We start from the raw sequence: 57671 nt of genomic DNA on the forward strand, positions 1-57671 counted from the left end.
CACAGATGGCAGCTTCAATGCACAAGTGGCATTAGGACCGGATGCAGTTGATGGCACAGTGGTGAATGTTAACGGTACTAACTACACCGTGACAGCAGCTGACCTTGCAAACGGCTATATCACAGCAACTCTGGATGCAACAGCAGCCGATCCTGTGACTGGTCAGATTGTGATTCATGCTGAGGCTGTAGATGCACAAGGTAACGTAGATGTTGCTGACGCAGATGTAACCTTAACCATTGATACAACTCCACAAGACCTGATTACAGCAATTACGGTTCCTGAAGACCTAAATGGCGACGGTATCTTGAATGCTGCAGAACTTGGTACAGACGGTACATTCAATGCACAAGTGGCATTAGGACCGGATGCAATCGATGGCACAGTGGTGAATGTTAACGGTACTAACTACACCGTGACAGCAGCTGACCTGACGAATGGCTACATCACAGCAACTCTGGATGCAACAGCAGCCGATCCTGTGACTGGTCAGATTGTGATTCATGCTGAGGCTGTAGATGCACAAGGTAACGTAGATGTTGCTGATGCAGATGTAACCTTAACCATTGATACAACTCCACAAGACCTGATTACAGCAATTACGGTTCCTGAAGACCTAAATGGCGACGGTATCCTGAATACTGCAGAACTTGGTACAGACGGTACATTCAATGCACAAGTGGCATTAGGACCGGATGCAATCGATGGCACAGTGGTGAATGTTAACGGTACTAACTACACCGTGACAGCAGCTGACCTGACGAATGGCTACATCACAGCAACTCTGGATGCAACAGCAGCCGATCCTGTGACTGGTCAGATTGTGATTCATGCTGAGGCTGTAGATGCACAAGGTAACGTAGATGTTGCTGATGCAGATGTAACCTTAACCATTGATACAACTCCACAAGACCTGATTACAGCAATTACGGTTCCTGAAGACCTAAATGGCGATGGTATCTTGAATGCTGCAGAACTTGGTACAGACGGTACATTCAATGCACAAGTGGCATTAGGACCAGATGCAGTTGATGGCACAGTGGTGAATGTTAACGGTACTAACTACACCGTGACAGCAGCTGACCTGACGAATGGCTACATCACAGCAATTCTTGCTGCAACAGCAGCCGATCCTGTGACTGGTCAGATTGTGATTCATGCTGAGGCTGTAGATGCGCAAGGTAACGTAGATGTTGCTGATGCAGATGTAACAGTAACACTCGATGTCACTCCACCTGATATCACTACAACTGTGTTAGCAATTGACCCTGTTACCGCAGACAATATTCTTGATGCGACAGAAGCTGGTGGAACAGTAACTTTAACTGGTACATTGACCAACGTTCCTGCAGATGCAACAACCACAGGTGTAGTGGTGACTATAAATGGTAATGACTACACAGCAACAGTAGATGCTATAGCGGGTACTTGGACAGTTAATGTTGCGGGCAATGACCTTGCTCTAGATCCAGACTTAACTGTTGATGCTAAAGCGACTTTCACAGATCTCGCTGGAAACAGTAGTACTCTACAAGATACACAAACTTATACTCTTGCAGGTTCTATCACTGCCTTTGACAACACTGACCATGCAGTTCTTAGTCCGAAACCAGCGCTTGTTGGTGATGATGTAAGTCTAGGTAGTACTTCTTATTTAGTACTTACATCTGTAGCAGGCTTAGACCTTCAACTTGGTGGTAATTCTCTAGGATTTACTGTCGCTGCTGGCCATGAAGGTGATGTTACTTTCCAATATAGTGGCTTAATCGACGCAGCTGTACTTTCTGATTACAAGTTAGTAGTTCAGAAGTTCAATACAACAACTAACCAATGGGAATCTATACATGGTGATGCTAATTCATCATTAATTAGCTTGCACTTGTTAGGTATTGGTACAGGAAATGTTCCTGGTGCAGTCCTTGATGGTTTAGATGCGGGTCAATACCGTGCCTTCTTAGCCTACGACGGACTGTTAGGATTGGGCGTGTTAGGCACTCTTTCTGCCACTATGGATGATTATGATTTGTCTGTAGCAGGTGGATATGAAATTGGTAATGCTGAAGGTAACGTGATTACTGATCCAGATCCAACAACAGGTCAAGTCGATCAGGTAACTGCAAATACTTATGTTTCATCAGTGAATGGTCATCCGATTGATGCTGATGGAGAGACATTTGCAGGTACTTACGGAACAATTACTTTCTATCAAGATGGTAGTTATGTGTATGTACCAAATGCAGATGGTTCTGGTGTAGGTCAAACTGATGTATTCACATATACGTTAACTGACTCAGTAACTGGAGCAACAGGTCAAGCTAATCTTAATATCGTGTTTGATTCGATTCGTGCAGCGGATAACCTTGTTGAGGTTGAACTCAATCCACAATATCAATTGGTGGGTACAGAGACTGATTCAGCATTCTATGGCGTTCTATTGAATGTTGGAAATATTGTTGACCTACAACTCCTCACAGTAGATACGGTTGACTTTACTATCGGTGCTGGTCAGGAAGGGGTTGCAACATTTAACTTCAATAGCTTGATTGGTGCATCTGCTTTAGGTGACTACAATGTTGTGTTGCAAAAATACAATGATGTAACAGGACAATGGGAAGCAGTGAATGGTACAGGTGATCGTTCATTACTGAACTTGACCTTGCTTGGTAATACGCCAACTGCGCAAATAGGTGGGCTTACAGAGGGTGAATATAGAGCATTCTTATCATTCAATGGCTTGGTAGGCGGAGCAGTAGCTGTAACATTAAACGGCAGTGTAGATGTCTATAACCCAGCGGTTATTACTGGTTACGATGTCGTAGCAGCTCATGGCAACCTAATCTCTGATCCAAATACGAATGGTGATGTTGATATCGCTACACCTAACAGTATTATCAGTGAAGTCAATGGTGTTGCAGTAAGTGCATCTCCAACTGAGATTATTGGTACTCACGGTACTTTACTCATCTATGCAAATGGTGATTATACCTACACGCCAAATGCTGATAGTGCTGGATTAGGTCAGGTTGATCAATTTACTTATACCTTGTTAGACCCAGCTTCTAATACAACTTCACAAGCTACGTTCTATGTACATCTAGATAGTAAAGTTGTGGATATGAATTGGGATGCAGCTGATCCATCACAACCTGCTACTGTAACGATTACAGCAGTGGATGACGCTGTAAACGCTGCAATTGCTGCTGAGCCTCATCTCATCGAAGATGACAGAGCATTGGGTAGTGCAACTTATCTTGCATTGTTATCGTTGGCTGGCATTAACCTACAAGCTCCTTTACCATTCGTGAATAGTACTGTGGAGTTCAATGTAGGTGCTGGTGAAACTGGAACCGCAACCTTTAAATACAGCAGTTTAATCAATGAAGGGGCGCTCGGTGATTACCAACTTGTAGTACAGAAATTCAATACTGCTACAAATCGTTGGGAATCAATTACCGGTAGCAGTGAAGCTTCTTTACTGAACTTAAGTGTATTGGGTATAGGTGTGAATGCGACACCGGGAGTGGTTGTTGAAGGGCTTGACGAAGGTCAATACCGTGCCTTTATGACATACAACGGCCTCTATGGTAAGAGTATCCTAGGTACATTGTCAGGTACGATGGATGTTTACGATCCAAACCAAATTGACTTTACTGGTTTGGCATCTGAAGGCAATGTCATTACTGGTCTTGGCGTAGGTACAAATGCTGATGCTGTAACTGGATACACAATTGTTGATTCAGTTACTGTAAACGGTGTGACTACGAATGTTGATCCAAATACTGGAACAATTATTCAGGGTCAATACGGTACGCTTCAAATATTCGCGAATGGTGATTACATCTATACGCCGAATAATACGAATGCCAACCTCGGTCTAGTCGATCACTTCACTTATACGTTGGCTGATCCTTTGGGCGGCAATATAAGTGCAAGTCTAGACTTCACTATTGGCAACAGTACGCCAGTGATTGCCGTAGACGACCTTGCTGTAGCTGTTGTTAATCCAGAATATCTGCAAATTGGTAACGATGTTGCGGTAGATAGCTACCTATATGTGGCGTTATTAAGCTTAACTGACAATTTTGACTTCCAGTTGGGTGGACAAGGTGTTGACTTTACTTTGACCGATAGCACCTTAAATGATGTGACCTTCAATTACAGTGCATTAATAGATGCAAGTCTGCTTGCTGATTATGTACTCGTGGTTCAGAAATTTGATACTGCAACCAATCAATGGGTAGCTGTAAATGGCACTGGAGAAGCGGACTTACTCAGTCTGGCAGCCTTTGGTGGAAATTCAGTGACATTGGAAGGCCTAGCTGCTGGTCAATATAGAGCCTATATGACTTATGCTGGTAGTGGTGTTGGAGTTAGCTTATTAGGTACATTGTCAGTTCAGAAAGATGTATTTGATGCGACAAATATCACAGGCTACAGTACTCAAGTTGCAGAAGGTAATGTTATTCATGATGTCGGCTTAAATGGACACGCAGATACTGCTTCTGGTTTTAGCACAGTAACTAGCGTTGAATTTAATGGCACAGCATTTGCGGTTAATGCAACAGGTGTCACAACCATTGTCGGTGACCACGGTACATTGTCAATTTATGCTAATGGTAACTACAGCTATCAACCAAATGGTGAGGCTGCAAGCCTTGGTCAAGTTGATCAATTTACTTACACCTTGTCAGATGGTCTAAATACATCGCAAGCGACCTTGTATCTCCATATTGATAGCGATGCAGTCGACATGACTTGGAATACAAGTGATCCATCACAACCTGCTGTCATCACAGTTACTCCTGTAGACGCGATTGATAACGTTGTTTCTGCTGGTGTAGATATCGTTCCTCAAGGCGAGCTTGGTGTAGCTGTAGGTTCTGCAACTTATCTAGCATTGGTGGGCATTACAGAGGACTTAAATGTTTCCTTGTTAGGAACACCAAGTGTTGCATTTACAATTGATGCTGGACACGAAGCTGATGTGACATTCGCATATGCTCCAGTGCTTTCATTATCATTGTTTAATGACTATAAAGTTGTATTACAGCAAAAAGGTGCTGATGGTGCTTGGCATAATATTGACGGTGGCTCAAGTACTGGCTTACTCAATATTGGTTTACTAGGTAACGGTGGAATTGGTGTTACTGTTCCAGATCTAGGCCAAGGTGAATACCGTGCATTTATGGTGTACACCGGTTTAGGAGTAGGTATCTTAGGTACAATGAGTGTAGTGAAAGATGACTTTGATTACACAGTTGCGCCTACCAATACAGCGGTTGTTGCAGATGGTAATGTATTGACTGATGACGTAACTACGTTAACCACTCAAGTTACCACTGTGACATCTGAAGTAGTGGGTGCTCTACCACAAACTGTCGGAACAGATACAGTTATAAACGGTGCATACGGTACATTGGTGATTTCTACAAATGGTCACTACACCTATACACCAAATACAACTGATCTGAGCGCGATTGGTAAAGTGGATTCATTCACTTATACAATTCGTGATGTATTAACAGGGGCAACAGATACAGCGACATTACATGTTCAGGTTGGTTCACCAGACGTAACGATCGCATGGGATGCTGCTAACCCAGCAAATGATGGCGTAGTACAATTAACTGCTAATCCTGATCATGTGGTTACAACTACAGACTTCTCAAATGCTGCTGATCTACCAGTAGATGTGGCGAGCCCTGTGGTTTCTGTAAATCTCATCGGTTCTAATTCAGTAGTGTCTGATCAGTTTGTAGTAGGAGCTGGAACTGTTGCTAATATTGATCTATCAGCGGTTTATACAGCACAACCTTTAGCAAGTGTACTACCGACAGTAAGTTATGTGATCCAAAGCTGGAATGGTACAGCATGGGTGAATACAATTTACTCAGGTTCTCAAACTGCTCTAGGAAGCGTGGCAACTATTCAAGCGGGTAGTGTTGCATTCCAAGACACTGTTGAGCATTTAGCTGCAGGTACCTACCGCGTACAATATACGCTAACAGGTGTTTCACTTGGTGCGACTTCACTAGATACAAATGTTTCTACAACGACAGTTCATCTAGATACTTATCGTTCAGATTGGATCAGCGGAAATGTGTTGGCAGGAGACAACATTGGTGGAGTAGCGGATACAGGCATCTTGTCTCATGAAGGAGCTAAACTCCAAGTTTGGGATAATGCGCAAAATGCTTATGTTGATGCAGTTGGACAAACAATCAATACCGGTAACGGTGTATTGATTATGCAATCAAATGGTGAATATGAGTACCGTCCAAATGATGTGACTACAACCACACAATTGGCGTCTACTGACAGTATTAACTATAAGATTGTGTCCGTAACTGGTGGAGTTGAATCTCAATCAACCTTAACGATTGATTTAACACATACTGATTACAATCTTCTTTACACAAGTACTTCTGCGAATGACACATTCACAACAGGTACGGGTTCAGATACTGTGATTTATCAATTGTTGAATGGAACTGCTGCTACAGCTAACAATGGTGCAAATACAGGTGGTAACGGTGTAGATACTTGGACTGACTTCCATGTTGGTAATGTTGCTACAGACAAACAAGCTGATCTGATTGATATCAGAGCCTTGTTAGATGGAGATCAAACAGATGCTAATATTGGACAATATCTGAATGTCACTACAAGTGGTGGTAACACTACAATTCAGATTGACCGTGATGGATTATCAGGACTCATCCCAGGTAATAACTTCACTACATTGTTAGTCTTACAAGGTGTTACTACAACAGAGACTGAATTACTTAACAATGGTCAAATTCTCTATTAATAGATAATTGACTCATCAGAAAAAGAGAACCCTAGGGTTCTCTTTTTTTATGTTTAAACAATACGTTAACCTAGCTTTGAAAGAGTTCATGCTATGATGCATTGAGAATTTTATAGAACAACAAATAACGGATAGGGACTTAATTCGAGTGGCGGTATTTTTAGACTTCAAAAGACAGCTCAAGCTTTGGTTAGAACATATCGTTCACCATGTTTCAGACCTTCAAGAAGAAACTATTTTATTTATATCATTTGGCCCTAAAGATCACAGATGTAGCGTATGGCATAGTGAAAAAACAGTGCTTACACAAGCAACTCTACAATTATTTGATTTTATTGATGATCAGTTTTCGCCAGATCAACTTCCAGACTACATAAAAATTGATGTTGCGTACAATTTAGAAAAGCAAAGTTGGAACCAAATAGAGCAGCAGGTTCATCACCAATTTCACAATAATCATTACCGCAGAGGTATTGGATTTGATGATTCCTGTTCGGTAGCTTTTCTGGAGCAAGAAATATATGGAAAAGCCATTATTCGGGGCTTAAGTTATGACAAGCCGAACTTTTTTGATGAAACAAATCTGAACTATGCAATTAAACAAAAATATCGTGCAACAAAGCCGGAAATTAAACTTCAGTCACTACAAGAAGTGTGGACTTTCGATACCTATGCAACTTTTTATGAAAATGGACAATTTATTAATTTAGCAAGTCGCTACGATGCAAATGGTATTAGAGCCATTGCTAGCAATAAAAAACAGCACTTTAGAGACCTCATTGAAAAAAATGCAGCGTTTTTACATAGCCAGATTCAAGAAAATGGCAAATTCATTTATGGATATTTTCCTGCTTATGATCGTGATATACGGAACTATAATACGGTACGTCACTGTACTTCGCTTTACGCGCTTTTAGAGACTTTTGAAGTACAAGATAAACCTGAATATTGGCCTAAAATTGTTGCAGCAATTCAATACGCACTTACTACTTTCTATAAAGAAAAAGACCCAATAACTGCTTTTATGATTGATGGTAAAGAAGGGGAGCTAGAAATTAAATTAGGTGCAAATGCCGCAGCTATTTTAATGTTAACGAAATATCAAGAAATCACAGGAAAAGATGATTATTTAAAATATGCAGAGAAACTTGCTTATGGTATTTTAGAATTAGTAGATCCGGATGGATTAACTACTCATGTATTAAATTATCCAAATTATGATTTAAAAGAAAAGTTCAGAATCATTTATTATGATGGAGAAGCAGCATTAGCTTTATTAAGGTTATATCAAATTAATCAGGATAAAAGATTATTAGACACAGTTAAGTTAATGTTTGAAAATTTTATTCATAAAAGATATGAAAAATATCATGATCACTGGTTAAGTTATTGTACTAATGAGCTTACAAAAATATGTCCTGAAGAAAAATATTTTATTTTTGGTTTAAATAATTATTTAAAACATTTTATTTTTATTCGCAATAGAAAAACAACATATGCCACTTTATTAGAAATGCTAATGGCAGCCTATAAAATGGTAAATCGTTTAAAAGAGCAAGGCCATAATGCACTTTTTGAACAAGCATATATGTCTGAGTTAAAAAAACTCATTACGTTTCGAGCCGAATTTCAAACCACAGGTTTTTTCTATCCGGAAATAGCCATGTATATGGCTCGACCAGATAAAATATTGCATGCTTTTTATGTACGGCATGACCGCTTGAGAGTAAGAATTGATGATCAGGAACACAACCTTTCTGGTTATATTGCCTACGTAAAAGATTTCGAAGGAGGGGAGATATGACTTACCCTCTATTTGAAATTAAGCTGCTAACCGCTCTTGATCATGCTCAATTTGAAGAGGCAATTTGGGCATTTGAAATTGATGGAGACATTTCTACATTATTACTGATTGATTATGCATTAGAACAATTCCACCAAAAAAAAGTTCAAGCTGATGAAATGTATCGGGTTCCTGAACAAAAAATTAAGAAAATTGGTGAAAAAAATTTAGGTCTAGAAAAAAATGAATCATATACATTTACCGAGCTCTTACAATTCTTAATTTTTACTCAGGCAAATGATGTTAAAGATGCCTTAAGCAATATGCTGTTTGGCTCTATTGAGCAAACACAATTAATCTTGTCTAAAAGAGCAGAAGATTACCAGTTAGCTTTAAGAGCACCTAATCAATTAAAAAATCTTTTTTTGTTGGTAAAACACATTTATAGCTATCCAGCCGAGCTGAAAAAAATTTTCTTTATTAGAACACTTTCTTTTAAAAATAAAGTATATCAACCGATTACGCCTTTGCTTGCTCATCCGGTACTCACTTCGGTTTTATATATCTCACATACCTTTAGACAGATTTATATTACTTATTCTGAACATAACAGGAGCATTGGTTTTTTCTCTTTTCTGGATGATATTCACCGTCTGGAGCATTTGGTTCCTTACTACCATTATTTTCAAGAAGGGCATGCCAAGGCAAAAAAATATTCTTCTCAAACAGGCATTATCAATATTCTTGGAGATACCTATTTTGGTGAAATGTATACCGAAAAGCGTAAGTCTAGAGGGCAAACAGATGCCTTACAGCAATATGGGTATCATTATTCATTTGAAAAAATACAGCCCTTTTTAGGTAAAAATGACATCAACATCGCTAACTTTGAAGCAGTATTTTCTTTAGAAAATCAATCGCCGTTAAAAGATAAAAAGCCATTTGTTTTAAAAGCAGATACTAAAAAAACATTAGAAGAATTTAAGAACATTCATCTAAATTATTTGGTCTTAGCAAATAACCATTTGAAAGATTACGGTGAGCAAGGATTAGCCTATACATTACAACAGTTGGATCAGGCGAGTATTTCTTATATTGGCGCTGGACTGAACCAGAAAGATGCTCACAATTACTTTGAAATCACTTTTGAGACTAAGCACTATGCGATTTTTAATGGTTATTGGCATAGAGACACAGCCTATCTGGATTATGACTTTTATGCGTTAGGATCAAGAAGTGGAGTAGCTTGCTTAAATGGCGTTTTACTTGAACAAATAATGCGTTATAAGCAGGCTCATCCAGAACGCAAAATTATTGTTATTTGTCATTGGGGTGTCGACTTTAAGCCTATTACAAAAGACCAAACTAAACTCGCGACTATTCTTACTCAAGCAGGAGCTGATCTGATCGTTGGTCATGGTGCTCATACTATTCAACCAATCCAGATCATCAATCAAAAGCCTGTTGTTTTTAATATAGGCAATGCAGTCTTTAATAGTGACGGTGAATATGAACAGCAAAATGCTTTGCCATTTGGCTGTATAGCTAGACTTGATTTGGCAAAAGATATCATTCGCCTTTACCCCATGTACACCAATAATTTACAAACATTTTGGCAGCCTTATCCTGTAGATGCGGAAGATTTCTCAAAGGCCAATGCTTACATGACATCTTTACTGACCCCTGAGAATTACATGGCATCCCAAGATAAATTAGGGAGATATCTTGAAGTTAAATTTTAAGGATATTGGTTGTAAGTCGATAAAATGGTTTGAAGTTGTGCTGGAGTAAACCCTAAATTTCTTAAGCCACCACTGCCTAATTTACATTCAGCACTTGTCATAATGTTGGTTGGAGTACGTTTTGTAGCCTTCGGGGCACAAACATGTTTTAGACCAAATACATGCCCCATCTCATGCACACTACCAGCCTGAATATTATAATTTAGACGGTTCCAATCTAATAAAATAAAAGGTTTGCCATTATTACGAAAGGCTCTGCTTGTTACATCTTCAAATTTCCATTTTGTTGAGTAGGCATCATAAATAAAAACAATGACTTCTTTACTTGCAGTGCGCTTAGGAAAACATGTATTTACACTGGCAGGAATAGTTTCAGTAGAAATGGGATAAGGCTGGTTAATTTGCTGTTTCAAATCACAATGTAACTTTGAGAACTCTTCATAAGGGATATAACGGTGTAATTTAAATTTGAAAATCTTATTATTTTTATCATCTACATAATATTTATTTAAAATCTTAATTTCCTTACGCATTTGTTGATAATTATCAAATTTTGTAGCCTGAGGAGTATTGGTAGTAAAAACAAAAGTGACGGGAACAATAGGCCGACCATCTGCAGATATGCTTGGACCTCTTTCTGAAAGCAGAGGGGGACGAGTAGTACAAGAAACACACAGTAAAGTTCCACTGATCAACAGCAATATTTTTTTCATGCGATTTTCCCTTGAGCTCATCTTCGAGTAGGTTTAATTTTATTCAAAAATTTTTATATGATATGAATAATGTCAACGTTTATGGATTCCATTTTGACAACTCAGTATGAACTACATCGACAAATTTTAGAAGTCATCGCTTTGATTCCATATGGAAAAGTTGCAACTTATGGCCAAGTTGCTCGTATGGCAGGTTTACCTAAACATGCCAGATTAGTTGGGTATGTGCTTAAACATCTTGAGACAGATCATCAGGTCCCTTGGCACCGTGTTATTAATTCGCAAGGTAAAATTAGCCTAAGTAAGTTTAATGAAAAGGGCGAAAATATTCAGCAGTTAAAGCTTGAAGCAGAGGGAATCTATTTATTAAATGGCAAAGTAAACTTAAAGCAATTTGCTTGGCAGCCTTAAAAGTATTTTAAAAATTGCCTGCCTTGCTACATTAAGCTAGACAGGCTTTTTAGTTTTAACGAACTATTAAAACCGGGATATGACTTTCACCTAAAACCTTTTGCGCAACACTTCCTAATACAAGTTTTCGTACACCTGTGCGGCCATGAGAACCCATCACAATCAGATCAGCATTAAGCTCTTGTGCAGCTTGAATAATTTCTTCGTGAACAACAAAACCTTCAAGTAATTTGGTTTCTACACTAAGACCTTCTTGCAAAAATTGTTGCTTGGCTTGCTCTAAAATATCTAGCAAATATGTTCTAGTACGCTCAATCAATTCATTGGTTTGCCCCGTCTTAACGTAAAGGTCAGCAATAATCGGGTCAAGTGCCATAACTTGTACAACCGTAATTTTACTGTTTAATGCTTTCCCAATTTTGATTGCTTCTTTCATAGCAACCATAGAAGTTTCAGAACCGTCAATTGGTACAAGAATATGTTGATATAACATGAGTTTATTCCTTATTGTAATGATGGTTATTTATTCAATACTTTATACTTCTTTTCTTACGATTGAAATTCGAGCACGTAATCATTTGTGTTTTTAAGCAAGAAATTCTTGCAAATATATTTTATTCGCTCTGTAATTTTTTAAGATGTGCTGTTAATGCATCTATATCATCCGTTTGTAAATATTCCCGCATTTTTAAAACTTGTTTTTCATCTAAATCATAAATTTTTAAAGCAAGTAGTTTTTCTATTTGCTCTTGAGGAAAACGGTATTTAATAATTTTTGCAGGTACGCCACCAACAATTGCATAGGGGGGGACATCTTTAGTGACCACAGCTCCAGTTGCAACAACAGCACCTTCACCGATTTTTACACCTTGCATAATCATTGCACGGCTTCCAATCCAGCAGCCATCTGCAATTATAGTGTCACCAGCGGCTAAAAAACTTCGGGTGTCAAAGGGAAATGTCGATATCCAGTCTGGCCGATGAAGTTGGTTACCACCCATCATAATCATGCATTCAGCGCCAAAACAAACAAAATTACCAATATAGAGCTGATCAATTGGCTTGTCTGGAGTAGAAGGCTTGTCATGTAGATACCGCACTACACAACGTTCAAAACCTTGATCCCAATATGCCGAGTAGTAAGAGTAATTCCCTTTAATATGGATATTTGGATTTTTCACAGTTTTGGAAATAAACTCAAATTCACACCAGTGACGAACAGGGGAGCCAATTAACTTTTCAGCCATAAGGGAAATATAAAAAAAGGGAATATGCCATTATACCGAATTGCGATTCAAGCTGAACCCATAATCTCAGCCCAGCCAGTGAATCAAATATTAAAGGGGATGCTAATTTGAACTAATTATTATGAGGAATACGTGCAATGACTTTAATCTCAAAATCAAAACCCGCTAGCCAAGTTACACCAACAGCGGTCCAGTTTGGATAAGGCTTTTTTGTAAAGATCTGATTTTTAACTTTCATAATACTTTCAAACTGCCGTTCAGGATCAGTATGAAAGGTGGTGACATCAATAATATCATCGAAAGTACAACCAGCTGCTTTCAGTGTCCCTGCTAAGTTCTTAAAAGCTTGGATTACCTGTTTTTCAAAATCAGGTACAGGCGAGCCATCCTCAAGACTACCAACCTGACCTGAAACAAAGAGTAAATCTTTCGATTGAATTGCGGCTGAATAACCATGCTGTTCATATAATGCATGACGGTCTTGAGGAAATATTGCAGTTCTCATCAGGTTTGTTCTCCTTCAGTATTTAAATATCAAATCAATAAATGTTGCTTAGATTTCACATACGCCTCGTATGTAAACATAATTGACATACGAGGCGTATGTCAATTAAAATTTTTTGTGATGATTCCTTGGTGAAATACATGTCTGTTCGTGAACAAAAGATGGCGGAAACCCGCAAGAAACTGATTGAAGTAGCACGTCGTGCATTTGCTGAATATGGCTATGCAGATACTTCAATGGATAAGCTCACGGCAGAAGCAGGGTTGACCCGTGGGGCGCTATACCATCATTTTGGCGATAAGCGTGGTTTATTTGCTGCAGTGGTCGATCAAATTGATTCACAAATGGCAGAATATGCCCAGCAGCATCGAGAGCAGCCTGATGATCTTTGGGAAGGGTTACTACTTGAAGGGCAGACCTATATACAAAATGCTTTGAATCCTGAGTTTCAGCGTATTGTGTTACGTGATGGACCTGCAGTGCTGGGCGATCCAGCGCATTGGCCAAGTCAAAATAGATGTCTGCAGTCTACACGTGAGTGCGTTGAACAGCTATTGGCAGCAGAACGAATTAAAATTGTAGATCCTGAAGCGGCAGCAGTGCTTTTAAATGGCGCTGCCATGAACGCAGCATTATGGGTGGCCTCTAGTGAATATCCTGAACAAGTACTTCCTGAAGCATTAAATGCTTTTCAAATCTTTGCATCAGGTTTTTTAAAAGATGCATAGTGAATTTTTTAATATTAGTCTGAAATATAAAAAACCCCTCAATTGAGGGGTTTTATAACTTAAGTATATCTATATAAAAATTAAATATATTCTACACTTACAACTTCGTATTCCACTTCGCCTTGAGGAGTGGTAATTTTTACTTCATCACCTTCATTTTTACCCAAAAGGCCACGTGCAATTGGCGAATTTACTGAAATTTTATTGATTTTAAAATCAGCTTCATCATCACCAACAATCTTATAAGTCTTGCGTTCTTCAGTATCAAGGTTTTCAATCGTTACCGTAACACCGAATACAACACGACCGTTTTGTTCTAAGTCTTTAACATCGATGACTTGTGCAGCACCCAATTTTCCTTCGATATCTTGGATACGGCCTTCACAGAAACCTTGCTGTTCACGAGCAGCATGATATTCTGCATTTTCTTTTAAGTCCCCATGTTCACGTGCTTCAGCAATCGCTTGAGTAATACGTGGACGTTCAACAGTTTTCAGATGTTGTAATTCTTTCTCTAAGGCGATTTTACCTTCAGGGGTCATTGGATAACGTTGCATTTCGGTCCCTCTTAAGTTGAGAAAACACAGTTAAAAAAATGAAAAAATCCCGCCACCGATAAGGTGGCGGGACTTATCGGAAAAAAATTAACCTACAGTTAAATCTTGCAAGCGGTATACATCCATTGGCAATTTCACAGCAAAGGCTTGGCAAACCGCTTCTGCACCATTGATAGTCGTTGTGTAATACACTTTGCCTTGTAGGGCAGCACGACGAATCATTGCAGAGTCATATTGAGCTTGTTTGCCTTCAGTAGTATTGACAATAAGGTGTATTTCACCATTTTTCAAGCGGTCAACAATATGTGGACGGCCTTCAGTTACTTTATTTACAGATTCACATTCTAAACCTGCTTCTTTAAGTACCTGATATGTTCCACCTGTTGCAACAAGTTTGAAGCCATATTCAACTAATTTCTTAGCAATATCAGCGATGTATTTCTTGTCTGACTCACGAACAGATAAGAACGCATGCTTTACTTCACCTTCAGTTGGCAAGCCTGGTAAGCGGTCATTTGAGCCTAAAACAGCCTTATAGAATGCTTCACCAAAGGTTTGACCAACACCCATTACTTCACCTGTAGATTTCATCTCAGGACCAAGCATTGGGTCTACGCCAGGGAATTTTGCAAATGGGAATACTGCTTCTTTTACTGCGAAACGATTTGGAATAATTTCTTTAGTAAAACCTTGAGACTCAAGTGATTGACCCGCCATACAACGAGCAGCTACTTTAGCTAAAGATTCACCAATACATTTCGATACGAATGGAACAGTACGTGATGCACGTGGGTTTACTTCAAGAACGTAAATATCGTTGCCTTTCACTGCGAACTGAACGTTCATTAAACCAACTACACCAAGTTCTTTTGCCATCGCAATTGTTTGACGACGCATCTCATCCTGAATCTCTTTAGAAAGAGAGTAAGGAGGGATAGAACATGCAGAGTCACCTGAGTGAATACCTGCTTGTTCGATGTGTTGCATAATACCGCCAATCACGACATCTTTACCGTCAGATACGCAGTCAACATCAACTTCAGTTGCATCATCAAGGAAGTGGTCAAGAAGAACAGGTGCTTCATTAGAAGCCTGTACTGCTTCACGAAGATAACGTTTAAGTTCATCTTCGTTATAGACGATTTCCATTGCACGGCCACCTAATACATAAGATGGGCGAACAACTAATGGATAGCCAACTTTCGCAGCTTCAGAGATACCTTCTTCAGCAGATTTTACGATGCTGTTGTTTGGTTGACGAAGCTGTAAACGTTGAATCATTTGTTGGAAACGTTCACGGTCTTCTGCACGGTCAATTGCATCTGGAGATGTACCGATAATTGGAGTACCAGCTTCTTCTAAAGCACGTGCCAATTTAAGTGGAGTCTGACCACCGTATTGTACGATTACGCCTTTAGGCTTCTCTGTACGTACGATTTCAAGTACATCTTCAAGTGTTACAGGTTCGAAGTATAGACGATCAGATGTGTCATAGTCGGTAGAAACAGTTTCAGGGTTACAGTTCACCATGATTGTTTCATAACCGTCTTCACGCATTGCTAAAGCAGCGTGTACACAGCAGTAGTCAAATTCGATACCTTGACCAATACGGTTTGGACCACCACCAATAACCATGATCTTGTCACGATTTGATGGGTTAGCTTCACACTCTTCATCGTAAGTCGAGTACATATATGCTGTACCAGATTCAAACTCGGCAGCACATGTATCAACACGTTTGTAAACAGGGTAAACACCCAAGTTCCAACGCTGCTTACGGAATTGCTTTTGAGAAATACCCATGAGGTTCGCAATACGAAGGTCAGATAAACCTTTACGTTTGAACGAACGGATATTTTCAGCAGTGAGATCACCAAAACCTAAAGTTTTTACTTGAGCTTCTGTGTTGACGATATCTTGAATTTGGATCAAGAACCAACGGTCAATTTTAGTTGCTTCAAATACATCATCTAAAGAGAAACCGTGACGGAATGCATCTGCTACGTACCAAATACGTTCAGGTCCCGGAACTTTAAGCTCTTTTAGAATAGTTTCTTTTACATTTGTTGCACCAGCTTCGATTTTCTCATCGAAACCGCTTACGCCAACTTCAAGACCACGTAATGCTTTTTGTACAGATTCCTGGAAGTTACGACCAATAGCCATGACTTCACCAACAGATTTCATCTGAGTGGTTAATACAGGTTCTGCTTGTGGGAATTTCTCGAAGTTAAAACGAGGAATCTTTGTTACAACGTAGTCAATTGATGGTTCAAAGCTTGCAGGAGTTACGCCACCAGTGATGTCATTTTTCAATTCATCAAGGGTGTAACCAACAGCAAGTTTGGCTGCGATTTTTGCAATTGGGAAACCAGTTGCTTTAGACGCAAGCGCAGAAGAACGAGATACACGTGGGTTCATCTCGATCACAACCATACGGCCGTCTTTCGGGTTAATACCGAACTGAACGTTAGAACCACCTGTCTCAACACCAATTTCACGAAGAACTGCAACTGAAGCATTACGCATCAATTGATATTCTTTGTCAGTTAAGGTTTGAGCCGGTGCTACAGTGATTGAGTCACCTGTGTGAACGCCCATTGGGTCGAAGTTTTCGATCGCACATACGATAATACAGTTGTCGTTTTTGTCACGAACAACTTCCATTTCGTATTCTTTCCAGCCAATTAAAGATTCGTCGATCAATAATTGGTGAGTAGGAGAGAGGTCGAAACCACGTTCACAAATCTCAAGGAATTCTTCGCGGTTATATGCAATACCACCGCCTGAACCGCCCATAGTGAATGACGGACGGATAATTACTGGGAAACCAAAGCGAGATTGAATTTCCAATGCTTCTTCCATTGTTTCAGCAATGGCAGCTTTTGGACATTCCAAGCCGATTTTGCGCATTGCTTCATCAAACAATTTACGGTCTTCAGCTTTTTCAATTGCTTCTTTCGTTGCACCAATAAGTTCTACGCCGTATTTTTCTAATACACCATTTTCATCAAGTGCAAGTGCGCAGTTAAGTGCAGTTTGTCCACCCATAGTAGGGAGTACTGCATCTGGGCGCTCTTTTTCAATGATTTGAGCAACAGTTTGCCAAGTAATTGGCTCAATATAAGTTGCATCAGCCATTGAAGGGTCAGTCATAATGGTTGCTGGGTTAGAGTTAACCAAAATAACACGATAGCCTTCTTCACGAAGTGCTTTACATGCTTGAGCACCAGAATAGTCAAACTCACAAGCTTGACCAATGACAATTGGACCAGCACCAATAATTAAGATGCTTTTAATATCCGTACGTTTAGGCATTATTCGCTCCTTAATTACTGTTTAGATGCTTCAATAAGTTCGATGAAATGATCGAACAAAGGTGCACAATCATGTGGACCTGGGCTTGCTTCAGGGTGACCTTGGAAGCTGAAAGCTGGTTTGTCTGTACGATGAATCCCTTGTAGAGTGCCATCGAATAATGATTTATGCGTTGCTTTTAAGTTAGCCGGTAATGTTTCTGCATCTACAGCAAAACCATGGTTTTGAGATGTAATCATCACTGTACCATCTTCAAGATTTTGTACAGGGTGGTTCGCACCGTGGTGACCATGATTCATTTTTACAGTTTTTGCACCAGAAGCGAGTGCCAAGATTTGGTGTCCTAAACAGATACCAAATACAGGTAATGTTGTGGTTTCAACAATAGTTTTTACAGCTTCGATAGCGTAATCACAAGCAGCTGGGTCGCCAGGGCCGTTTGAAAGGAATACGCCATCCGGATTAAGTGCTAATACTTTTTCAGCCGGAGTTTCAGCAGGGACAACAGTGAGTTTACAACCGCGGTCTGCAAGCATACGCAAGATGTTGGTTTTGACACCATAATCGTATGCAACCACATGGTATTTTAACTCAGGTTGAGTAAAGCCTTTACCTAATACCCACGAACCTTCAGACCATTCAAAGCCTGTCGGGTCACAGCACTCTTTTGCAAGGTCTAAACCATTTAAACCACCAAAAGCGCGAGCTTTAGCAATAGCTTCTTCTTCAGTAATATTTTCGCCGGCAAGGATGCAACCATTTTGTGCACCTTTATCACGTAAAATACGAGTAAGTTTACGTGTGTCAATATCAGCAATTGCGACAACATTGTGCGCTTGCAAATATTCACTTAATGATTGCTCAGAACGGAAGTTGCTGTGTAATAGTGGAAGGTCACGAATAATTAAACCATTCGCCCATACTTTATGGATACGACCAGATTCAACGTCTTCTTCGTTGCAACCAGTGTTACCAATATGAGGGTAAGTTAATGTCACAATTTGTTGTGCATAACTTGGGTCAGTCAAAATTTCTTGATAGCCTGTCATGGCTGTGTTAAAAACGACTTCTCCAGTCGTACTTCCCGTTGCGCCGATTGACGTTCCTTTAAAGATCGTTCCATCTGCGAGGGCTAAAATGGCGGGGGTGCTCAAACCAAAGCTCCTGAATTTCGGCTGTAAAAAAGCGAGTAGACCTAAAAAAGATAGGCGATGTTCTAAAAAAACATGCCCCTCCTCACTGGTCTGCTCGCTTGTAACTTAACAGCGCATTATACGCATGGAACCTTAAAAAGTCTATTTATTTTCTATTAAAAAATTTAATTCATTGCTTGCTTTTAGCAAAAAAATTCATCCACTTGTCTGAAATTGATACTTTTAGCAAATTGTCTGACAATCTGGCTGCTGAAATTGTCTAATTCCTCTTATTGTAGTGTTAGCTAAAAAATAAACAATACGAGGAAATAGCATGAGCGATAACCAAGTTTCAAAAGACATAGCTGAGAATACTTCATCAGTAGCAGAGACTGTAAAAACAGAAGTAGCTGAAGCTAAAGAGGCCGTAGCCAAAACGACGACTCGAGCTAAAAAAGCGGTTAGCACTAAAGCTACACAGGTAAAAGAAGTTGTAGCTGAAAAAACAGAACAGGTCAAAGAAGTGGCTCACGAAGCGACTTCGCAAGTTAAAGAAGCTATTGCAGAAACACAAGAGCAAGTAAAAGCTGTAATTAATGAGACCGAAGAAAAGATTGAAGCTGAAACACAAGAATTGAATCAGAACATTCACAATCAATTTGCTCAGATTAAACAAGATATTTTACAGCGTCTTGATGTGATTAAAGCTCAGTTCAATACTTCACAAGAAGGATTGAATGAATTAAAAAATACTTTAAAAGCTGAAATCAATGCATTAATTGAAGATCTAACCAAAGTGACTAAGGAACTTAAAGGTGACATTAGCCAAATTTCTTTAAAACACAAAGACTCTTTAACTGAAAGCTTAAAACGCACTAAAAATAATGCGGTTGAAGCTTGGAACAAAGCAAGAGACCACTAAAGATTTAGCATTAAAAGTTAATAAAAAAAGCGAGAATTAATTTCTCGCTTTTTTGTTTTTTAAAACTCATGCAGCCAATCACGTTTATTGTGAAAATCAGCATGTTTTCCACTATGCTGCATTGCATAGTACTGCATACCATCTTTTGTTTTTAAAACAGCAGTCAAACCTAGATAAAGGTTTGCCCATTTTAAGCGGTGCTGTTGCATAAACTGGCTTAAGTCAAGACTTACATTTAACCCATAGTGGGTACGTTTGAGATGATTCAATTCGATATCGTAAGCAACGAGGGGAGGCATGCTTTCCGGATAGCGATATTCTTCAAACTGGTAAGTCTGCCATGCTTGAGAAGGGGAAAGATTAATTTCCCGGTAGAAATCTTCATCATGCACGCCAATGAAAATTTCAAAACAAGTTTCTTCCCACAAAAAGTCCTGGCGAGGATGAGCTGCGACTTCTTGGGGCCAGATAATTATTTGGTTTGGATCACGAATCCAAAAACCCACATTTAATGTATATGGGGCTTGCTGTTCAATTGCGCCAACAACAGAAACAGCATGAAAACGATCAAAAGCTGAAAGTTCGTAACTTGCCATAAGTAGTCAATAAGTTAGTTTGCTAAGTGTGCGTGACGAACAAGGTTAGATAAATGTTGATTTTGCTTAGCTGCTTTTTTATAGAGTAAAACAATTTTACCAATTTTCTGGACAGCTTCAGCACCAGTTGCTTCTACAATCGCATCAATTACTGCGGCACGAGCTTCACGGTCTTCACCAGCAATTTTTACCTTGATGAGTTCATGATCGTTTAAAGCACGGAGCGTTTCTTCAATAACAGCGTCTGTTAAGCCTTGTCCACCAATCATGACAACCGGATTAAGCACATGACCAATTTGACGTAAACGTTTACGTTCATGAATAGATAAAGCGGCCATTAAAAATACCTGATTTTAAAAACGACTTAGTATAGCAAAAAACTTAAAATCAAATGTACGAAAAACTGTATAAATAATCGATCAACATTATTGGAAAAAAACTGTAAAAGTTATTGAGATTACGTTACATCCGTACTGTAATGAGAGTAATTTTCACGTACAATGAGCAATCAGAAGTTTTTTTGATATTTAGTGAGTTATGGCAACACGCATCACCAACCAAAAATTGTCTAAAAGTAGTCGTGCGTGGATGAGGGAACATCTAGACGATCCTTTTGTAAAAAAAGCACAAAAGGAAGGATATCGTGCACGAGCAGCGTATAAACTTCTTGAAATTCAAGAAAAATATAAGTTGATCAAGCCAGGCATGACAGTGGTGGACTTGGGAGCAGCTCCTGGGAGTTGGTCACAAATCGCTGGGAAACTCGTTGGTAGTAAAGGATTGGTTATTGCTTCCGATATTTTACCTATGGATGCTTTGCCAGATGTCACTTTCTTACAAGGCGACTTCAGAGAAGAAGCTGTATTTGAAAAATTGTTAAATATTTTAAACGGAAGACAAGTAGACATTGTAATTTCTGATATGGCCCCCAATACATCAGGTAATAGGGCTGTTGATCAACCTCGACAGATTTACTTGTGTGAACTTGCTTTAGACTTTGCTCAGAAAGTCTTGGGTCCAAATGGACAGTTTGTTGTTAAAGTGTTCCAAGGCGCAGGATTTGATGAGTTTCGTAAACAAGTCGTTGATAGTTTTGATGTGTTAAAAACAGCAAAACCAGCAGCTTCTCGGGCACGATCTAAAGAAGTTTTTTTGGTTGGACAAGGGCGTAAGAAAGCATTGCAATAAAGTTTACTTGCCAAGCTCCTAAAAATTGTGCATTTTGTATCTTTTAGGTTATCCGCAAGCAAGACAATTGCTGTTTTTAAGACGATCGGCCAAGTTTGGGCATGATCAAATTAGATTGATATGGGAATAAAGCTTTGAGCGATTACTTCAAGAATGCCGTATTGTGGCTAATAATACTTGGTGTTCTGATTTTAATTTTCAGTAATATCAGTGACCGCAATAAGCCAACTGCAATGAAATATTCAGATTTTGTTGCAGCGGTGAATGCTGGCCAAATTAAGCAAGTCACGATTGACGGTTTAAATATTAGTGGTGAAAAAACTAACGGATCTCAGTTTGAAACTGTTCGTCCGCAGGTTGAAGACACTGAACTTATGCCAAGCTTAAACAAGCAAAATGTTGTTGTAGAGGGCACAGCACCACAACGTCAAGGCATTTTGATGCAACTTCTCATTGCTAGTTTCCCTGTACTGTTAATCATTTTGTTATTCATGTTCTTTATGCGTAACATGGGTGGTGGTGCAGGCGGCAAAAATGGTCCGATGAGTTTTGGTAAGTCGAAGGCAAAAATGCTTTCTGAAGACCAAATCAAAGTGACTTTTGCTGACGTTGCCGGTTGTGATGAAGCGAAACAAGAAGTTGTGGAAATTGTAGATTTCTTAAAAGATCCTGCAAAATTCAAACGCTTGGGCGCTACTATTCCACGTGGCGTGCTTATGGTTGGTCCTCCAGGTACTGGTAAAACGTTATTAGCCAAAGCAATTGCTGGTGAAGCAAAAGTTCCATTCTTTAGCATTTCTGGTTCTGACTTTGTTGAGATGTTTGTGGGTGTGGGTGCGTCCCGTGTCCGTGATATGTTTGAACAAGCAAAACGTCATGCGCCATGTATTATCTTTATTGATGAGATTGACGCAGTAGGTCGTCACCGTGGTTCAGGTACAGGTGGTGGTCATGATGAACGTGAGCAAACCTTAAACCAAATGCTCGTAGAGATGGACGGTTTTGAAGGTAATGAAGGCGTAATCGTTATTGCTGCGACTAACCGTGTTGACGTATTAGATAAAGCATTGTTACGTCCAGGCCGCTTCGACCGTCAAGTTATGGTTGGTTTACCTGACATCCGTGGTCGTGAACAAATTCTGAATGTACATTTGAAAAAATTGCCTTCAGTTACTGGTGTAGATGTTAAAGTTTTATCTCGTGGTACGCCTGGTTTCTCTGGTGCTCAGTTGGCAAACCTTGTAAATGAAGCTGCTTTGTTTGCTGCTCGCCGTAATAAGAACACTGTCGATATGCATGACTTTGAAGATGCAAAAGACAAGATCTATATGGGTCCTGAACGTAAATCAATGGTTCTACGTGAAGAAGAGCGTCGTGCAACTGCTTACCATGAAGCTGGACATGCAATTGTTGCTGAGATTTTACCGGGTACTGACCCTGTGCATAAGGTAACAATTATGCCGCGTGGTTGGGCTTTAGGTGTAACTTGGCAGTTACCTGAACAAGATCAGATTAGCCACTATAAAGACAAAATGCTAAATGAAATTGCAATTTTGTTTGGTGGACGTATTGCTGAAGAAGTCTTCATTCAGCAACAATCGACTGGTGCTTCAAATGACTTCGAACGTGCTACAAAAATGGCTCGTGCGATGGTAACGAAGTACGGTATGTCTGACAAAATGGGTGTGATGGTTTACGAAGATGAAAACCAAAATGGATTCTTCGGTAACGTAGGTAGCCGTACAATTTCTGAAGCGACTCAACAACAAGTTGATCAGGAAGTACGCCGTATTTTAGATGAACAATATAAAGTTGCTCGTGATATCTTGGAAAATAATAAAGATATCGCCCATGCAATGGTTAAAGCGTTGATGGAATGGGAAACTATTGATCGTGACCAAATCCGTGACATCATGGAAGGCCGCGAACCTCAACCACCGAAAGTTTATATTGCTGAAAATCCGGTATCTGCGTTTGAGCCGCCAAAAGATGGTCCATCTACTCCGCCGCCATTACCAGCGATGAATTAAGTTAATTAATAAAGAAGCCACAGTCATGTGGCTTTTTTATTTGTCTTAACTTTGGATAAAGCTGAAAAGAAATCGACAGCATGTAAAGCTTACTTGCTAAAATAGCCGCTGATTTTGAACCGGAGCTTTTTATGCAGTTAATATCTTTACCAAAGCAGATTTTACAGTGTGGACAGCTTCAATTAGATTTATCTCAGCCCCATGTTATGGGTATCTTAAATGTCACTCCTGATTCTTTCAGTGATGGTGGTAAACATAACCAATTAGACCAAGCGGTTGATCATGCACTTAGTATGATTGAGCAAGGCGCGACTATTATTGATATTGGGGGGGAATCTACCCGACCTGGTGCTTCAGAAGTTGTAGTAGAAGAAGAAGTGCGACGTGTGGTACCTGTGGTCGAGGCTTTATCTCACCATAACGTTATTTTGTCGATCGACACAAGTCAGCCAGAAGTTATTCGCGCAGCAAAAGCAGCAGGGGCACATATCTGGAATGATGTCCGTGCCTTAACACGTCCCAATGCTTTAAAAACTGCCGTAGAATTAGATATACCTGTAGTAATTATGCATATGCGCGGTGAACCAACGACAATGAATCAGTTGGATCAGTACACTGATGTAACACTCGATGTGATGCAAGAGTTGCAACAGCGTATTGATGAGGCTTTGGCTGCTGGGGTAAAAAAGCACAATATTATTGTTGATCCTGGATTTGGCTTTGCGAAAAATGCCCAGCAAAATTTAAAACTATTAAAAGAATTTTGGAAACTTAATGAACTTGGTTATCCAATTTTATCCGGGCTTTCTCGTAAACGTTTCATAGGTGAAGCTTTACAAGGTGTTCCTGCAGATCAACGTGCTGTGGGAAGTGTAACTGGGCATTTGCTTAGTATTCAGCAGGGAGCATCCATTGTAAGAGCACATGATGTGAAGGAAATGCATGAAGCAATTTTAGTTTGGAAAGCGATACAGCAAGCTTAAATAATGACGTTATAAAATTGGACTCACTCAGTGCTCATTAAAATAGAGTGGATGAGTGAGTCGGGTAAATATCTCGTGATTTTTACGAAAATATGTTATAAGCGGCAAGTTTTTGCTGTTGTGTAAACTTTTGTATGTTTGAAGACTTACTTCTCCCAATGTTTGATGATGAATATTATCCAGATATTTTGGTCGCTGAACTCAAGCAGCTTATTGAGCAATTTGCTAAAAAAGTTCAAAAACCTGCTTTAGCTGAGCAAGATATCTATCGATATGCTCATCAAACTGTAAATGAAATTAATGAAATGAAGCCACAGTTCGAAGATCTAGACTCATCGCTTGATGATAGTGCTGCTGATTATATTGCTGAGGCAATGATGATGGTGGTACAAGATGCAGGATATTTAGATCTGGAAATGGAAGAGTTGGTGATGAATCGAGAGTGGTGATTACTCTCGATTTTCAAAATTTTTGAGAGCTTCTAATAAATGACATGTCTCGTCTAAATGAACTTCGTCTATTTTCTCAATTTTTAAAATTAAATTTCCATTCTGCTGTTCATTTACTTCTGCCAATACGCTGACCCAATAGTTTTTTTGTTGCTGCTGTAGCTCTTTAAATTGAGTAAATATCTCTTGAGGGGCTTCAATTAGATAGTCATCTTGAGTAATAGATCAGCGTACAAAGTGCCAATCATTATTTTTGAACAAGATTGTACCGTTAAATATATCTTCGGCATTTGCAAAGGGTATAAAAAAGAGTAGAGCGGATATAAATATTAATATTCTGATCATGGTATTATTTTCATCAGGCGTAAAAAAACCAGCTTACGCTGGATTCTTTATGGCACCAAATTCAATAGTTGAAAATGGTGCCCGGGGCCGGACTCGAACCGGCACGCTTTGAGGGCGGGGGATTTTAAATCCCCTGTGTCTACCTATTTCACCACCCGGGCATGTGCGCAATAATAGAGGACAAGTGCGCGATTGGCAAGAGAAAAACAGAGAGTTTGCTTTATTTTCAATCAGTTCTTATCAGTATTTATATAAATTAACCAATTTATGTCATGATTTGTTCATCAAACTGAGATCAGTTGTTCATCTTCTCTACTTAAGTTTAAGACACTCATTGCTTAAAACTTAGGTAATTTTATGTCAGAGAAAATTTCACGCCGAGAATTAATTCAAAAAAGTCTACTCGGTTTTGGGGCTTTATCTATACCTGTTGCTTTTACAGGTTGTAATGATGGCTCAGATGATGAAAGCCCAGAAATACAAGCAGATTTTCTTCATGGTGTCGCAAGCGGGGATCCTCTACAAGATAAAGTTATTTTGTGGACACGAGTAACACCGACAGACTCTGGGGTGCGCTTAAAAGTTGTATGGGAAATTTCAACCGATAATCAGTTTAAACAAAATTTAAAGACGGGAATGGTTGAAACAAGCAAGACTGATGACTTTACAGTGAAAGTTGATGCAGCTGGGTTACAAGCAGATACGGTGTACTACTACCGTTTTAAATTTGGTAATAAAGTTACACCAGTTGGGCAGACGAAAACATTACCAACATCCACCAATAAAGTGAGCTTTGCAGTATGTTCTTGTTCTAACTATCCTGCGGGTTACTTTTATGTTTATCGTGAAATGGCAAAACAAAACGTCGATGTCATTATTCATTTGGGTGACTATATTTATGAATATGGTTCAGATGGCTATGCGACGGAAGATGCAATAAAACTAGGCCGTAATTTACCTGCCGATAATAATAAAGAAATTATTAAATTAGATGATTACCGCAAACGTTATGCGCTTTATCGTCAAGATAAAGATTTGCAAGCAGCTCATCAGCGCCATCCTTTTATTGTGATTTGGGATGACCATGAGTTGGCAAATGATGCTTGGCGTGAGGGGGCGGAAAACCATCAAAGTAATGAAGGGGCCTTTTCGGACCGTAAATTAGCTGCCCTACAGGCCTATTTTGAATGGATGCCAATTCGTCCAGTTTCTAGTACAGATCATTTAAATATTTATCGCCAGTTTAACTTTGGCTCTCTTGTTCAGTTAACCATGCTAGATACGCGTATTATTGCGCGTGATAAGCAGCTTGCATATACAGACTACATGACGGCTACAGGCTTGGATATTGCTAAGTTTCAGGCAGATTTAACTAATCCGGTGCGTACTTTGATGGGGTATACGCAAAGAGATTGGTTGGTCGATAAATTAAAGCAATCTACAGCAACATGGAATGTAGTAGGACAGCAAGTATTAATGAGTAAAATGTGGATTCCAGCTGAGTTGTTGGCGTCTTTAGGGCAAATTACTTCAGGAGGAACTTCGCCTGAGGCGCTTGCTAAGATGAATGCACAAATTACCGAGTTGGTCGCTTTAAAACTTCGTTTACAACAAAATGATCCGACATTAACAGCCCAAGAAAAAGCAAGAATTATGACGGTTGCGCCATATAATCTCGATGCTTGGGATGGTTACTATGCTGAGCGAGAGTTTGTGTACGATAAATTGGCAGAGTTTAATAAAAAGATCATTGTGTTAGCCGGGGATACACATAATGCATGGGCATCTTATTTATATAGCCAGAAAGGGAAATATGTTGGAGTTGAACTGGCGACGAGTTCTGTATCGTCTCCAGGTTTGGAAAAATATTTAAGTATTCCACTGGCTCAGCTTCAACAGTTTGAATTTGCATTTACTACATTAATTGATGAATTGGTTTATTGTAATTTAAATCAACGAGGATATTTGTTGGTTACTCTAGATCAGGTGCAAGTTCATTCTGAGTGGAGATTTGTAGATTCAATTAAAAATACCGAATATCAGATAGATTCAAGCCGACAAAACGATATTGTATTGAATCTAAATTTGATGCCGTTAAAACAAGGTCAAAAGACTGCTTGAAATTATAGAAAATTAGAGGGTTGCTGAGGTAACCCTTTTTTTAGGCATAAAAAAACCAGCTTACGCTGGATTCTTTATGACACCATATTCAGTACTTGAAGATGGTGCCCGGGGCCGGACTCGAACCGGCACGCTTTGAGGGCGGGGGATTTTAAATCCCCTGTGTCTACCTATTTCACCACCCGGGCTTTACCAAATTTGGAGGCGGAGGTCGGAATCGAACCGGCGTCCACGGAGTTGCAGTCCGCTGCATGACCACTCTGCCACCCCGCCTGCATTTGGTGATGCACATATTAGCAACCTTTACAAAAAAAACAATACTGTTTTGAGCGAAGATGCACATAAAAACAACATCTAGAATAAAATTGTCGAAATTATCATGTATTATTGGCACATTAAATTCATGTCTACCTTGGAGATGTGCTGTGGCATTGGTTTTAGACGGTCGTGCATTAGCAAAGCAAATTGAAGAAAATTTGTTGGTACGTGTTGAAGCTTTAAAAGCGAAAACAGGTCGTACCCCAATTTTAGCGACTATTTTGGTTGGGGATGATGGTGCTTCTGCAACTTATGTACGTATGAAAGGGAATGCCTGCCGCCGAGTAGGTATGGATTCATTAAAAATCGAATTACCACAAGAAACCACAACAGAACAATTATTAGCTGAAATTGAAAAGCTTAATGCCAATCCAGATGTTCACGGTATTCTTTTACAGCATCCAGTTCCTGCACAAATTGATGAGCGCGCATGTTTTGATGCGATCTCTTTAGCAAAAGATGTAGATGGCGTAACTTGCCTTGGTTTTGGCCGTATGGCAATGGGTGAAGCTGCATATGGTTCAGCGACTCCTGCTGGCATTATGACGATTCTTAAAGAAAACAATATCGAAATTGCTGGCAAACACGCGGTTGTAGTTGGTCGTTCAGCAATTTTAGGTAAACCAATGGCAATGATGTTGTTGCAAGCAAATGCGACAGTAACGATTTGTCATTCACGTACACAAAACTTACCTGAGCTTGTGAAACAAGCTGACATTATTGTTGGTGCTGTAGGTAAAGCTGAACTTATTCAAAAAGACTGGATTAAACAAGGTGCAGTTGTTGTAGACGCTGGTTTCCATCCACGTGATGGCGGCGGTGTAGGCGATATTCAATTACAAGGTATTGAAGAAATTGCTTCTGCTTATACACCAGTACCAGGTGGTGTTGGTCCAATGACCATTACAACTTTGATTCGTCAAACTGTAGAAGCTGCTGAAAAAGCTTTAGGTTAATTTAATTTATTCACGGCGGCGTCCTACCGTTTAACGCAAATGTTAGGAGCTCGTATGTTACTTTTCTTTCGGGATGAGTAGCGAATGCTACGCAAGACCAAAACGGTTGCACTAATTAAAGCAGTGGAATTGAACTAATGTATTTTTAGTAACTAGCCACTATCATGCTTTAAGCTACTGTTTTAGTCTTGCTCGCGATGCAGATGATCAAATAGTAATTATAAATTGTTGAGCTTATTTATGAGCTGCACCTTTCAATTGACCAAAGCCCCTGAACATTTACTTCAAGCCTTACATGAAGTCATTCCTCATTGTGAATTAATGGCACAACAGTTGCCAGAAACTCCAATTTCTTTATGGTTGATTCCACCTGTTTTTCCAACTGATCGGTTGGATGACGAAGTTATTCGCCGTATCTGGAATGACACGCCGTATTGGATTTTCTGTTGGGCATCAGGCTTGGCGATGGCTCAGTGGATACTTGCAGAGCCGCACCATGTTAAAGATAAAGTGGTGTTAGATTTCGGAGCAGGTTCTGGTGTAGTGGCAATTGCTGCAAAAATGGCAGGAGCAAAACGCGTAATCTGCTGTGATATTGATCAGGTTAGTCTAAATGCTTGCCGTGAAAATGCTTTACTTAATGATGTAGAGCTCGAATATTTAGATGATTTATATAAGGCTGAACAAGTCGATGTTTTACTTGCTGCCGATGTGTTATATGACCAATGTAATCGCTTTTTCTTAGATGAATTTTTAAAATTTGCACCAGAAGTATGGGTAGCAGATAGCCGTGTTAAAAATTTTAGTCATCCAAAATATGAAAAAATTGAAGAAAGAAGTGCAACAACTTGGCCAGATCTGGATGAAGCAAAAGAATTTAGAAATGTAAGTTTTTATAAGACGCTGTAAGAGAACAGCGTCTTTTTTTATGTTATGAACAAGTATAACGAACGACTTTTAATGTACTTGGACGTGCTTCAAGTGCTTGGCGTGTCGCATAATCTTCACCATTATTTAAGCTAGGTGTATTTGATAAGCCAAAAGAAGCGCGGGTTTCACCTAGTTGAATTCCGTAATGCTCATCTTTAGCTGGATTAGGAATTTCATTAATGCTTAAGATTGATAATTTATAAACTTTCTGAGCACCTAACACATTTTGACAAGCACGTTGCAATTTACGCTCATCAAGTTGCTGGTTACTACGACCAGCTAAAGTGTAAGCTAAAGTCGCTGAAGTTTTTGTTTGGTTTTCAATCTGGTAGCCAGTTGAACCATTATATTGTCGAGGCGTAGTCTGACAGGCAGTTAAAATGAACATACTACTTAATGCCAAACATAGAATACTTTTATTCATCAGTATCGTCCTTATTTTCTTATATGAAGTATCTCATAAAATAGAAACGTTGTTGGAGCTTATTCACTAAGTTAGAGCTAACATTCACTTATGATATTAGCTCTAATTGAAGAATTTTAATGTTCTTTAATTTTTGAATGATGCTTGGTGTCTTTCATGAAGATATAAATCAGCAATGAAATGAAAATCATGATACTGACGTAAATAAAGAACCAAGATTCGTGCCCGGCTTCTTTAAAACTTAATGCGAAAAACTCGGCTGTACCACCAAATAAAGTATTCGCAATTGCATAAGGTAATGCGACACCTAAAGCTCGAATATGTGCAGGGAAAAGTTCAGCTTTCACTACAGCATTAATTGATGTGTAGCCAGTTACCATAACCAGTCCACCTAAACATAGCCAGAAAGCAGTCCAGTAGTTATGCGTGTTTGCAAGTGTATCAAACAAAATATAAGTGAATAAAACACCTGTGACCCCGAAGGCGATCATAAGCGGTTTACGGCCAATCCGATCTGATAAGGCACCTGCCAATGGCTGTAAGCACATAAAGATGAATAAGGCTAAAGTGGTAATTTGAGTAGCCTCAGGCTTGGTAAAACCAGAAGTATTCACTAAATATTTCTGTAAATAGGTGGTGTAAGTATAAAAAGCTAAAGTACCACCAGCAGTTAGGAATAATACAGTGAAGGCCTCTTTAGGATAATGTTTAAATAAAGCAAACATTCCTGATTTCGGCTGATCTGTTTCTGCTTGAGCGTTTTTAAAGGATTGAGTTTCCAATAAGCCACGACGAATACGGAACACCACAATAGCTAAAAGGGCTCCGATGAAAAACGGAACACGCCATCCCCAGTCATGTAGCTGTTCTTCGGTAAGTATCATTTGCAAGATGAGTAGTACGCATAAAGCTGTAAGCTGTCCTGCAATTAAAGTGACATATTGAAAGCTTGAGAAAAAACCACGACGATCTTTTTCTGCCATTTCACTTAAATACGTTGCACTTGCGCCATATTCACCGCCTACACTTAAGCCTTGAATTAAACGTGCAATAACCAAAAGCAATGGAGCAAATACACCAATACTTTCGTAGGAAGGTGTAACAGCAATCAGTAGCGAACCGATACACATTAAAGTAACGGAAAGCGTAAGGCCCGCTTTACGTCCTTTACGGTCAGAATAGATCCCCATAATCCATGCGCCAATGGGACGCATAAGGAAACCCACTGCAAAAATAGCTGCAGCTTGAAGAAGTTGAGCGGTTTGACTTCCTTTTGGGAAAAATGCATGAGCAAAATAGAGCGTAAATGCGGCATATACATACCAGTCGTACCATTCGACAAGGTTACCGGCAGAACCGCCCAAAATTGATTTTAGACGGGTTTTTGTATCTAAATTAGAATGTGGAGTTGTTGCGGTAGAAGGTTGATCAACCATGATTCGCTCCATGTTTCGCTTGGGTTGAATGCTAAAAAAGAGAAGATTTATTCCGTTTTTACATATTATCTACAGGAGTATTTCACTTTATTTTTTTTATGTCTGTAAAACAATGTTTATTATTTAAGCAAAGGAATAAGTTGAATATTTATGTGATTTCAAAATAGCCGATCAGCATATTTTTATCTTCTAATTTCAATATTTTTCTTATTACTTTTTTCCATGCAGTAAAAAATTGATAAAGAATGGGTAATGTTTGGACGAAGAAACCCTATGCCACTTAAAAATAATGATATATTCCAAAGAAAATTTTAAATAAATACAGTTAGGCATGATGTTTTTGCATTGTGGGCTAGATGTGTGTGGAAAATGAAAGGGACATTCAGATGTCAAATTGCCCGAAAAAATATATTGTTGCTTTTGATCAGGGAACAACAAGCTCAAGAGCAATTGTTTTAGATCATGATGCGAACGTTGTCAGTATTGCTCAAAGAGAATTTACCCAGATTTATCCTCAGCCAGGTTGGGTTGAGCATGATCCTATGGAAATTTGGGCAACTCAAAGTGCTGTATGGGTCGAAGCATTGGCTCAAGCTGGCATCAAGAGTGAGCAAGTTGCGGCAATTGGAATTACAAACCAGCGGGAAACCACCATTGTCTGGGACAAAAAAACAGGAAGACCTATTTACAATGCGATTGTTTGGCAAAGCCGACAAACAACGGAAATATGCAATCAACTGTATAAAGCAGGTTGGCAAGAATATATCCGTAAGGCCACCGGTTTAGTCATTGATCCATATTTCTCGGCCACAAAAATTAAATGGATTTTGGATCATGTTGAAGGCAGCCGTGAGCGTGCTGAACGGGGAGAGTTATTATTCGGTACGGTGGACACCTGGCTCATTTGGAAACTAACTAATGGGGCTGTTCATGTCACTGATTTTACCAATGCATCTCGAACCATGCTGTTTGATATCGAAAAGCTTGAGTGGGATGAAAAACTTTTACAAGCTTTAGATATTCCTAGAGCAATGTTGCCGGAGGTTCGTAGTTCATCTGAGGTTTATGGGTATACACATACCATTAGTGGACAAGAAGTAGGGATCCCGATTGCCGGAATCGCGGGTGATCAGCAGGCTGCGCTTTTTGGTCAAATGTGTGTTGAGTCGGGACAGGCTAAAAATACCTACGGTACCGGCTGTTTTCTACTCATGAATACGGGTAAAAAGATTGTACGTTCAGAGCATGGATTACTCACAACTATTGCATGTGGTGCGAGTGGTGAGGTGAACTATGCCTTAGAGGGTGCCGTATTTAATGGTGGTTCTTGCGTACAGTGGTTACGCGATGAATTAAAGGTTATTAAGAATGCTAAGGATTCCGAGCTTTATGCAACACGTGTAAAGGATAATAATGGTGTATATGTAGTACCTGCTTTTACCGGGTTAGGAGCACCGTATTGGGACCCGACAGCTCGCGGCGCAATTTTTGGTCTGACGCGTGGGGCTAGTATTGAACATATTATCCGCGCAACTCTAGAGTCTATAGCCTTTCAAACTCGAGATGTTTTAGATGCCATGCAACAAGATGCAGAAGAAGAGCTTCGTACACTCCGTGTCGATGGAGGAGTAACGGAAAACAATTTCTTGATGCAATTTCAGGCCGATATTTTAACGACACCGGTAGAGCGTCCAATAATGAAAGAAACTACAGCATTGGGTGCAGCTTTCCTGGCAGGGTTGGCCACTGGTTTTTGGCAAGATCTTCATGAGTTAAGAAATAAATCTGCCATAGAAAAGGTATTTGAACCGAAAATGCCTTCTGAACAAGCTGAACTCATTTATAAAGGTTGGCTAAAAGCAGTTAAGCGTAGCCAAAATTGGGCAGAGGATTGAGCTTTTTCTTAACTAGTTGAATTCAATAGTAGGGTAGTCAATGGATAGTTAAATACTAGAGGATGCAAAATTGATTATTCTACTTTTTTGATTGTTGTTTCATCAATTTGATGTTTTAATTTTTATAAGATCAACAATAAAAAGAACGTGAGAAATGAAAGTACAACCTAATGATTATTCAAAAATATATGATCTTGCCGTAATTGGTGGCGGTATTAATGGTGTTGGTATTGCCAATGATGCAGCAGGGCGCGGATTATCGGTATTTTTATGTGAAAAAGATGATTTAGCCAGCCATACCTCATCTGCTAGCAGCAAATTAATTCATGGCGGCCTACGTTATTTAGAACATAAAGAATTCAGGCTGGTCAGAGAAGCATTAGCAGAGCGTGAAGTATTGCTAGCTAAAGCGCCACATATTATTAAACCAATGCGTTTTATCATGCCTCATCGACCCCATTTACGCCCTGCATGGCTAATTCGAGCAGGTCTATTTTTTTATGATCATTTGGGAAAACGAGAAAAATTATTAGGATCAAATCTCATTTATTTCAAAGAAGATAGCCCTTTAAAACCAGCGATAACACGTGGTTTTGAATATTCTGACTGTACTGTAGATGATGCGCGTCTTGTGGTATTAAATGCACTACAAGCTAAAGAGAAAGGGGCGAAAGTCGTTACACGTACGCGTTGTGTTAAGGCTTATAGGCAACAGGAATTGTGGCATCTGGAGTTACAAAGCGGAGCTGAGTTCTATCAGATACGTGCACGAGCTATTGTAAATGCGGCGGGACCTTGGGTTGAAGAAATTATTAGTGAAAACCTGAGTTTAAGTTCACCTTATCAAATTAGGCTTATACAAGGAAGTCATATTGTTGTGCCAAAATTATATGACTGCCATAAGGCCTTTATTATGCAAAACGAAGATCGAAGGATCGTTTTTGCAATTCCTTATTTAGAAAAATATACCCTCATTGGTACAACAGATCAGGAATACACAGGTGATCCACAAAAAGTAGAGATTACTGATGTGGAAATCGATTACCTTTTGACAGTGACAAATTCACATTTTAAAAAGCAGTTGACGCGAGCTGATATTGTAAGTCAGTACTCGGGTGTGCGTGCTTTATGTGATGATGAGTCGGATAATCCATCTGCAATTACACGCGACTATACTTTGGCTCTACAGGCAGAAGATAAAACTACACCATTGCTCTCAGTGTTTGGGGGCAAGATTACAACTTACCGAAAGTTAGCCGAAGCTGCTTTAGAGCATCTGGCTCCTTTTTTTAATGACATGGCAGAGGAGTGGACTGCAGATGAAGCATTACCTGGCGCCGAAAACTGGACCACACTAGATGATTTAATCAACCAGATTAAAACACGTGTAAGTGGAATTTCTGACTCACTTGCTAACCGTTGGGCTCATGCATATGGCACAAGAGTGTGGAATATGCTTAAAGAGCGAAATACCATAGAACAATTGGGTCAACATTTTGGCCATGATTTGTTTGAGTGTGAAGTCAGATATTTGTGTGAATATGAATGGGCTCACACAGCAGAAGATATACTTTGGCGCAGATCTAAATTAGGTTTAGCATTTGATGAAAAACAGGTAAAAGTTTTAGAAGCTTATTTATCAGAACGTCGATTAAAAGATGATGCCGCATAATAAAAAAGGTCGCACATGGCGACCTTTTTTATATAGAGCAATTAGAAGCCAGTTTTTACAGCTTCAAGTAAAGCTGCTTGACGTTCTTTTAATGCTTTAGGTAAGCGTTCGCCAAGTTTATTGAATAACTCAGTGTGGCTTTCAATTTCAGTAACCCATTGGTCTTTATCTTGATTTGTGATGAGGTCAAATTGTTCTTTAGTGAACTCAGTCCCTTCCCAATTCAAGTCTTCATATGTTGGAACAAAACCGATAGGTGTTTCAACAGCGTTCGCACGACCTTCACAACGGTCAATGATCCACTCAAGAACACGCATGTTTTGACCAAAACCAGGCCATACGAAGTTGCCTTCAGCATCACGACGGAACCAGTTTACATTGAAGATTTTTGGTAATTTGTTGCCAGAAGCTTCAGCTTTTTCACTTACTTTCGCACCAAGGTTTAACCAGTGGTCAAAGTAGTCAGCCATGTTATAGCCAGCAAATGGAAGCATCGCGAATGGGTCACGGCGAACAATACCTTGTTGACCAACAGCAGCAGCAGTAGTTTCAGAACCCATAGTTGCCGCTTTATATACACCGTCAACCCAGTCGAAAGCTTCAGAAACTAAAGGTACTGTATCTGCACGACGGCCACCGAAGATGAATGCAGAAATTGGCACACCTGCTGGGTTTTCCCAATCAGCATCGATAGATGGACATTGACCTGCTGCAACAGTGAAACGAGCATTTGGATGTGCTGCTTTTTCGCCGTTTACGTGAGGTTGACCTTTCCAGTTAGTTAAGTTTGCTGGAACTTCTTTAGAAAGACCTTCCCACCATACTTGACCATCGTCAGTTACTGCTACGTTTGTATAGATAACGTCTTTGTGAAGAGTTGCCATACAGTTCGGGTTAGTTTTGGTATTTGTACCAGGTGCTACACCGAAGAAACCAGCTTCAGGGTTAATTGCATATAAGCGACCATCTTCACCTGGTTTAATCCAAGCAATATCGTCACCTACAGTTTCGATTTTCCAACCTTCATAACCTGCTGGTGGAATTAACATTGCAAAGTTTGTTTTACCACAAGCAGATGGGAATGCAGCAGCGATGTAGTGTTTTTCACCTTGAGGGTTAGTTACACCAAGAATAAGCATGTGTTCAGCTAACCAACCTTGTTCGCGTCCCATGACAGAAGCGATACGAAGAGCTAAACATTTTTTACCAAGTAACGCGTTACCGCCGTAACCAGAACCGAAAGACCAGATTTCGCGAGTTTCTGGGTAATGAACGATATATTTCTCTGGGTTACAAGGCCAAGCAACATCTTTTTGACCTTCAGCAAGTGGAGCACCTACTGTATGTACACAAGGAACAAACTCGCCATCTGTACCTAATACGTCATAAACTGCTTTACCCATACGTGCCATTTTGCGCATGCTAACAGCTACATAAGGAGAGTCAGTTAACTCGATACCAATGTGAGCAATATGGCTACCTAAAGGACCCATAGAGAAAGGAACAACGTACATGGTACGGCCTTTCATTGAACCTTCAAATAAACCATTTAATTTTTCACGCATAACAGCTGGATCTTCCCAGTTGTTTGTCGCACCAGCATCTTCTTTATTTTGAGAGCAGATGTAAGTACGATCTTCAACACGCGCAACGTCAGATGGGTCAGAATTTGCAAGATAAGAACCAGGATGTTTTTCTTGGTTTAATTTCTGCATGGTGCCGTTAGCGATCATCAAGTCGATTAGACGTTGATACTCTTCTTCGCTTCCGTCACACCATTCGATTTTTGCTGGTTTGGTTAAGTTTGCAATTTCTTCAACCCATGCTATAAGCTTAGGATGACGAACGAATTCTGGTGCGTTCACTGTGGTCATGGTGAGGCCTATTCAAAATATGTACAACGTACAAGTCATTCATTGGGATACAATGAAAGATCAAATAAAAAAGTGGCTGTATTAAAGCATAAAATCATAAAAAAAATAAGACTAAAGACTAACTAGCAGATATTTGGAGTTTTCTTTATTTTTTAATGAAAATCATATGTTTATATGTTTTTATAAGGTTTTTGCTTTTATATTTTTATGTTATATGTATGTTATTTATCTAAATTATTTTGTTTAAAATCAATTGGTTATGCTTGAAAAATTTTTTTGAGAATTATTATTGATTATACAAATGAAGCTCATTCAAAATTTACATAAAGAGACTTTTAATAGGCGATTTTATATACAAAATAGAATAAAGAACTGACTTTACGATAATAAAATGCGGCCTTTGAAACCTCTTTCAATCATCTATAACGAAAAATCAGGATTTCATGCTTCAAAACATGAAGACGTCTATGAGCAGCTCATGACTGTATTTACAGAATATGGTTTTGAAATACAAGTATTTGAATTAAATGAAAATACATTATTTGATGATTTGATAAATAATGTTATTCATCGACATTCACAAAATGAAAATACAGGAGTGGTTGTTGCGGCAGGAGGAGATGGTACTTTAAATGCGGTTGCAACTAAACTTAAAAATACTTCTATTCCCATGGGAATTCTGCCTTTAGGGACTTTTAATTATGTTGCTAAAGTTTTAGAGATTCCGTTAGACCTTTTAGAGGCAGCAGAGGTTATTGCAACAGGTAAACCTAGGTCAGTACATGTAGCAGTTATTAATGATCATATTTATCTAAATAATGCCAGTTTAGGTTTATATCCTCTTTTTATCAAAAAACGCGAACTCTACAATAAATATTTAGGAAGACTGCCTTTACATGCCTATACCTCAGCTTTAGATGTTTTATTGAGAGAAAATAAATCAATGAAGCTTTCTATAACTGTAGATGGCAAGAAATACCCAGTTAAAGCGCCGCTTATTTTCTTTGGAAATAACCAATTGCAACTATGTGATATGAAGCTCAGAATTGCAGAATGTGCAGCACAGGGAAGAGTCGCTGGAGTTGTAATTACAAAAAGTGATAAGCTGAGTTTACTAAATATGCTTTGGCAATGGGTTCAAGGTAAAGTTGAAGATGCACAAGATGTATATAGTTTTTGTGCTGATCATGTCATTGTTGAATGTGCAAAGAAAACCAAACTCACAGTGGCCTTAGATGGAGAAATCATAGAGATGAAACCTCCTTTAAATTTCACTGTAGAAAAAAATGCTTTAAATATTATGGTGCCGAATGTTACTACATCTGTCTGATTTACACTTTGGGACAGAAAAAAAAGAGTGTTTAGAGGCAATAAGAGATTTTTGTATTCAGCAACAGCCTGAAGTGATTGTTGTGAGCGGCGATATTACTCAACGCGCCAAATATGAACAATTTTTTAAATGTCGACAGTATTTAGATAGCCTCAATATTCCTTATCTTGTTGTGCCTGGTAACCACGATATACCTTTGTATCATGTCTGGAATCGTTTTTTTTCTCCATTTACCCGTTATCGATATTTTTTTGGTGAATTAGAGCCGACTTTAGAAACTGAACATTTTTATATTGTTGGGGTGAATAGTATACGTCGTCGTTATCATACGCGTGGGCATATTTCGATTGAACAAATTCAAGCTACTTTTGAGCGTTTAGACAGGGGACCTAAAAATAAAATAAAGCTAGTTGTTTTTCATCAACCCTTTTATACGCCACCTGATAATAAGCATGGAATAAAAGATTGTCCGGTTCTGGGCAAAATCGCTTTAGAAAAGTGGAGTACAACTGGTCTATTTGGAATGTTACATGGGCATCTCCATAAAACAGCTATATATGATTTAACTCAGATTTATTCTTTAAAAATAGATCATCCTATTTTTGATATACATGCAGGTACAGCAACTTCTACTCGTCTATATCATCATAATCCAAATAGCTTTAATACAATTTCAAATGAAGGAAAAATTCAGCATTATTGGTTTAATTACGATTTAAAGATTTTTCAATTAATTTAATTTATAAAAATTCTATAAGACACTTAACTTATGAGTAGATTGATAAAATTTTATCCATTACAATTCTTAAGCTAAAAATTCTATATATGGGGAATAGGAAAACATTTTAAATGTTTTATCATTTTAAAAAATAATATTAATGCATAAAAAGATTTTGACTATATAAAAAGCCGTGCTTTTTAACTAGCTACAATATGGATTTAGTTTTTTATGTTCTTTAATAATATTTTATTAAAATGAGTCTCTATTTGACTTAGTATTTTAGAAAAACTTAATAATTATTTGAAATTTCATGGTGGAAAAATGGTACAAGTATCATTAATGGCAAATAATGCTTCAAAAAATAATACAGTTGATATTAATATTGGCCAAACAAAAAATATTGTAGTAGATCCGAAGGTAATCGCAAAAATTGATATTAATCCAGAAAAAATTGCTTCAATAACAAGAGATGGTAATAGTGCGGTTATCCATCTAAAAGATGGGACTGAAATTGTTTTAGAGAACTTTTTTATTAGTGAAAATCCACAAATTCTTTTAAATGAGGGGCAGACTTATTGGGCTGCTAATTTAGCTGAAGATGCTACAGGACAGACCACTGTTAATTATTTAGAATTAAAAGAGATACCAAAATATATAGATGCTTCATCTTCTGTACCCATCTGGTCTTGGGTTGTTAGTGCTTTAGCTGGTGCAGGGACAGTTGCATTATTATCCCAGCAAGACGCCAAAGATAAAACACCTCCGGAACCAGGTAAATTGTCTTTCCAAAATCTTTTAGATTCAGGGGAGTTAACACAAGATCAGATCACGAATGATAACAAGTTTAATTTAAAACTCAGCGGACAGGAAAAGGGAAGTAGCGTAACGTATTTAATCTCTACCGATGAAGGTAAAACCTGGCAAGAGACGACATTAAATCAAAAAGATTTAGCTGACGGTATTTATCTTTATAAAGCTGTAGTGACAGACGCTGCTGGCAATACCTCGGAAACGGCTGTACAAAAAGTAGTTGTGGATACTACCGCGCCGCAAGCAGGTGAACTAACTTTATCTGACTTGAGTGATACAGGTATTTCAGTAACAGATCAGATCACGCAAGATAAAAACTTCAATTTAAAGCTTGAAGGACAGGAAAGCGGCAGCCGAGTAACATATTTAGTTTCTACCGATGAAGGAAAAACTTGGCAAGATACAACGATAGCCCAAAAAGATTTAACTGATGGTGTTTACCAATATAAAGCTGTAGTGACAGACGCTGCTGGCAATACCTCGGAAACGGCTGTACAAAAAGTGGTTGTGGATACTACCACACCACACTCAGGTGAACTGACTCTATCTGACTTGAATGATACAGGCGTTTCAGTAACAGATCAGATCACGCAAGATAAAAACTTCAATTTAAAGCTTGAAGGACAGGAAACTGGTAGCCGAGTAACATATTTAGTTTCCACTGATGAAGGAAAAACTTGGCAGGAAACCACGGTAGTCCAAAAAGATTTGGCTGACGGTATTTATCAATATAAAGCTGTAGTGACAGACGCTGCTGGCAATACCTCGGAAACGGCTGTACAAAAAGTGGTTGTGGATACTACCACACCACAAGCAGGTGAACTGACTCTATCTGACTTGAATGATACAGGCGTTTCAGCCACAGATCAGATTACGCAAGATAAAAACTTCAATTTAAAGCTTGAAGGACAGGAAACTGGTAGCCGAGTAACATATTTAGTTTCCACCGATGAAGGAAAAACGTGGCAGGAAACCACGATAGCCCAAAAAGATTTGGCTGATGGTGTTTACAAATATAAAGCTGTAGTGACAGACGCTGCCGGCAATACCTCGGAAACGGCTGTACAAAAAGTGGTTGTGGATACTACCGCACCGCAAGCAGGTAAACTCACTTTATCTGATTTGAATGATACAGGTGTTTCAGCAACAGATCAGATTACGCAAGATAATGGTTTTACTTTAAAGCTAGTTCAACCGATTGTGATTGGGGAACAAGCCGCTTTACTAGACCACTATGAAGTTTCAAAAGATGAAGGAAAAACTTGGCAAGAGACAACAGCTGATCAAAAAGATTTAGCTGATGGTATTTACCAATATAAAGCTATAGTGACAGACCTCGCAGGCAATATCTCAGAATCTGCTATACAAAAAGTTATTGTAGATAATTCCTTAAATGTTGAATCAACCACAGTGATTGTAAAGCCGATTACTGAAGACAATACAATAAGTCTAGTTGAAAAAGATCAAGTTATTTCTATAAGACTTGAAATAGCTAATTTACCCACAGATTTAAATAGCTCACTGACATCAGTAAATACGACATTAGACAATGTTACTTATAATTTTCATTTTGATGAAGTCACGCAAGAATGGGTTACTGAAATTCCAGCAGAGTTTCTTTGGTCAGTAGAGCCGCAAACCAATATATCAATTGAGATTAGTCTTACTGATCAAGCTGGCAATACAGCCATTATCAAACATACCCAAAATTATAATGTGGATCATACTCCGAATTCACCAACCCTAGATTCACTGACTTTCAACAATATAGATGGAGCTATCATTTCAGGTAGTGCATATAAAGGAAGTAAGGTCGATATCTACAATAAAAATGGTGATTGGCTTGCAAGTACAATAACTAATGAAGAAGGTAAATTTACTTTACAAGATCTTTCAATTAACTCAAATCAAGAAGTTTACGCAGTCGCTACTTATAATGGTTATAGCAGTGAAAATTCATCAATTGGGCTAGTTACTGAAGTTCCAGCTATTAGTATTACACGAATTAGTCCAGAAGGCGTGATTAGTGGTTATGCGACTGAAGGTAGTCATTTTATTGTAAAAGATCAGAATGGAAATATTCTACAAGAATTTAATTCTAATGTATTTGATAGCTCTGGTATTACACCATTTAGTGTAATGGCATTAGGCGAATTAAGACCATTTATTTTGTCCCTCGATCAGCCTTTAGAGGAAGGGGGTCAAATTATTATCACTACAGATAAAGATAATATTTCAGGCCATCCACAATATATTACTGCAGACTATACTCCAGCAGTATTTTTAGAAACTCCACAATTTGATATTAGTGGTGAAACTTTATCAGTACATGTTAATGAACCTAACAGCTTTATTCGTGCATTTTCTGGAGAAGGCAATTTAATTGCTACAGGTTTTACCGATGAGCAAGGCTTTGCAAGTTTACAAGTGTTCCAATTTTTAAAAGAAGGCGAAACGGTTACTGTACAAGTAGTAGATAAAAATCAAAATACGAGTGAAACCCTAATCGAGGTTCCAAACTTTGCTTATATTCCACATATTGAACGTATCACACAAGAAGGCTTAATTTCAGGAGTTGCTGAAGATAATAGTACGGTAATTGTACGTGATGCTGATGGCAATGAATTAGGAAAGGTTACATTATGTGATGAAAATAGTTGGAGTGACTTTAGTCATTTTAGCTTGAATGTAAACCGCCCTTTAATTGATGGAGAGAAAATTTCCGTTCAAATTATTGATAATAAAGGGTTAATGAGTCCTGAGCAAAATATCATCGTAGATCTGACTCCTCCATCTGCTCCAACGGAGTTAAATTTCAATGATGCTGGTGATTTAGTTTATGGTCATGCAGAACCTTTCTCTGAAATTTTAGTTAAAGACGGGCAAGGAAATATTCTTAATAAATGGTTTTGGAATAACTGGACCGATGAGAGTGGAAGTTTCTCAATAGAACTAGGTACATTTTTAACAAATGCTGAGACAGTTTATGTCACGGCTACCGATGTAAATGGAAATATAAGTTTAGCAGCTCAGATACAGGCGCCTAACTATGCTTTTGCCCCCCATGTAGATAGCTTTACTTCGGATGGCGTGATAAGTGGGCAAGCTGAAAATAATAGTACTCTCACTGTTAAAGATGCCAAAGGTGACGTTGTAGCTGAAATTAAAGTTGGTGAAGATAACGGTTGGAATGGATCAAGTTATTTTAAACTCCAGCTTGATCGTCCTCTTGTCGATGGTGAGCAGTTTTTCTTATCAATTAAGGATGCACGTGGGCAAGTAAGTGCTGATACTGTAATTACCGCTGATACGGTTGCTCCTACACCAGCCAGCAATTTAGTTTTCTCAGAAGATGGTTCATATCTTACGGGTGTAGCAGAACTGAATACTACGATTCAGGTTTTTGATCATAATGGTCAGCTAGTGAATATATGGAATAACACCATTAACTCTGACGGTACATTTACTATTTATTTAGGTAGTAACAATTTACATGGAGAAGCATTCACAGTCACTGTTAAAGACCAAGCCGGAAATGTGAGTGAGGCTATTTCAATAAACGCGCCACTTGACGATATTGCACCGAATCCAATTAAAAATATTTTACTTGATGCAAATGGCCAAAACTTTACAGCACAAGCAGAAGCAAATACTCAGATCGAAGTTTTTGATTCATTGGGTAATCAGACAGGTTGGGGTTCTACAGATAGTGCAGGTAATGCTTCTGGTTCTTTCAATCAAACTTATTTACACGGTGAGGAACTCACTTTTGTTGTTATAGATCGAGCAGGTAATCGCAGTATCGAATTTAAGCAAAATGCTTTAATTGATACCATTGCACCAAATCCGATTGAAAATATCATCTTCAACGAAAATGGCCAAAGTTTTACAGCTCAGGCAGAAGCCGGAAGTTCTATTGATGTATTAGATCAGACTGGAAATAAGATTGGTTTTGGTTACACCGATAGCTCAGGTAATGTATCTGGTTATTTTCAACAAGTTTACTTACACGGTGAGGAACTTACTTTTGTCGTGATCGATCGAGCAGGTAACCGCAGTGCAGAGGTCAAGCAGAGTGCTTTGAATGATGACGTCGCACCAAATCCGATTGAAAATATTGTATTAGATCTCAATGGTCAGAACTTTACAGCTCAGGCAGAAGCAAATAGCCAAATTGAAATCAAAAATAATAATGGTGACGTCGTAGGTTATGGATCAGCAGATAGTGCAGGTAATGTTTCAGGATATTTGTATCAAGTGCATTTACATGGCGAAGAGCTCACTTTTATTGTAGTTGACCGAGCGGGTAACCGCAGTACAGAGGTCAAGCAGAATGCCTTGATTGATGATATTGCGCCAAATCCGATTGAAAATATTGTATTAGATATCAATGGTCAAAACTTTACAGCACAAGCGGAAGCGAATACTCAAGTTGAAGTTAGAAATGCTGCAGGTGAGGTCGTAGGTTCTGGTTATGTAGATGGCGCTGGTAATGTGTCAGGTTATTTATATCAAGTCTATTTACATGGAGAAGAGCTCACTTTTGTTGTCGTTGACCGAGCGGGTAACCGAAGTACAGAGGTCAAGCAGAATGCCTTGATTGATGATATCGCACCAAATCCGATTGAGAATATTTTACTTGATGCGAACGGACAGAACTTTACAGCTCAGGCAGAAGCAAACACTCAAATTGAAGTCAAAAATACTGCTGGTGAAGTCATAGGATCTGGTTCAACCGATAGCATGGGTAATGTTTCTGGTTACTTCTATCAGGTCTATTTACATGGTGAAGAACTCACTTTTGTTGTAGTTGATCGAGCGGGTAACCGCAGTACAGAGGTCAAGCAGAATGCCTTGATTGATGACATTGCTCCGAATGCGATTGAAAACATTATCTTTAATGAAAATGGTCAAAACTTTACAGCGCAAGCAGAAGCAAATAGCAAAGTTGAAGTTAAAAATGCTGCGGGTGAGGTTGTAGGTACTGGTTATGTAGATAGTGCTGGTAACGTCTTGGGTTACTTGAATCAAGTTTATTTAAAAGGTGAGGAACTCACTTTTGTTGTGATTGATCAAGCCGGTAATCGCAGCGTTGAAGTAAAACAAACAGCCTTTCTCGATAATACAGCACCAGAAAATGCGACTAATTTAGTATTTAGCGAAGATGGTTCATATCTAACTGGTATGGCTGAGCCAAATGCTACGATTCAAATATTTGATCAGAATGGTCAATTATTAAATCTTTGGAATAATAATGTTAATTGGGATGGAACATTTAGCGTCTCATTAGATACTAATTACTTGCATGGCGAAGAATTTAAGGTGGTTGTAGTAGATCGGGCTGGTAATTTGAGTAGCGCGGTTACTGTAAAAGCGCCACTTGATGATACTGCTCCTGTAGCTGCAAGTAATCTGGTCTTTAGTGAAGATGGTTCATCCCTTTCGGGTGTAGCAGAGCCAAATACCTTCATTCAGATTTTTGATCAAAATAGTCAACAGGTGAATACGTGGAATCAGAGTGTAAATGCTGATGGTACATTCACTATTTCTTTCGGAACTTACAATTTACATGGTGAAGAGTTCACAGTCACTGTTAAAGACCGAGCTGGAAATGTGAGTGAAGCTGTTTCAGTTAAGGCGCCGCTTGATGATATTGCCCCAAATCCGATTAAAAATATTGTATTTGATGCAAATGGCCAAAGCTTTACGGCACAAGCAGAAGCAAATAGTCAGATTGAAATTTTTGACTCATTTGGTAGTCAGATAGGTTGGGGCTCTACCGATAGCACTGGTAATGTGACGGGTTACTTCTATCAAGTGTATTTACATGGAGAAGAATTAACGTTCGTTGTTATAGACCGAGTAGGTAACCGTAGTGATGAAATGAAGTTAAATGCTTTGATGGATACCATTGCACCAAAGCCGATTGAAAACATCATCTTTAATGAAAATGGGCAAAATTTTACAGCACAAGCAGAAGCCAATAGTTTTATTAGTGTCAAAAATGCTGCGGGTGAGTTTGTTGGCTATGGTTATGTCGATAGTACTGGTAATGTGTCCGGTCACTTCAATCAGGTTTACTTAAAAGGTGAGGAACTCACTTTTATTGTTATAGATAAAGCAGGTAATCAAAGTATTGAATATAAGCAAAATGCTTTAACTGATGATATTGCACCAAATCCGATTGAAAACATCGTCTTAAATAAAAATGGACAAAACTTTACAGCGCAAGCGGAAGCCGATAGCCAAATCGAAGTTAAAAATACTGCGGGTGAGGTCGTAGGTTCTGGTTATGTAGATAGTATTGGTAATGTGTCAGGTTCTTTTAATCAAGTCTATTTACATGGAGAAGAGCTTACTTTTGTTGTAGTTGACCGAGCAGGTAACCGTAGTACAGAGGTCAAGCAGAATGCTTTGATTGATGATATCGCACCTAATCAAATTGAGAATATTGTTTTTGATGTAAATGGTCAGTACTTTACGGGGCATGCTGAAGCAGATACTCGAATTGAAGTACTAGATCAATTTGGCAATCGCGCTGGTTGGGGATATGTTGATAGCCAAGGTAACGTGATAGGTTATTTCAATCAGGTTTATTTACATGGAGAGGAATTAACTTTCATCGTTGTAGATATAGCTGGTAACCGAAGTGTTGAAGTTAAGCAAAATGCTTTAATTGATAATGTCGCACCGCCAGCAGCAGCAAATATTACATTAACCTCAGACGGATTGCTTTTTGGTGAGGCGGAGCCAAACTCAACTGTTGAAATTATTGATCAATATGGTGCAGTTATCACAACAACTTATGTTTGGTACGATGGCACATTTAATCAATGGATTAATCTGAGTCAATACCAGACACAAAATTTAAGTATTGTTGTCAAAGATCAAGCAGGTAACCGCAGTGAAGTTGTACATGAATTAGTACCAGTATTTACCAACTCACCAATTGCTGCAACAGAGCTAAAACTGGATATAGATGGTCATATTCTGACAGGTAAGGCGACAGTAGGAATGTCGGTTGTTGTTACATCTACTGATGGTCAGACCATTAACGGAGGGTGGAATAATGCTGTGAATGAAGATGGTAGTTTTGCTATTCAGTTAAATGATTACTATCTACAGGGACAGACATTACAAGTTCGAGTTTATGATCAGAATACGAATCAATATAGCCTAATCTCTGAAATTATTGCGCCTTTAGACAATATTGCTCCAGTAATTAATGAAGTGGTAATTAACAATGATGGTTATGGTATTACTGGGCAAACTGATTCAAAAGCAATCATTCAGGTAATGGATGCGGATGGAGATTTACGAGCAGAATTTCAAGCGGATGAGACTGGATATTTTAACGCTAGTATTTATCCACCTATATTACGTGGAGAGCAGTTATTCATCACTGCGATAGATTTAGCCAAAAATATAAGTAAGCCATTTAATATTACTTTTAATGCAGATACTAATGCACCGCCATCAGCAGAGCATATTGTGGTATCTGAAAATGGTTTTTTTATTGAGGGAACCGCTGTAGCAATTAGTACTGTGCATATTTTTGATGTGCATAGTAACCATGTTGCCACTAATGTTGCAGATGAAGCTGGAAACTTTAATATTCAGTTGTATCCACCTCTAGCGAGTGGACAAATTTTACGCATTGTTGTGGAATACAATGGGTATCAAAGTGCTTACACCGAAATTACGGCACCTATAGACACTGTCGCACCAAATGCAGCAACTCAGCTTCTCTTAGAAGATGGAAATGTACTTTCAGGACAAGCGGAAGCATATTCAATTGTTAATATTTTTGATGCTAATAATAATTTGGTTGGTCAGACTAATGTTGGAAGTGATGGTGCTTTCTTAACACACCTATGGTATGAGTATTGGCATGGCGAAACATTAACGGTAAAAGTAGTTGATGCCAATCAAAATGTGAGTGTGGGGACAACGATTGTTGCTATAAATGATACGGTAGTTCCAGATGTAGTTACGCAGCTTGCTATAGATGAATGGGGTTCGCTCACAGGGAGGGTAGAAAGTTATGCTACTGTTGAGCTTACCTATCATTTTACTGACCAACCGCTTTCTGTAACGAGCACTACAGCATTGGCAAATGGAATGTTCTTTATCTATCTGGATAGAAATGCAACTTCACTTGACCTTACTGTTATTGATCGTGCTGGAAACCGTAGTGAAACCATTAGCCAAATAATTAGTGATTTACCGACTGTTATTATTGATCACTTTAAAGGTGATGCTACAGATAATACTTATAACATTGATACTATAGATGATTTTGTTCAAGAATATATTGTTGAGCCGTATGCAATATATAAAGACGTCTGGATTGATAATAGCTATATGTATTCAGATTGGGTCATTGAAGGCCATTATGAACAGATATGGTTTGTTGATGGATATTATGAATCGCAATGGGCCACAAGTGGTTATTCAACTGTACAAAATATTTATCAAAATCAAAATGGTATAACTTATATTGATAATGGCACGGCAGATAGCGATTATAGTCGATATGAACAACAATATTATGATTTCGTGAATGGCCAATGGCAAGAAGGCTATGAATTAACTTATATACGTTCAGAAGAAGGATGGGTTGATACAAGTCATTATGAAGATGTTTATATTGATACAAGTCATTATGAAGAGGTTTGGGTAGATACTAGCCACTATCAAGATATTTGGGTAGAAAATAGTTATTGGGAGAGTCAACTTGTTGAATCTGGCCGTAGAGATGTGGATTTAGGCGGGCATGATAAAATTATCAGTTCTGTTAATTATAGTTTGGTTGGTTTATATCAAACAGTAAATGATCCAACGACTGTAGATTCGTTTTTGGAAAGCGGTCGTTATGTAGAAGACTTGGAGCTGGTTGGTTCTGCTCATCTAAATGCAACAGGCAATGCTTTAGATAATCTTTTAACAGGTAACTCTGGTAATAACGTTTTGAATGGGCGTGAAGGTAACGATACCTATATCACTAATGAAGGTACTGATACCATTGTGTTCCAATTGCTAAATAGCCAAGATGCAACTGGCGGGAATGGACATGACACGGTGTTAGATTTTACTTTAGGTGATATAAGAACTAACCTTCAAGCTGACAAAATCGATTTAAGTGAACTATTAATTGACTATTCTAAAGATGTAAGCGCATTAGCTAAATTTATTACTGTAGAGCAAGATGCTGGGAACACGACTATTAGTCTTGACCGAGATGGCGAAGGTACAATGTTTAATAGGGTGTCACTGTTAACTCTAAATCAAGTAAATACAACATTAGACGAATTACTAAACAATCAGCAAATTATTGTTTAATATGAATATTTAACTTTAGGAAAGAGGCTGTGAAAATAGCCTCTTTTATTTTGTGCTTTAAATTTAATAAAAACTCTTCACAACCTGTTAAAAAATGACCAAAAAAATAGAATTTTTTTTCATTTTCCCCTTGAAGCCATTTTTTTCATCCCCACAAAAGTGACATCTAAATATTTTGTTATTGCTCTGGATTAAAGCAATAACGATTAATCAAAAAGACTAAGTCTGATGGAGTTAATTATGAGCAACATTCGTCCATTACATGATCGCGTTGTGATTCGTCGCGTAGAAGAAGAAACCAAAACTGCTGGCGGTATTTTATTGCCAGGTTCTGCTGCTGAAAAACCATCTCAAGGTGAAGTAATTGCAGTAGGCAATGGTCAAATCACTGATAACGGCGTACGTGCTTTGGATGTTAAAGTTGGTGACAAGGTGTTATTTGGTACTTATGCAGGTACAACAGTTAAAGTAAATGGTGAAGAACTCTTAATCATGAAAGAGTCAGACATCTTAGCTGTATTAGAAGGCTAATCGATCCATAACTCAATTCATTATCAGATTCAGTATTTAAAAAGATTCGGAGTTTAATATGTCAGCTAAAGACGTAAAATTTGGTGATTCAGCTCGCTCAAAAATGATTGCAGGGGTAAACGTACTTGCAGATGCGGTTAAAGTGACTTTAGGTCCTAAAGGCCGTAACGTTGTGATCGACCGTTCTTTCGGTGCACCGCACATCACTAAAGACGGTGTAACTGTTGCAAAAGAAATTTCATTAAAAGACAAGTTTGAAAACATGGGTGCTCAACTTGTTCGTGAAGTTTCAAGCAAAACTAACGACATCGCAGGTGACGGTACAACAACTGCAACTGTACTTGCTCAAGCAATTTTAAATGAAGGTATCAAATCAGTAACTGCTGGTATGAACCCAATGGATTTGAAACGCGGTATCGACATTGCAGTAAAAACTGTAGTTGAAAATATCCGTTCTATTGCTAAACCAGCTGATGATTTCAAAGCAATTGAACAAGTAGGTTCAATCTCTGCTAACTCTGATACTACTGTTGGTAAACTTATTGCTCAAGCAATGGAAAAAGTAGGTAAAGAAGGCGTAATCACTGTAGAAGAAGGCTCTGGCTTCGAAGACGCATTAGACGTTGTAGAAGGTATGCAGTTTGACCGTGGTTATATCTCTCCGTACTTTGCAAACAAACAAGATACTTTAACTGCTGAACTTGAAAATCCGTTCATCCTTCTTGTTGATAAAAAAATCAGCAACATTCGTGAATTGATTTCTGTTTTAGAAGCAGTTGCTAAAACTGGTAAACCACTTCTTATCATCGCTGAAGATGTTGAAGGTGAAGCGCTTGCAACTCTTGTTGTAAACAACATGCGCGGTATCATCAAAGTATGTGCTGTTAAAGCTCCTGGTTTCGGTGACCGTCGTAAAGCAATGCTTCAAGACATCGCGATCTTGACTGGCGCAACAGTTATTTCTGAAGAAGTTGGTATGTCTTTAGAACAAGCAACTCTTCAAGATTTAGGTACAGCGCACAAAATCACTGTTTCTAAAGAAAACACAGTTATTGTTGACGGTGCTGGTGATGCTGCTGCTATCGCTGAGCGTGTTCAACAAATCCGTGCTCAAATCGAAGAATCTACTTCAGAATATGACCGTGAAAAATTACAAGAACGTGTTGCTAAGTTAGCAGGCGGTGTTGCTGTAATTAAAATCGGTGCAGCAACTGAAGTTGAAATGAAAGAGAAGAAAGACCGCGTAGACGACGCACTTCACGCAACTCGTGCAGCAGTTGAAGAAGGTGTTGTTGCTGGTGGTGGTGTTGCTCTTGTTCGCGCTGTAAATGCTCTTGAAGGCTTAAAAGGCGCTAACGAAGATCAAACAGCTGGTATCAACATTTTACGCCGTGCGATCGAAGCTCCACTTCGTCAAATCGTTGCGAATGCTGGTGATGAGCCATCTGTAGTTATCAACGCTGTTAAGAATGGTGAAGGTAACTTCGGTTACAACGCTGCAACTGGCGAATATGGTGATATGTTAGAAATGGGTATCCTTGACCCAGCTAAAGTAACTCGTTCTGCACTTGAGCACGCTGCTTCTGTTGCTGGCTTAATGTTAACTACAGAATGTATGATTACTGACATTCCTGAAGACAAACCAGCTGCTCCAGATATGGGCGGTATGGGTGGTATGGGCGGAATGATGTAATAACGCATCAACGCTTTAACCCAAAAAAAAATCCCTGCATTCGCAGGGATTTTTTTATTTTTCCAGTAATTTTAAGAATAAGTTAAGTTCAGAACCCTAAAATTAAAAACAGGAACAGCAGCTAGAAGTTCCTCTTTTGTTACAACCATGCTTATCTACTTATAAGCATGGTTTTTTTTACCCAAATAAAATAATAAGCCAAGTTGCGACAATAATAGAAAGTGCAACAAACTGAGCGGCACTACCCATATCTTTTGCATTTTTGGAAAGTTGGTGTTTCTCGAGTGAAACTCGGTCAACCACTGCTTCAATGGCAGAGTTGAAGAGCTCAACAATGATGGCAAATAAACAGACAATGATCATCAGGGCATGTTCGCCGCGAGTTACATCCAGGAAAAAGCTGACAGGGATGAGTACAAGATTAATTAAAACAATTTGCCGAAATGCAGCTTCATTTTGATAAGCAGCTTTAAATCCTGAAATTGAATAACTGGTAGCGTTCAAGATGCGCTTTAGGCCACTTTTACCTTTATAGGGAGAATAACTATCCATTCACTTATATTTTTGACACTTTTCATGCATTATATAGTGCAGCCCTTAAAAAAATATTAAATCTTTTTTAAAGATTTTGACTTTATAACTCCATAGAGAAGAAGAGATGAAAAAACTATTTGTAGCCTTAGGACTTATCATGGGTAGCTTGCATATAAGCTATGCAGAACCAGCTTCAGCTCAACAAGTACCCGGATATTACCATCATCAATTTGGTAATTATCGGATAACTTCCTTGCTCGATGGCACTATTTATCTAGATCCTAAATTGTTTAAAAATTTAAGTCAGGCTGAAAAAACTAAAATTTTAACGAAATATGCTGCTGTAAATGAGAAGGGGATTCAGACTTCAGTAAATGCCTTTTTGGTTGATGATGGTAAAAGTTTGACGCTTGTTGACAGTGGAGCTGCGAGTTGTTTTGGTCCACAGTTAGGTTCAATTGCTAAAAATCTTGAATTAGCGGGCTATCAACTTGCCAATGTGAAAACTGTTTTATTGACCCACTTACATCCAGACCATGTGTGCGGTATTGCTCAAAATGGAAAAGCCGTATTTCCTAATGCAACGATCTATGCTCATGAGCGTGAAGCAGATTATTGGTTAAATCCAGCAAATGAAAAAACTGTACCAGCGGATAAAAAAGAAAATTATTTAGGTACTGTTAAAAACGTAAAAGCTGCACTTGCACCTTATCAAGCAAAAAAAGCATTCAAAACCTTTAAAGATGGTGATGTTATTCAAGGTTTTGAAGTGATTAATACACAAGGGCACACACCGGGACATCATAGCTTCCGTTTGAAGAGTAAAGGGCAACAAATTGTCTTTGTTGGTGATATTGTCCACTCACATTCTTTACAGTTTGATGCTCCAAAAACTGGGGTAGATTTTGATGTAAATTCAGAGCAGGCAATTAATACTCGTTTAAAAATGTTTGCTGAAATTTCAAATAAGCAACAATGGGTAGCTGCCCCGCATTTACCGTTCCCGGGAATTGGTCATGTGTATAAAGTGAATGCTGAGCAGTATCAGTGGATTCCTTTATATTTCAATAACAGTCTTGATAAATAAAAAAAACAGGGCATTCATTGCCCTGTTTTTTTATGAAGATTGAGTTATTTTGCAGCTTTTTCAAAATTAGTGACAGCTTCACGACCGAGTGCTGGGTCATCTGTAAAGACGCCATCAACACCTGCCTTGAAATAGGCTTCAAACTCTTTTAATGCACCAGATGGACAACGTTCTGCAGGTTTATCTGAGCTGCACTTTAACGGCGCTGGTAAGAAGTTATTTTCTGGTCGGAAAGTATAAGGATGTACTTTTAAGCCAGCCGTATGTGCATCAGAAATAAACGTACTAGTTTTATAAGAGCCATCATTATTAAAGGTCAGTATGTAACCTTTACTTGGTCCTACACCATTTGCATATTTGGCAACATCTTTTAACCCTTGTGCTGTGGCTAAATCAGCATAAGTTTTAGTGTCACCAGACTCTACGAAGTCTGCTGGTCGAGATGTTTTTGAATCGTATAGCTGAATAATTTGTGCATGTTTAAGCGTTTTATGAAGATCAAGCTCCCTTTTTAAATCTTTTAGATTCTGAACTTCAAAAGACTGTAAATAGACAGGTGCAATATCACGTGTATATTTATATTTGGCTAAGGTTTTTAGAAGAGTATCTTCCATTGCCAGATTTTGATTTTTAAAATAAGTCGGATGTTTCGTCTCAATATATAAGCCTATAATTTTCCCCGTCTTTTTATAGTTAGCTTCGGCAAGCTCAATGATTTGTTCTAGAGTTGGGACAGGGTAAAGATCATTATAAGCTGTGTTGGCTGGTCGAAACTCAGGAATACGTTCACGCGCTTTAAGCTGCTGTAATTCACTTAAAGTGAAGTCTTCCGTGAACCAACCGGTTAAGTCGACGCCATCAATATTTTTTGTTTTTTTACGGTCTGCAAACTGACTTAAAGCGCTTACATTGGTTGTTCCACCAATCTCATTCTCATGGCGGGCAACTAATACGCCATCTTTTGTAGAGACTAGATCCGGTTCAATGAAATCTGCGCCGTCATCAATCGCTTTTTGATATGAAGCTAAAGTATGTTCAGGACGTAAAGCGCTAGCGCCGCGGTGTCCTACTACTAGAATTTTAGGAAGTTGATATTCTGGCGTGGTTGGCGTCGTTTCAGTTTTATCGTCATCATTACAACCAACCAAGCTAATTAAACTTAAGCATAAAAGTGCTTTTCTAAACATAATTCTACTCATATTGTTTTAATTGAAACGACTCAAGTTTCAGGGCTTTGTTTGACATGATCATGAAGAATTCATGAATTTTAAGTGACACTCGTTAACTGGTTTTTTATTGGTTTGTTGGAAATATTCAATCACGCTTTGTTTTTGTCTTAATTACATTTATTGTTTAATTCTACTTGTCTTTTTTATACCGCTCGTTGATCATCACAAAGTCTCGAAGCGGCATTTACTTCTGTTAATTAACGACATCATACCGAGCAGCCATGCTATCTAAATTTTTTATTCAACGCCCCATTTTTGCCAATGTATTGGCGATCATTGTTATGGCTTTCGGTATTTTTTCGGTCATGAATTTGCCTGTAGAACGGTATCCAGACATTGCTCCACCTAAAATTACTGTGTCAGCCAACTATAGTGGTGCAGATGCACAAACGGTTGAGCAAAGTGTTACTCAAATTTTAGAACAGCAAATACAAGGGATTGATCACTTACTCTATTTTAGTTCATCGAGTGACTCATCTGGACGTAGTCGAATCACCATAAGTTTTGATAACGGAACAAATCCGGATACTGCTCAGGTCCAAGTACAAAATAGTATTAGTGGCGTAATACGTCGCTTACCAGATGAAGTTCAACGTCAAGGTGTTACTGTAAGTAAGTCACTGGGTGACACTTTTATGGTAATTGGCTTATATGACTCGACTGGTAAAACAGGAAACATTGAGCTATCGGACTATTTAACTACGCATGTGGTAGATAACCTGAACCGTATTGAAGGGGTGGGTGAAACTGATGTATTTGGTTCACAGTATGCCATGCGTATCTGGTTAAATCCCGATAAATTAAAGCAATATAATTTAATGCCAAGTGATGTAGCGAATGCAATCACCGCACAAAATACTCAGGTCGCCGCAGGGGCAATTGGTGACTTACCCGTAATTGACGGTCAATATTTAAATACAAAAGTCACAGCAGGTTCTCGTTTAAAAACAGTTGAGGATTTTAAAAATATTGTCGTGAAGTCGAATAAAACGGCGAGTTATGTGTATTTAAAAGATATTGCCAGAGTTGAGCTAGGTGCAGAAAACTATCAGTCTTTTAACACTATTAATGGCTATCCTGCCGCAGGTTTGGGTATTTCTTTATCTTCGGGTGCAAATGCAATTCAGACCTCTAAGCTCATCCACCAAACTCTAGATCAGCTTACAACGAAACTACCAGCGGGTTATAAAATCGTTTATCCACGAGATAATACGCCCTTTGTTCAAGAGTCAATTAAGGAAGTAGTAAAGACTCTGGTAGAGGCGATTATTCTGGTTATTTTGGTCATGTTCCTGTTCTTACAAAGCTGGCGTGCTACGCTCATTCCGAGTATTACCGTTCCAGTTGTGATTTTAGGAACTTTCGCTGTCTTATATGTGCTTGGTTTTAGTATTAACACCTTAACGTTATTTGCGCTGGTACTTGCGATTGGTTTGCTGGTCGATGACGCGATTGTGGTCGTAGAAAACGTTGAGCGGCTCATGCATGAACAGCACTTATCTCCTAAAGAAGCTGCTATTGAGTCGATGGGGGAAATTAGTGGTGCCTTAGTCGGGATTACGTTGGTTTTAACTGCTGTTTTTATTCCAATGTCCTTTTTAGGCGGTTCAATTGGGGTGATTTACCGTCAGTTTTCTATTACTTTAGTTGCCGCTATGGCGTTGTCGCTTATTGTTGCGCTCATTTTAACACCGGCTTTATGTGCATTAATTTTAAAACCAAATCCTAAACCTCAGCGCTGGGCCGTATGGTTTAACCAAAAGATTGAGCAACTTAAAAATCAATATATCAAGCTTGTTCAGACGAGTATTCATTACAGTAAATCAGTTATTGTGATTTTTGTGGCTTTAATTGCCGTTTTTACGCTGTTCTATAACGGTTTAAAAAGCGGTTTTATTCCTAAAGAAGACCAAGGAATTTTAAGTGTTCAAATTAAGCTCGTAGATAGCGCACCAATTTCTCAAAGCCAGAAAATTGGTGAGCAAGTCCGCCAATATTTCTTAACTCAAGAAGATAAAAACGTAGATTTGGTTTTAATCCGCTATGGACGAAATTATTCGGGCACAGGACAAAACTTGGCACAAGGGTTTATTGCTCTAAAACCGTGGGATGTCCGAACAGGAAAAGAAAACTCGGCTGAGGCTATACAAAAGCGTGCCATGAAATACTTTAGTCATTTTAATAATGCACAGATTAATGTGACTTTACCTGCCTCAGTTAATGGCTTAGGTCAAACAGATGGTCTGGATTTATGGATTCAGGATTTGAATGGACAGGGGCAAGATTTTCTAGATAGTGCCTTCCGCCAATTGCAGGCTCAAAGTAAAAACTATTCATCTTTTGAAAACTTTGATAAGCAGTCAACCAATAGCAAGGCAAATCTTAATATTAAGATTGACCAGAAACAGGCACTAGCAAATGGACTACAGCTATCGGCAATTAATAATACTTTATCTAGCGCATGGGGCGGAACTTATGTAAATGACTTTATTGATCGGGGCCGTATTAAACGTGTCATGATTCAAGGTGATGCCGAGTTTAGATCTAAACCAGAAGATTTATATAACTGGTCTGTACGTAATGACCAAAATGAAATGGTTCCCTTTAGTTCATTTGCCAACTTTAGCTGGGGCGGGGCGCCGGAAATTGTAAAACGCTATATGGGATATAGTGCTTTACAACTACAAGCAGATGTCGCGAGTGGCAGCAGTTCTGGCCAAGCGATGAAAGATGTAGAACAACTTGTTAACCAACAAAAAGATATTGGTTTAGCGTGGACAGGTTTATCTTTTGAAGAACAGAAGTCGACTAATCAGGCCGTGTGGTTATATTTAATTTCGGCTGGATTTATTTTCTTATGTTTAGCTGCTTTATATGAAAGCTTAAGTATTCCTGCCGCCGTAATGACATCTATTCCGCTTGGTGTAGGAGGAAGTGTGATTTTCTCTTATATTTTTGGTTTGCCAAATGACGTGTATTTCCAAATTGCGCTATTAACGACTATTGGTTTGTCATGTAAAAACGCCATTTTAATTGTTGAGTTCGCGGCCTTAGCGCAAGAAAAAGGTAAGAATGCCATTCAGGCAGCCTTAGAAGGTGCGAGCTTACGATTAAGACCGATTTTAATGACATCTTTGGCTTTTGGTGCTGGTGTGATTCCTCTTGTGTTTGCACAAGGCGCTGGTGCGGTTAGTCGTCAAGAAATTGGTATTAGTATTTTAGGTGGCGTTATGTTTGGTACTGTACTGGTTCTTTTCTTTATTCCAGTCATGTACGTGTTACTGCGTTCCTTGTTCAGATCGAAAGC

The 57671-nt window shown here is 38.7% G+C and carries 35 protein-coding genes, 3 tRNA genes and 1 pseudogene (1 of these 39 running past the window's edge); 22 read left to right on the forward strand and 17 right to left on the reverse strand.

All coding sequences use genetic code 11. The features are described from left to right. From NQ782_RS09380 to NQ782_RS09390, 3 genes are all read left to right on the forward strand, one after another. Positions 1-6811: beta strand repeat-containing protein (locus NQ782_RS09380; RefSeq protein ID WP_404213502.1), on the forward strand; the 6811-nt coding region annotated here is incomplete at its 5' end. Positions 6812-6959: 148 nt separating this feature from the next. Further along, positions 6960-8615: a poly alpha-glucosyltransferase gene (locus NQ782_RS09385; protein WP_267581190.1), complete on the forward strand. Its 1656-nt coding sequence runs from the start codon at positions 6960-6962 to the stop codon at positions 8613-8615. Beyond that, entirely contained in the window at positions 8612-10336 is a 1725-nt protein-coding gene (locus tag NQ782_RS09390; protein ID WP_086231135.1) for a CapA family protein, read from the forward strand. The genes NQ782_RS09385 and NQ782_RS09390 overlap by 4 nt, the downstream gene beginning before the upstream one ends. Here the strand turns inward: NQ782_RS09390 and NQ782_RS09395 are convergent. Continuing rightward, positions 10333-11049 (reverse strand): hypothetical protein, encoded by a 717-nt coding sequence (locus NQ782_RS09395; RefSeq protein WP_002059686.1) that lies wholly within the window; start codon positions 11047-11049, stop codon positions 10333-10335. The two genes, NQ782_RS09390 and NQ782_RS09395, sit on opposite strands and share 4 nt — an antisense overlap. Positions 11050-11130: 81 nt before the next feature. Here NQ782_RS09395 and NQ782_RS09400 point away from each other — a divergent pair, with 81 nt between their 5' ends. Beyond that, on the forward strand, positions 11131-11460 hold the full coding sequence (locus tag NQ782_RS09400; protein WP_086231139.1) for an MGMT family protein: 330 nt from the start codon (positions 11131-11133) through the stop codon (positions 11458-11460). A gap of 55 nt (positions 11461-11515) precedes the next feature. Here NQ782_RS09400 and NQ782_RS09405 read toward each other — a convergent pair whose 3' ends face one another. The 3 genes from NQ782_RS09405 to NQ782_RS09415 all read right to left on the reverse strand — a co-directional run bounded on the left by NQ782_RS09405 (position 11516) and on the right by NQ782_RS09415 (position 13212). Further along, positions 11516-11953, reverse strand: coding sequence for a universal stress protein (locus NQ782_RS09405; RefSeq protein WP_000966781.1), 438 nt, complete (start codon positions 11951-11953; stop codon positions 11516-11518). A gap of 121 nt (positions 11954-12074) precedes the next feature. After that, positions 12075-12707, reverse strand: a complete 633-nt coding sequence (locus NQ782_RS09410) for a CatB-related O-acetyltransferase (RefSeq protein WP_032059423.1) — start codon at positions 12705-12707, stop codon at positions 12075-12077. Positions 12708-12819: 112 nt separating this feature from the next. Continuing rightward, positions 12820-13212: a RidA family protein gene (locus NQ782_RS09415; protein ID WP_086231136.1), complete on the reverse strand. Its 393-nt coding sequence runs from the start codon at positions 13210-13212 to the stop codon at positions 12820-12822. 140 nt (positions 13213-13352) lie between these two features. Between NQ782_RS09415 and NQ782_RS09420 the strand changes: the two are divergent. Beyond that, positions 13353-13986, forward strand: a pseudogene (locus tag NQ782_RS09420) (TetR/AcrR family transcriptional regulator). 34 nt (positions 13987-14020) lie between these two features. On the opposite strand, the gene greA reads toward NQ782_RS09420, so the two are convergent. The 3 genes from greA to carA all read right to left on the reverse strand — a co-directional run bounded on the left by greA (position 14021) and on the right by carA (position 18969). Further along, positions 14021-14497 (reverse strand): transcription elongation factor GreA, encoded by a 477-nt coding sequence (greA, locus tag NQ782_RS09425; protein ID WP_001190203.1) that lies wholly within the window; start codon positions 14495-14497, stop codon positions 14021-14023. A gap of 87 nt (positions 14498-14584) precedes the next feature. Next, positions 14585-17815, reverse strand: a complete 3231-nt coding sequence (gene carB / locus NQ782_RS09430) for a carbamoyl-phosphate synthase large subunit (protein WP_001126293.1) — start codon at positions 17813-17815, stop codon at positions 14585-14587. Between the two features lie 14 nt (positions 17816-17829). Beyond that, entirely contained in the window at positions 17830-18969 is a 1140-nt protein-coding gene (carA, locus tag NQ782_RS09435) for a glutamine-hydrolyzing carbamoyl-phosphate synthase small subunit (protein ID WP_000106446.1), read from the reverse strand. 313 nt (positions 18970-19282) lie between these two features. Here carA and NQ782_RS09440 point away from each other — a divergent pair, with 313 nt between their 5' ends. Further along, positions 19283-19870: a hypothetical protein gene (locus tag NQ782_RS09440; RefSeq protein WP_001282880.1), complete on the forward strand. Its 588-nt coding sequence runs from the start codon at positions 19283-19285 to the stop codon at positions 19868-19870. 59 nt (positions 19871-19929) lie between these two features. Here NQ782_RS09440 and NQ782_RS09445 read toward each other — a convergent pair whose 3' ends face one another. Beyond that, positions 19930-20466: a DOMON-like domain-containing protein gene (locus NQ782_RS09445; protein WP_024433481.1), complete on the reverse strand. Its 537-nt coding sequence runs from the start codon at positions 20464-20466 to the stop codon at positions 19930-19932. Positions 20467-20480: 14 nt separating this feature from the next. Next, the gene (gene yhbY, locus NQ782_RS09450) at positions 20481-20804 is read right to left on the reverse strand and encodes a ribosome assembly RNA-binding protein YhbY (RefSeq protein ID WP_000729551.1); all 324 of its coding nucleotides are present in this window, start codon (positions 20802-20804) and stop codon (positions 20481-20483) included. Positions 20805-21003: 199 nt separating this feature from the next. On the opposite strand from yhbY, the gene rlmE reads away from it, so the two are divergent. The 4 genes from rlmE (at position 21004) to NQ782_RS09470 (ending at position 25116) form a co-directional block, all read left to right on the forward strand. After that, positions 21004-21654: a 23S rRNA (uridine(2552)-2'-O)-methyltransferase RlmE gene (rlmE, locus tag NQ782_RS09455; RefSeq protein ID WP_000235573.1), complete on the forward strand. Its 651-nt coding sequence runs from the start codon at positions 21004-21006 to the stop codon at positions 21652-21654. Between the two features lie 134 nt (positions 21655-21788). After that, complete coding sequence (gene ftsH / locus NQ782_RS09460; RefSeq protein ID WP_001286662.1) at positions 21789-23684, forward strand: ATP-dependent zinc metalloprotease FtsH; 1896 nt, start codon at positions 21789-21791, stop codon at positions 23682-23684. 131 nt (positions 23685-23815) lie between these two features. Next, a complete protein-coding gene (gene folP / locus NQ782_RS09465; RefSeq protein ID WP_001176040.1) occupies positions 23816-24667 on the forward strand; it encodes a dihydropteroate synthase in 852 nt (283 codons plus the stop codon). 134 nt (positions 24668-24801) lie between these two features. Then, on the forward strand, positions 24802-25116 hold the full coding sequence (locus NQ782_RS09470; protein WP_000461267.1) for a DUF5713 family protein: 315 nt from the start codon (positions 24802-24804) through the stop codon (positions 25114-25116). Between the two features lie 420 nt (positions 25117-25536). Here NQ782_RS09470 and NQ782_RS09475 read toward each other — a convergent pair. Next, a tRNA-Leu gene (locus NQ782_RS09475) sits at positions 25537-25622 on the reverse strand. Between the two features lie 196 nt (positions 25623-25818). On the opposite strand from NQ782_RS09475, the gene NQ782_RS09480 reads away from it, so the two are divergent. Continuing rightward, on the forward strand, positions 25819-27582 hold the full coding sequence (locus NQ782_RS09480; RefSeq protein ID WP_057093517.1) for an alkaline phosphatase: 1764 nt from the start codon (positions 25819-25821) through the stop codon (positions 27580-27582). Positions 27583-27684: 102 nt separating this feature from the next. On the opposite strand, the gene NQ782_RS09485 is transcribed toward NQ782_RS09480, so the two are convergent. Both NQ782_RS09485 and NQ782_RS09490 read right to left on the reverse strand, forming a co-directional pair. After that, a tRNA-Leu gene (locus tag NQ782_RS09485) sits at positions 27685-27770 on the reverse strand. Between the two features lie 11 nt (positions 27771-27781). Further along, positions 27782-27855 (reverse strand) — tRNA-Cys (locus tag NQ782_RS09490). A 152-nt stretch (positions 27856-28007) separates the two neighbouring features. Between NQ782_RS09490 and folD the strand changes: the two genes are divergently transcribed. Together folD and NQ782_RS09500 are read left to right on the forward strand one after the other, a co-directional pair. Beyond that, positions 28008-28856, forward strand: coding sequence for a bifunctional methylenetetrahydrofolate dehydrogenase/methenyltetrahydrofolate cyclohydrolase FolD (gene folD / locus NQ782_RS09495; protein ID WP_001229846.1), 849 nt, complete (start codon positions 28008-28010; stop codon positions 28854-28856). Between the two features lie 240 nt (positions 28857-29096). Further along, a complete protein-coding gene (locus tag NQ782_RS09500; protein WP_001278012.1) occupies positions 29097-29765 on the forward strand; it encodes a methyltransferase in 669 nt (222 codons plus the stop codon). Between the two features lie 22 nt (positions 29766-29787). On the opposite strand, the gene NQ782_RS09505 is transcribed toward NQ782_RS09500, so the two are convergent. Both NQ782_RS09505 and NQ782_RS09510 read right to left on the reverse strand, forming a co-directional pair. Next, entirely contained in the window at positions 29788-30210 is a 423-nt protein-coding gene (locus tag NQ782_RS09505; protein ID WP_001043188.1) for a hypothetical protein, read from the reverse strand. A 116-nt stretch (positions 30211-30326) separates the two neighbouring features. Then, positions 30327-31658, reverse strand: a complete 1332-nt coding sequence (locus tag NQ782_RS09510; RefSeq protein WP_001984607.1) for an MFS transporter — start codon at positions 31656-31658, stop codon at positions 30327-30329. A gap of 374 nt (positions 31659-32032) precedes the next feature. Here NQ782_RS09510 and glpK point away from each other — a divergent pair, with 374 nt between their 5' ends. Both glpK and glpD read left to right on the forward strand, forming a co-directional pair. After that, entirely contained in the window at positions 32033-33541 is a 1509-nt protein-coding gene (gene glpK, locus NQ782_RS09515; RefSeq protein WP_032061548.1) for a glycerol kinase GlpK, read from the forward strand. 154 nt (positions 33542-33695) lie between these two features. Further along, complete coding sequence (gene glpD, locus NQ782_RS09520; RefSeq protein ID WP_057093033.1) at positions 33696-35213, forward strand: glycerol-3-phosphate dehydrogenase; 1518 nt, start codon at positions 33696-33698, stop codon at positions 35211-35213. Positions 35214-35254: 41 nt separating this feature from the next. Here glpD and NQ782_RS09525 read toward each other — a convergent pair whose 3' ends face one another. Continuing rightward, complete coding sequence (locus NQ782_RS09525) at positions 35255-37087, reverse strand: phosphoenolpyruvate carboxykinase (GTP) (RefSeq protein ID WP_000214355.1); 1833 nt, start codon at positions 37085-37087, stop codon at positions 35255-35257. 391 nt (positions 37088-37478) lie between these two features. Here NQ782_RS09525 and NQ782_RS09530 point away from each other — a divergent pair, with 391 nt between their 5' ends. The 5 genes from NQ782_RS09530 to groL all read left to right on the forward strand — a co-directional run bounded on the left by NQ782_RS09530 (position 37479) and on the right by groL (position 51514). Then, positions 37479-38417, forward strand: coding sequence for a diacylglycerol kinase family protein (locus tag NQ782_RS09530; protein WP_001247651.1), 939 nt, complete (start codon positions 37479-37481; stop codon positions 38415-38417). Next, complete coding sequence (locus NQ782_RS09535; RefSeq protein WP_000924303.1) at positions 38398-39156, forward strand: metallophosphoesterase family protein; 759 nt, start codon at positions 38398-38400, stop codon at positions 39154-39156. Before NQ782_RS09530 ends, NQ782_RS09535 begins: the two co-directional genes overlap by 20 nt. 303 nt (positions 39157-39459) lie before the next feature. Then, on the forward strand, positions 39460-49290 hold the full coding sequence (gene blp1, locus NQ782_RS09540; RefSeq protein WP_086231137.1) for a biofilm-associated Ig-like repeat protein Blp1: 9831 nt from the start codon (positions 39460-39462) through the stop codon (positions 49288-49290). A gap of 240 nt (positions 49291-49530) precedes the next feature. Continuing rightward, positions 49531-49821 (forward strand): co-chaperone GroES, encoded by a 291-nt coding sequence (groES, locus tag NQ782_RS09545; protein ID WP_000065579.1) that lies wholly within the window; start codon positions 49531-49533, stop codon positions 49819-49821. Between the two features lie 58 nt (positions 49822-49879). Then, entirely contained in the window at positions 49880-51514 is a 1635-nt protein-coding gene (gene groL / locus NQ782_RS09550; RefSeq protein WP_001274623.1) for a chaperonin GroEL, read from the forward strand. 177 nt (positions 51515-51691) lie between these two features. Here groL and NQ782_RS09555 read toward each other — a convergent pair whose 3' ends face one another. Then, positions 51692-52066 carry a diacylglycerol kinase gene (locus NQ782_RS09555; RefSeq protein ID WP_000379022.1) on the reverse strand — a complete coding sequence of 125 codons (375 nt, stop codon included), beginning with the start codon at positions 52064-52066 and terminating at the stop codon, positions 51692-51694. Between the two features lie 106 nt (positions 52067-52172). Between NQ782_RS09555 and NQ782_RS09560 the strand changes: the two genes are divergently transcribed. Then, positions 52173-53135, forward strand: a complete 963-nt coding sequence (locus NQ782_RS09560; RefSeq protein ID WP_000732913.1) for an MBL fold metallo-hydrolase — start codon at positions 52173-52175, stop codon at positions 53133-53135. 44 nt (positions 53136-53179) lie between these two features. Here the strand turns inward: NQ782_RS09560 and NQ782_RS09565 are convergent, their stop codons facing one another. Then, positions 53180-54322, reverse strand: coding sequence for a glycerophosphodiester phosphodiesterase (locus NQ782_RS09565; protein ID WP_057094214.1), 1143 nt, complete (start codon positions 54320-54322; stop codon positions 53180-53182). A gap of 263 nt (positions 54323-54585) precedes the next feature. On the opposite strand from NQ782_RS09565, the gene NQ782_RS09570 reads away from it, so the two are divergent. After that, positions 54586-57671, forward strand: the 5' portion of a protein-coding gene (locus NQ782_RS09570) for a multidrug efflux RND transporter permease subunit (RefSeq protein WP_057094215.1). It continues 10 nt past the right edge of the window; 3086 of the gene's 3096 nt are visible here — the first part of the coding sequence; its start codon is at positions 54586-54588; its stop codon lies beyond the right edge, outside the window.

The organism is Acinetobacter sp. BD54 (assembly GCF_044778325.1).
In the GTDB taxonomy this organism is placed as follows: Bacteria; Pseudomonadota; Gammaproteobacteria; order Pseudomonadales; family Moraxellaceae; genus Acinetobacter; species Acinetobacter baumannii.

Bases quoted from the DNA above. Each gene is read 5' to 3' on its own strand.
- NQ782_RS09390 (WP_086231135.1), top strand. From the start codon at position 8,612: ATGACTTACCCTCTATTTGAAATTAAGCTGCTAACCGCTCTTGATCAT.
- NQ782_RS09395 (WP_002059686.1), bottom strand. From the start codon at position 11,049: ATGAAAAAAATATTGCTGTTGATCAGTGGAACTTTACTGTGTGTTTCT.
- NQ782_RS09400 (WP_086231139.1), top strand. From the start codon at position 11,131: ATGGATTCCATTTTGACAACTCAGTATGAACTACATCGACAAATTTTA.
- NQ782_RS09405 (WP_000966781.1), bottom strand. From the start codon at position 11,953: ATGTTATATCAACATATTCTTGTACCAATTGACGGTTCTGAAACTTCT.
- NQ782_RS09410 (WP_032059423.1), bottom strand. From the start codon at position 12,707: ATGGCTGAAAAGTTAATTGGCTCCCCTGTTCGTCACTGGTGTGAATTT.
- NQ782_RS09415 (WP_086231136.1), bottom strand. From the start codon at position 13,212: ATGAGAACTGCAATATTTCCTCAAGACCGTCATGCATTATATGAACAG.
- greA (WP_001190203.1), bottom strand. From the start codon at position 14,497: ATGCAACGTTATCCAATGACCCCTGAAGGTAAAATCGCCTTAGAGAAA.
- carB (WP_001126293.1), bottom strand. From the start codon at position 17,815: ATGCCTAAACGTACGGATATTAAAAGCATCTTAATTATTGGTGCTGGT.
- NQ782_RS09440 (WP_001282880.1), top strand. From the start codon at position 19,283: ATGAGCGATAACCAAGTTTCAAAAGACATAGCTGAGAATACTTCATCA.
- NQ782_RS09445 (WP_024433481.1), bottom strand. From the start codon at position 20,466: ATGGCAAGTTACGAACTTTCAGCTTTTGATCGTTTTCATGCTGTTTCT.
- yhbY (WP_000729551.1), bottom strand. From the start codon at position 20,804: ATGGCCGCTTTATCTATTCATGAACGTAAACGTTTACGTCAAATTGGT.
- rlmE (WP_000235573.1), top strand. From the start codon at position 21,004: ATGGCAACACGCATCACCAACCAAAAATTGTCTAAAAGTAGTCGTGCG.
- folP (WP_001176040.1), top strand. From the start codon at position 23,816: ATGCAGTTAATATCTTTACCAAAGCAGATTTTACAGTGTGGACAGCTT.
- NQ782_RS09470 (WP_000461267.1), top strand. From the start codon at position 24,802: ATGTTTGAAGACTTACTTCTCCCAATGTTTGATGATGAATATTATCCA.
- NQ782_RS09480 (WP_057093517.1), top strand. From the start codon at position 25,819: ATGTCAGAGAAAATTTCACGCCGAGAATTAATTCAAAAAAGTCTACTC.
- NQ782_RS09500 (WP_001278012.1), top strand. From the start codon at position 29,097: ATGAGCTGCACCTTTCAATTGACCAAAGCCCCTGAACATTTACTTCAA.
- NQ782_RS09505 (WP_001043188.1), bottom strand. From the start codon at position 30,210: ATGAATAAAAGTATTCTATGTTTGGCATTAAGTAGTATGTTCATTTTA.
- NQ782_RS09510 (WP_001984607.1), bottom strand. From the start codon at position 31,658: ATGGAGCGAATCATGGTTGATCAACCTTCTACCGCAACAACTCCACAT.
- glpK (WP_032061548.1), top strand. From the start codon at position 32,033: ATGTCAAATTGCCCGAAAAAATATATTGTTGCTTTTGATCAGGGAACA.
- glpD (WP_057093033.1), top strand. From the start codon at position 33,696: ATGAAAGTACAACCTAATGATTATTCAAAAATATATGATCTTGCCGTA.
- NQ782_RS09525 (WP_000214355.1), bottom strand. From the start codon at position 37,087: ATGACCACAGTGAACGCACCAGAATTCGTTCGTCATCCTAAGCTTATA.
- NQ782_RS09530 (WP_001247651.1), top strand. From the start codon at position 37,479: ATGCGGCCTTTGAAACCTCTTTCAATCATCTATAACGAAAAATCAGGA.
- NQ782_RS09535 (WP_000924303.1), top strand. From the start codon at position 38,398: ATGTTACTACATCTGTCTGATTTACACTTTGGGACAGAAAAAAAAGAG.
- blp1 (WP_086231137.1), top strand. From the start codon at position 39,460: ATGGTACAAGTATCATTAATGGCAAATAATGCTTCAAAAAATAATACA.
- groES (WP_000065579.1), top strand. From the start codon at position 49,531: ATGAGCAACATTCGTCCATTACATGATCGCGTTGTGATTCGTCGCGTA.
- groL (WP_001274623.1), top strand. From the start codon at position 49,880: ATGTCAGCTAAAGACGTAAAATTTGGTGATTCAGCTCGCTCAAAAATG.
- NQ782_RS09555 (WP_000379022.1), bottom strand. From the start codon at position 52,066: ATGGATAGTTATTCTCCCTATAAAGGTAAAAGTGGCCTAAAGCGCATC.
- NQ782_RS09560 (WP_000732913.1), top strand. From the start codon at position 52,173: ATGAAAAAACTATTTGTAGCCTTAGGACTTATCATGGGTAGCTTGCAT.
- NQ782_RS09565 (WP_057094214.1), bottom strand. From the start codon at position 54,322: ATGTTTAGAAAAGCACTTTTATGCTTAAGTTTAATTAGCTTGGTTGGT.